This window comes from Streptomyces sp. NPDC102270 (assembly GCF_044766405.1).
Taxonomy (GTDB): domain Bacteria; phylum Actinomycetota; class Actinomycetes; order Streptomycetales; family Streptomycetaceae; genus Streptomyces.
In genome coordinates, this window is the sequence record NZ_JBIWLX010000020.1 from 171,482 (window position 1) to 212,384 (window position 40,903).

34 protein-coding genes and 1 pseudogene (1 of these 35 only partly in view) are annotated in these 40,903 nt (G+C 70.0%); 21 read left to right on the top strand and 14 right to left on the bottom strand.

All coding sequences use genetic code 11. The features are described from left to right. From ACIRP7_RS35855 to ACIRP7_RS35870, 4 genes are all read left to right on the top strand, one after another. Positions 1-769: the 3' portion of a class I adenylate-forming enzyme family protein gene (locus ACIRP7_RS35855; RefSeq protein ID WP_403668154.1), read on the top strand. The gene continues 797 nt to the left of window position 1, outside the view; only the last 769 of its 1,566 coding nucleotides appear in the window; the start codon falls outside the window, past its left edge; the stop codon is at positions 767-769. A gap of 6 nt (positions 770-775) precedes the next feature. Continuing rightward, a complete protein-coding gene (gene hemA / locus ACIRP7_RS35860; protein WP_403668157.1) occupies positions 776-2,002 on the top strand; it encodes a 5-aminolevulinate synthase in 1,227 nt (408 codons plus the stop codon). Next, positions 1,999-3,534, top strand: coding sequence for a long-chain fatty acid--CoA ligase (locus ACIRP7_RS35865; RefSeq protein WP_403668160.1), 1,536 nt, complete (start codon positions 1,999-2,001; stop codon positions 3,532-3,534). Before hemA ends, ACIRP7_RS35865 begins: the two co-directional genes overlap by 4 nt. Positions 3,535-3,675: 141 nt before the next feature. Beyond that, positions 3,676-5,106: an FAD-binding oxidoreductase gene (locus ACIRP7_RS35870; protein ID WP_403668163.1), complete on the top strand. Its 1,431-nt coding sequence runs from the start codon at positions 3,676-3,678 to the stop codon at positions 5,104-5,106. A gap of 18 nt (positions 5,107-5,124) precedes the next feature. Here the strand turns inward: ACIRP7_RS35870 and ACIRP7_RS35875 are convergent, their stop codons facing one another. Continuing rightward, on the bottom strand, positions 5,125-5,715 hold the full coding sequence (locus ACIRP7_RS35875) for a TetR/AcrR family transcriptional regulator (RefSeq protein WP_403668166.1): 591 nt from the start codon (positions 5,713-5,715) through the stop codon (positions 5,125-5,127). Positions 5,716-5,833: 118 nt separating this feature from the next. On the opposite strand from ACIRP7_RS35875, the gene ACIRP7_RS35880 reads away from it, so the two are divergent. Beyond that, a complete protein-coding gene (locus ACIRP7_RS35880) occupies positions 5,834-6,715 on the top strand; it encodes an NAD(P)H-binding protein (RefSeq protein ID WP_403668169.1) in 882 nt (293 codons plus the stop codon). A gap of 84 nt (positions 6,716-6,799) precedes the next feature. On the opposite strand, the gene ACIRP7_RS35885 is transcribed toward ACIRP7_RS35880, so the two are convergent. Further along, entirely contained in the window at positions 6,800-7,225 is a 426-nt protein-coding gene (locus ACIRP7_RS35885; protein WP_403668172.1) for a nuclear transport factor 2 family protein, read from the bottom strand. A 203-nt stretch (positions 7,226-7,428) separates the two neighbouring features. Between ACIRP7_RS35885 and ACIRP7_RS35890 the strand changes: the two genes are divergently transcribed. From ACIRP7_RS35890 to ACIRP7_RS35930, 9 genes are read left to right on the top strand one after another with little or no spacing between them, the layout of a single operon-like run. Beyond that, a complete protein-coding gene (locus ACIRP7_RS35890; protein WP_403668175.1) occupies positions 7,429-8,220 on the top strand; it encodes an SDR family NAD(P)-dependent oxidoreductase in 792 nt (263 codons plus the stop codon). Between the two features lie 55 nt (positions 8,221-8,275). Continuing rightward, positions 8,276-9,424 carry an alpha/beta hydrolase family protein gene (locus ACIRP7_RS35895; RefSeq protein WP_403668178.1) on the top strand — a complete coding sequence of 383 codons (1,149 nt, stop codon included), beginning with the start codon at positions 8,276-8,278 and terminating at the stop codon, positions 9,422-9,424. An 11-nt stretch (positions 9,425-9,435) separates the two neighbouring features. After that, positions 9,436-9,903, top strand: a complete 468-nt coding sequence (locus tag ACIRP7_RS35900; protein ID WP_403668181.1) for a lipocalin-like domain-containing protein — start codon at positions 9,436-9,438, stop codon at positions 9,901-9,903. Then, complete coding sequence (locus ACIRP7_RS35905; protein WP_403668184.1) at positions 9,900-11,168, top strand: beta-ketoacyl-[acyl-carrier-protein] synthase family protein; 1,269 nt, start codon at positions 9,900-9,902, stop codon at positions 11,166-11,168. The genes ACIRP7_RS35900 and ACIRP7_RS35905 overlap by 4 nt, the downstream gene beginning before the upstream one ends. After that, positions 11,165-12,382, top strand: a complete 1,218-nt coding sequence (locus tag ACIRP7_RS35910) for a ketosynthase chain-length factor (protein ID WP_403668187.1) — start codon at positions 11,165-11,167, stop codon at positions 12,380-12,382. The genes ACIRP7_RS35905 and ACIRP7_RS35910 overlap by 4 nt, the downstream gene beginning before the upstream one ends. A gap of 2 nt (positions 12,383-12,384) precedes the next feature. Further along, positions 12,385-12,639: an acyl carrier protein gene (locus ACIRP7_RS35915; protein ID WP_403668190.1), complete on the top strand. Its 255-nt coding sequence runs from the start codon at positions 12,385-12,387 to the stop codon at positions 12,637-12,639. Between the two features lie 14 nt (positions 12,640-12,653). Next, positions 12,654-13,571 carry an aromatase/cyclase gene (locus ACIRP7_RS35920; protein WP_403668193.1) on the top strand — a complete coding sequence of 306 codons (918 nt, stop codon included), beginning with the start codon at positions 12,654-12,656 and terminating at the stop codon, positions 13,569-13,571. Between the two features lie 16 nt (positions 13,572-13,587). Next, positions 13,588-14,892: a cation:proton antiporter gene (locus tag ACIRP7_RS35925; RefSeq protein WP_403668195.1), complete on the top strand. Its 1,305-nt coding sequence runs from the start codon at positions 13,588-13,590 to the stop codon at positions 14,890-14,892. A 59-nt stretch (positions 14,893-14,951) separates the two neighbouring features. Next, a complete protein-coding gene (locus ACIRP7_RS35930) occupies positions 14,952-16,655 on the top strand; it encodes an NAD(P)/FAD-dependent oxidoreductase (protein ID WP_403668198.1) in 1,704 nt (567 codons plus the stop codon). 66 nt (positions 16,656-16,721) lie between these two features. Here ACIRP7_RS35930 and ACIRP7_RS35935 read toward each other — a convergent pair whose 3' ends face one another. Together ACIRP7_RS35935 and ACIRP7_RS35940 are read right to left on the bottom strand one after the other, a co-directional pair. Continuing rightward, positions 16,722-17,339: an NADPH-dependent FMN reductase gene (locus ACIRP7_RS35935; RefSeq protein WP_403668201.1), complete on the bottom strand. Its 618-nt coding sequence runs from the start codon at positions 17,337-17,339 to the stop codon at positions 16,722-16,724. 63 nt (positions 17,340-17,402) lie between these two features. Next, the gene (locus ACIRP7_RS35940; protein ID WP_403668204.1) at positions 17,403-18,185 is read right to left on the bottom strand and encodes a BTAD domain-containing putative transcriptional regulator; all 783 of its coding nucleotides are present in this window, start codon (positions 18,183-18,185) and stop codon (positions 17,403-17,405) included. 212 nt (positions 18,186-18,397) lie between these two features. On the opposite strand from ACIRP7_RS35940, the gene ACIRP7_RS35945 reads away from it, so the two are divergent. Further along, positions 18,398-19,309, top strand: coding sequence for an MBL fold metallo-hydrolase (locus tag ACIRP7_RS35945; RefSeq protein ID WP_403668207.1), 912 nt, complete (start codon positions 18,398-18,400; stop codon positions 19,307-19,309). A gap of 232 nt (positions 19,310-19,541) precedes the next feature. Here ACIRP7_RS35945 and ACIRP7_RS35950 read toward each other — a convergent pair whose 3' ends face one another. Then, positions 19,542-20,429, bottom strand: a complete 888-nt coding sequence (locus ACIRP7_RS35950; RefSeq protein ID WP_403668210.1) for a class I SAM-dependent methyltransferase — start codon at positions 20,427-20,429, stop codon at positions 19,542-19,544. Positions 20,430-20,541: 112 nt separating this feature from the next. Between ACIRP7_RS35950 and ACIRP7_RS35955 the strand changes: the two genes are divergently transcribed. Further along, the gene (locus tag ACIRP7_RS35955; RefSeq protein ID WP_403668213.1) at positions 20,542-21,354 is read left to right on the top strand and encodes a phytanoyl-CoA dioxygenase family protein; all 813 of its coding nucleotides are present in this window, start codon (positions 20,542-20,544) and stop codon (positions 21,352-21,354) included. 41 nt (positions 21,355-21,395) lie between these two features. Here ACIRP7_RS35955 and ACIRP7_RS35960 read toward each other — a convergent pair whose 3' ends face one another. Beyond that, positions 21,396-23,111: a glycoside hydrolase family 6 protein gene (locus tag ACIRP7_RS35960; RefSeq protein WP_403668215.1), complete on the bottom strand. Its 1,716-nt coding sequence runs from the start codon at positions 23,109-23,111 to the stop codon at positions 21,396-21,398. A gap of 65 nt (positions 23,112-23,176) precedes the next feature. Beyond that, positions 23,177-24,652 carry a cellulase family glycosylhydrolase gene (locus tag ACIRP7_RS35965; protein WP_403668218.1) on the bottom strand — a complete coding sequence of 492 codons (1,476 nt, stop codon included), beginning with the start codon at positions 24,650-24,652 and terminating at the stop codon, positions 23,177-23,179. 252 nt (positions 24,653-24,904) lie between these two features. Between ACIRP7_RS35965 and ACIRP7_RS35970 the strand changes: the two genes are divergently transcribed. Both ACIRP7_RS35970 and ACIRP7_RS35975 read left to right on the top strand, forming a co-directional pair. After that, on the top strand, positions 24,905-27,820 hold the full coding sequence (locus ACIRP7_RS35970; RefSeq protein ID WP_403668221.1) for a glycoside hydrolase family 48 protein: 2,916 nt from the start codon (positions 24,905-24,907) through the stop codon (positions 27,818-27,820). A 297-nt stretch (positions 27,821-28,117) separates the two neighbouring features. Further along, the gene (locus ACIRP7_RS35975; protein WP_403668224.1) at positions 28,118-30,781 is read left to right on the top strand and encodes a cellulose binding domain-containing protein; all 2,664 of its coding nucleotides are present in this window, start codon (positions 28,118-28,120) and stop codon (positions 30,779-30,781) included. A 58-nt stretch (positions 30,782-30,839) separates the two neighbouring features. On the opposite strand, the gene ACIRP7_RS35980 is transcribed toward ACIRP7_RS35975, so the two are convergent. The 4 genes and pseudogenes from ACIRP7_RS35980 to ACIRP7_RS35995 all read right to left on the bottom strand — a co-directional run bounded on the left by ACIRP7_RS35980 (position 30,840) and on the right by ACIRP7_RS35995 (position 33,985). Beyond that, on the bottom strand, positions 30,840-32,735 hold the full coding sequence (locus tag ACIRP7_RS35980; RefSeq protein ID WP_403668227.1) for a rhamnogalacturonan lyase: 1,896 nt from the start codon (positions 32,733-32,735) through the stop codon (positions 30,840-30,842). After that, positions 32,627-33,106: a WYL domain-containing protein gene (locus tag ACIRP7_RS35985; RefSeq protein WP_403668230.1), complete on the bottom strand. Its 480-nt coding sequence runs from the start codon at positions 33,104-33,106 to the stop codon at positions 32,627-32,629. Before ACIRP7_RS35985 ends, ACIRP7_RS35980 begins: the two co-directional genes overlap by 109 nt. A 4-nt stretch (positions 33,107-33,110) precedes the next feature. Continuing rightward, positions 33,111-33,636 (bottom strand): annotated as a pseudogene (locus ACIRP7_RS35990) (class I SAM-dependent methyltransferase); the annotation flags it as partial. Positions 33,637-33,679: 43 nt separating this feature from the next. Continuing rightward, on the bottom strand, positions 33,680-33,985 hold the full coding sequence (locus tag ACIRP7_RS35995; protein WP_403668233.1) for a 4a-hydroxytetrahydrobiopterin dehydratase: 306 nt from the start codon (positions 33,983-33,985) through the stop codon (positions 33,680-33,682). Positions 33,986-34,127: 142 nt separating this feature from the next. Between ACIRP7_RS35995 and ACIRP7_RS36000 the strand changes: the two genes are divergently transcribed. From ACIRP7_RS36000 to ACIRP7_RS36010, 3 genes are all read left to right on the top strand, one after another. Further along, positions 34,128-34,949 carry a helix-turn-helix domain-containing protein gene (locus ACIRP7_RS36000; protein WP_403668236.1) on the top strand — a complete coding sequence of 274 codons (822 nt, stop codon included), beginning with the start codon at positions 34,128-34,130 and terminating at the stop codon, positions 34,947-34,949. Between the two features lie 65 nt (positions 34,950-35,014). Continuing rightward, on the top strand, positions 35,015-35,878 hold the full coding sequence (locus ACIRP7_RS36005; protein WP_403668239.1) for a helix-turn-helix domain-containing protein: 864 nt from the start codon (positions 35,015-35,017) through the stop codon (positions 35,876-35,878). Positions 35,879-35,938: 60 nt separating this feature from the next. Further along, positions 35,939-36,739, top strand: coding sequence for an SAM-dependent methyltransferase (locus tag ACIRP7_RS36010; RefSeq protein WP_352381274.1), 801 nt, complete (start codon positions 35,939-35,941; stop codon positions 36,737-36,739). Positions 36,740-36,752: 13 nt separating this feature from the next. On the opposite strand, the gene dnaK is transcribed toward ACIRP7_RS36010, so the two are convergent. Genes dnaK through ACIRP7_RS36025 form a run of 3 tightly spaced genes read right to left on the bottom strand, consistent with a single transcriptional unit; the run spans position 36,753 to position 40,777 of the window. Further along, positions 36,753-38,603, bottom strand: coding sequence for a molecular chaperone DnaK (gene dnaK / locus ACIRP7_RS36015; RefSeq protein WP_403668243.1), 1,851 nt, complete (start codon positions 38,601-38,603; stop codon positions 36,753-36,755). A 49-nt stretch (positions 38,604-38,652) separates the two neighbouring features. Then, positions 38,653-39,411: a glycerophosphodiester phosphodiesterase family protein gene (locus tag ACIRP7_RS36020; protein ID WP_403668246.1), complete on the bottom strand. Its 759-nt coding sequence runs from the start codon at positions 39,409-39,411 to the stop codon at positions 38,653-38,655. 7 nt (positions 39,412-39,418) lie between these two features. Then, on the bottom strand, positions 39,419-40,777 hold the full coding sequence (locus ACIRP7_RS36025) for a hypothetical protein (RefSeq protein ID WP_403668249.1): 1,359 nt from the start codon (positions 40,775-40,777) through the stop codon (positions 39,419-39,421). Between the last annotated feature and the right edge of the window lie 126 nt (positions 40,778-40,903).

Here is a 40,903-nt window from a genome sequence, read left to right on the forward strand (position 1 = left end):
GATGGTCGACCAGTACCGCCTCACCCGGGCCGACCTGTCCTCACTGCGCCAGCTGATCTACGGCGGCTGCGCGGCCGCGCCCACCAGGATCGCCGAGGCGGCCGAGGCGTTCGGGCCGGTGCTGGTGCAGGGGTACGGGGCCAGCGAGTGCGGCCGCATCACCTTCCTCGGCCCGCACGACCACAAGGACCCGCAGCTGGCCGGCACCGTGGGCCGGCCGTTCCCGGGGGTCCGGATCAAGATCTGCGTGCCCGGTACCGACGACGGGGTGGCCGTGGGCGAGACCGGCGAGGTGTGCGTGAACTCGCCGCATCTCATGGACGGTTACTGGGCGGACCCCGCGCGCACCGCGCAGGCGCTGCGCGGCGGCTGGTACCGCACCGGGGACCTCGGCCACCTCGACGGCGAGGGCCGGCTGCATCTGCTGGACCGCATCGCCGACGTCATCAAGACCGAGGGCATCAAGGTGTACCCGGCCATCGTCGAGCGGGAGATCCTCACCGTGCCCGGCGTCGCGCAGGCCGCGGTCTACGGCGTCCGGGACGCCTGCAACATCGAGCACGTCCACGCGGCCGTCGTGCTCCGTGAGGGCGCCCGCGTCACGCCCGCCGAGGTGCGCGACCGGGTCAGGGCGGCCCTGTCCACCCCGCACGTCCCCGAAGAAGTCCTGCTGCTGGACACGATGCCGCTCAAGCACTCCGGCAAGCCGGACAAGTCATGGCTGCGCCGGGAGACCGGCGCACCGGCCGGCACCGCGCCTGGAAGGTGATCCCGCATGAACAAGCACCTGGAGCACTTCACCGACGAGATGGCCCGATTCGGGGACCGGAAACGGGAGTTCCTCGAGATCGGCAGGCGGGCAGGGCTGTTCCCGAGCGCCGTCGCACGGCTGGGCCGCGACAGCCGCGAGCAGGAGATCAGCGTCTGGTGCAGCAACGACTACCTCGGCATGGGGCAGCACCCGGTCGTACTGGAGGCGGTCAAGGACGCGGTGGACGCCTTCGGCGCCGGCTCGGGCGGCTCCCGCAACATAGGCGGGACCAACCACTACCACGTACTCCTGGAGAGGGAACTCGCGGCGCTGCACGGCAAGGAAGCCGCGATCGTCTTCCCGTCCGGCTACACCGCCAACGACGGCGCGCTGTCGGTGCTGGCCGGCCGGGCGCCCGGCACCCTTGTCTTCTCGGACGCGCTCAACCACGCCTCGATCATCGACGGCCTGCGGCACAGCCGGGCCGAGAAGAAGATCTTCCGGCACAACGACACCGACCACCTGGAGGAGCTTCTCGCCGCCGCGGACCCGGACCGGCCCAAGCTGATCGTCCTGGAGTCGGTGTACTCCATGTCCGGCGACACAGCTCCGCTCGCCGACGTGGCGCGGTTGGCCGCCCGGTACGACGCCACCACCTACCTCGACGAGGTGCACGCGGTCGGCATGTACGGGCCGCAGGGGGCGGGCATCGCCGCCCGGGAAGGCCTGGACGGCGAGTTCACCGTCATCATGGGCACGATGGCCAAGGGGCTCGGCACCGCGGGCGGGTACATCGCCGGCCCGGCGGCCCTGGTCGACGCGGTGCGCAGCTTCTCCCGCTCGTTCATCTTCACCACCTCGCTGCCGCCGTCGACCGCGGCCGGCGCGCTGGCCGCCGTACAGCACCTGCGGTCCTCGGAGTACGAGCGGGCCCGGCTCGCCGAGAACGCCCGGCTGCTGCACCGGCTGCTGGCCGAGCGGGCGATCCCGTTCGTCTCGGCGGACTCGCACATCGTCTCCGTGTTCGTCGGGGACGACCGGCGGTGCCGCAGGGCGTCCGCGCTGCTGATGGAGCGGCACGGGATCTACGTGCAGCCGATCAACGCGCCGAGCGTGCGGGAGGGCGAGGAGATCCTGCGGGTCGCGCCGTCGGCCACGCACACCACGACCGACATCGAGAAGTTCGTCGACGCACTGGACGGCATCTGGCAGGAGCTCGAGCTGCCGACGGCCGTCCCCGGGCGCCCGTGATATCGCTGGCCGCCGTGCTCGCCGAGTCGGCGGCACGGCGTCCGGACCATCCCGCGGTCGTCTTCGGGCCCGAAGTCCTGACGTATCGTCAACTCTGGTCGGAGGCGCGGCGGCACGCGGCCGTCCTGACCGAGCAGGGCATCGGCGCCGGTGACACGGTCGCGCTGCTGCTCGGCAACTCACCGCGCTTTCCCATGGCGTACTACGGGGCCCTCGCGGTGGGGGCCACCGTGGTGCCGGTGCACGCGCTGCTGAAGGCGGAGGAGATCGCGTACGTGCTGCGCGACTCCGGGGCGCGGCTGCTGGTCTGCGACGGCGCGCTGCTCGGCGAGGGCACCGCCGGTGCCCGGCGCGCGGGGGTAGCGCTGCTGGAGGCGGAACGCCTCGGGGCCCGCGCCCGGCAGGCGGTCCCGGTCGAAGACTGGCTGCCGCGGGCGCCCGGCGACATCGCCGTGGTGCTCTACACCTCGGGCACCACGGGCCGACCGAAGGGCGCGCAGCTGACCCACCTGGCACTGACGATGAACATCACGGTCTGCATGCTCTCCCCCTTCGCCTTCCGGCCCGAGGACGTGCTGCTCGGGGCGCTTCCGCTGTTCCACACGTTCGGCCAGATCTGCGGCATGGGCGTCTGTTTCCGGGCGGGCGCGACGATGGTGCTGATGCCGTCCTTCGACGCGGACCGGGCCGTGGACCTGATGACCCGGCACCGGTGCACGGTGTTCATGGGCGTCCCCACCATGTATCTGGCCCTGCTGGAGACCGGCGCCCGCCCGACCACCCTGGAGCGGGCCTACTCGGGCGGGTCCGCGCTGCCGGTGCGGGTTCTGGAGGACTTCGAGCGGGAGTTCGGGTGCCCGATCTACGAGGGCTACGGCATGACCGAGACCTCGCCCGTCATCGCCTACAACCGGCCCGGGACGCCCCGGCGGCCAGGGGCCGTGGGTTTCCCGGTGTGGGGTGTGCGGGCGGAGATCGCCAGGGCGGACCTGGAGGAGCGTGTCGAGCTGCTGCCGGCGGGCGAGATCGGCGAGATCGTGGTGCGCGGACACAATCTGATGGCCGGTTACCTGGGCCGCCCGGACGCCACCACCGCTGCCCTGGTCGACGGCTGGTTCCGCTCCGGCGACCTGGGGTTCAAGGACACCGACGGCTGCCTCACCCTGGTGGACCGCAAGAAGGACATGGTGGTGCGGGGCGGCTACAACGTCTATCCGCGCGAGGTCGAGGACGTGCTGATGCGTCATCCCGCTGTCGCGCAGGCCGCGGTGATCGGCGTGCCGGATCCCCGCTACGGGGAGGAGGTGTGCGCGGTGGTCCGCCCGGTGCCGGGCAGGACGGCCGGCCCGGCGCTCGGCGCGGAGATCTCGGCCTGGGCGAAGGAACGGATGGCGGCGTACAAGTATCCGCGCCGGGTCGAGTTCGTCGACACGTTCCCGGTCGGCGCGAGCGGCAAGGTCCTCAAGCGCGAACTGGTGGGCCTGTTCGGGCGGTCCGGGGAGAGCGGGCGGCACCGTGTCCGGGTCGACTGATCCTTTAGGTCGTTTTGCCAGAGTTGCCACGGTTCCCGGACGGGAACCGTGCGACGAGGGGCCCTCGCCCTGCTCCGCAGGAGTCCGTTCCTCCCCGCCTGGAGGCGGGGCCATCTACGGAGGAATCAGATGAGCTCGAACATGAGCAGACGGTCGGCCCTCAAGGCCGTCGGCATGGGGGCGGCGGCGCTCGCCGTCGGAGCCGGTCCCGCGGCGGGCCCGGCCACGGCCACCGGCGGCACCACACCGGACGACCTGCGCACCGCGCTCGGCGGGAAGGTGCTCTTCCCGGGGGACGCGGACTACGACGCGGAGCGTGCCGCCTTCAACACCCTGATCCAGCAGAGCCCGAACGCCATCGTGGTCGCCGAGACGCCGCAGGACGTGGCGACGGCGGTGCGCATCGGCGCCGGGGGGCTCGGCTGGCCGATCGCGGTGCAGGCGACGGGACACGGTATCTGCGTGCCCGCCGACGGCGCCCTGCTGATCAACATGCGCAAGATGAACGGCGTCAGCGTCGACACGGCCGCCCGGACGGCGCGGATATCCGGCGGTGCGAAGTGGGCCGACGTACTCGCCGTCGCGGCCCCGGCGGGTCTGCTCCCGCCGGTCGGCTCGACCTCGGACGTGGGGGCCACCGGCTATGCCACCGGCGGCGGCGTGCCGGTGCTCGGCCGGACCTACGGCTTCGCCTCCGACCGGGTGCGCTCGATCGACCTGGTCACCCCGGACGGGCGGCTGCGGCACCTCACCCCGGCCAGGGAACGCGACCTGTTCTGGGCGGTGCGCGGTGGCGGGAGCAACTTCGGCGCCGTCACCGCCTTCGAGATCGACCTGCTGCCGAACGCCACCGTGTACGGCGGCGGCCTGGTCTTCCCCGCGGCGGCGGCCGCGCAGGCGTTCAAGGCGTACGTCGCGTGGACCGCGACGGTGTCGGAGAGGATGACGTCGGTCGCCTCCTTCATCCGCCAGCCCACCAGCCAGGTGCTGCGGATCGAGACGGTGTACGTCGGTTCAGCGACCGACGGCGCGGCCGAACTCGCCCCGCTGCGGGCCCTGCACCCCGTCGCGGACACCGTCACCGACGTGCCGGTCGCGCAGCTGGACGGCATCTTCAACGTCCCCGCCAGGCCCAGTGCGGGGCTCGTCGAGGGCGGTCTCATCGGTGCTCTGGACCCCGCCGGAACGGATCTGGTGCTGGACACGCTGGGCTTCGGCAACACGCTGCCGTCCGGGGTGGCGGAGGTGCGTCAGCTGGGTGGCGCGTTCGCGCGACCCCCGGCGGTGCCGAGCGCGATCGGCAACCGGGACGCGGACTTCCTGCTGTTCCTGAGCAACCCCGTGCCCCAGCCGTCGCAGGAGCAGGCCGTGGCGCAGGCGCAGCGGGGGGTGCTGGACGCGCTGGCCCCGGTGCTCACCGGTGGCACGGTGCCGACCTTCCTCGGCACCCTGGACACCACGGTGGAGGAGGTGCGGGCCGCGTACACGGACAGCGACTGGTGCCGGCTGCTGCGGCTCAAGCATGTCTACGATCCGGCCAACCTGTTCCGGGTCAACCACAACATCCGCTGACCCCCCGGGGGGTCCGCCTCAGCGGGCGGACCCACGCCCGGCGTCTGCGCGGACCCCGTCGAGGGCTAGCTCGAGGTGGCGGCGCCAGCCGGAGCTGCCCGTGGGGCGGAAGTACATGGTCGCCATCACACCGCGCGTGAGCAGCGGGAAGTCGGCGTAGGTGAGATCGGCGCGCACCGCCCCGGCGACCACGGCGCGCTCGATGACTCGGGTGACGATCTCGGCGAACTCGGCCTTCTGCTGCTCCAGCCCCTCCCACTCGATGTCGCCCGCGCCCATCAGCGCCAGTTGGAAGCTGGCGTCGCCGTCCGCGGCCTCCAGATAGCTGCGCAGCACGGTTTCGAAGGCCTCGCCCGGGTCGGGGATCTGTTCGGCGGCGCGGGCGAGGCCCGCCATGCCCTCGTAGCGCTCACGGACCATGGCGGTGAACAGCGCCTGCTTGCTGGGGAAATGGCGGTAAAGGGTGCCCATGCCCAGACCGCAGTGGGCGGCGATCTCCTCCATCTGGGCCTCGCGACCGCGCAGGGCGAACAGCTCGCGCGCGGAGGCCATGATCCGTGCGCGGTTGCGGCGGGCGTCCGCGCGCAGCGGTCGTTCGGTATCGGACATCGCTCCGGCCCTGGCTCAGGGGTCGATTGACAAGCGGAACCTTAGTTCACTATCGTCGACACGACAAGACGGAACCGGACTTCCTCTTCCTCTTACCCTGCTCCTGCCAGGAGGCATCATGCTCGTGATCACCGCTCCCACCGGCCAGATCGGCCGTCAGGTCCTCGAGAAGGTGCTGGAGGGCGACCGGCCCGTCCGGGTCATCGCCCGCGACCCGGCCAAACTGCCCGGCCCCGTGCGCGAGCGCGTCGAGGTCGTCCAGGGCACGCACTCCGACCCCGCCGTGCTCAGCGAGGCGTTCGTCGGCGCCGACACGGTGTTCTGGCTCGTACCCCCGAACGCGCGCGCCGAGAGCGTCGACGGTTACGTGCTCGGCTTCACCCGAACCGCGTGCGAGGCGATCACACAGCAGGGCGTCAGGCGCGTCGTCGGGGTCTCCACCCTGGGCCGCGGGGCGGCCAAGAACGCCGGACAGGTCTCGGCCGCGCTGGCCATGGACGAACTCATCGAGGCCACCGGCGTCGCCTACCGCGCACTGCGGATGCCGGGCTTCATGGAGAACATGCTCCAGCAGGTGATGCCGCTGAAGAACCAGGGCATGTTCTTCACGGCCATCTCCCCCGACCACAAGCTGCCCACCTGTGCCACGCGCGACATCGCCACGGTCGCGGCCCGGCTGCTGCTCGACGACTCCTGGGACGGACAGTCGGGGGTCCCGGTACTGGGCCCCGAGGACCTGTCGCCCAACGACATGGCCCGGATCATGTCCGAGGTGCTGGAGCGGCCGATCCGCGCCCAGCAGGTGCCCGCGGAGGCCTACCTCGCCAACCTGACCCGCAACGGCATCGCCCAGGGCTGGGCCCAGGGCCTGGTCGACATGGCCACCGAGGTCGAACTGCGCGACATCTACCACGCCGAACCGCGCACCGCCGAGGGCACCACCCCCACCACCTTCCGACAGTGGTGCGAGGAGGTGCTCAAGCCGGCCGTTCTCTCCTGACCCGAACCGCGCACCACCGACGCCCAGGGGGCGGCCGACCGGTTTCGCACCGGCGGCCGCCCCCTGGGCGTCGGTGTGCGCCCCTCAGTCGTAGCTGACGCGGCGCGAGCGGGTCAGGAACACGCCGTCGCGCTCCACCAGTTCGTCGTGCATGACGCAGCTGACGAAGACCGGCTCCCGCTCCGGCCGGACCTTGACGACCAGGCAGTAGGCGGTCGCCCGGAACCCGCCGTCGTCCAGCAGCCGCAGATCGATCATGTTGACCCAGTGCCGCCGCTGCATCGGATCGTCCTGGAACCGGCGGTGGAAGTCGGTCAGGTCCGCGACGATGCCGTCCCGGGTGCGGGCCGGTTCACGTCCGGGGGTGTGCGCGAACTCGGCGTCCTCGGTGAAGGTGCCGGCGTAACCGCGGATGTCCCGCTCGTCCAGGAGCCTCATCTGAGCGGCATAGAACTGCTGCACCCGTGGATACGCGGTGACCGGATCGAGCCGGGCGGGGACTGTTGTCATTGGCGCTCTCCCAGATCTCGGTTGATGCGCGCACAGTCTCTGCGAGAGCGCTCGAACTTCGGTCAAGCCATGTGCAATCGCTCCGCCTGCCACGAAAGAGCGGCTCAGTACGCCTTGAGGAACCTTTTAGGTGACCTGGTTACGTTGATCCCGTCCACAACAGATCTGCTCGATCGCCGATCGACGGCAACAGGGGGATGCGGATGACAACGGCCGAAAAAACACAGCCTGTTGCCCTGGTCACCGGCGCAACGCGCGGGATCGGCCTGGAAATAGCCCGGACACTGGCCGGGCACGGAATGGCGGTATTTCTCTGTGCGCGCGACCATGACGACGTCGCGGCAACGGTGAAGGAAATGCAGCAGCAGGGACACACGGTCGACGGACACGGCTGCGACGTCCGGTCGGCGGAGCAGATCCACGACCTCGTGCGGCGGGCGGCAGACCGCTTCGGTCCGCTCACCGTCCTGGTGAACAACGCCGGCCGTCCGGGCGGCGGGGCTACCGCGGAGATCTCCGACGACCTGTGGTGCGATGTCGTCGAAACCAACCTGACCAGCGTCTTCAGGATGACCAAAGAGGCTCTGACCACCGGCGGAATGCTTCGGACCGGCCGCGGCCGGATCATCAACATCGCCTCCACCGGCGGCAAGCAGGGCGTCGTCCACGCCGCTCCGTACTCCGCCTCCAAGCACGGAGTCGTCGGATTCACCAAGGCACTGGGGCTGGAACTGGCGAAGACCGGCATCACCGTCAACGCGGTCTGCCCCGGTTTCGTCGAGACACCGATGGCCGAGCAGGTACGGGAGCACTACGCCGGAATATGGGGTGTCGACACGGCCGAGGCGCATTCCCGTATCACCGCGCGCGTTCCGATCGGCCGCTATGTGGAGCCGAGCGAGGTGGCCGCCATGGTCGAGTACCTGATATCTCCCGGCGCCGCCGCAGTCACCGCGCAGGCCCTCAATGTCTGCGGCGGGCTCGGCAACTACTGAATTCCCACGCCTCCGAACCCCTGCATTACTCATGTCACGAAGGGTGGCTTCCGCTATGCCGCGCACAGCGCCGCCGGCCCGCACCGCGAGTTCGCTGATGTCGGAATGCATCTACTATCTTCCGCGTCTGATGTTCCTGAACTCCCGGTACGCGCCGCAGACGCACTGGGGGGACATCGCCACGGTGCTGCGGGATTTCCCCGAGGACAGCAGCGCCGTGGGGTCGCCGAAATTCTGGGAGGAATGGCAGTCCCGCTGGATCGCCCACGGCGACCTCTACTCCCGGCTGGCCCGCACCTCCTCCACTCGCGCCGGACGCACGCGCGCCGAGCGCGGGGCCGCGGTGTCGTACCACTGGGCGGAGTTCATGGACTTCGGCGACCGGCAGCGCAAGCTCCGGCTGCGCTCGCTGGTGCGCGAGCACTTCCTGCGCAGCCTCGCCGACGGCGAACTCCGGTACACAGAGGGCGAGTTGGCCGCGGGCGAGCACAGCGGCTGCCGGGTTCCGTACTGGCTCTTCCTGCCGCCGTCCGCTGGCCCGGGGGCGAAGCCGGTGCCCTGTGTGATCCTGTCCAACGGCCTGGACTCGATGACCGAGGTGGAGGTCCTGGCCCTCGCCGAGCCCTATCTCGAACGCGGCATCGCGGCGCTGCTGTTCGACGGACCCGGACAGGGGATCCATGTCGGGCAGGTGCCGCTGCGCATCGCGATGGAGTCGGTCGTCGCCGGCCTGGTGGACCGGCTCCGGCAGGATCCACGCATCGCGCACGACCGGCTCGCCTTCTTCGGCATCAGCTTCGGCGGCTACTTCACCCTGCGGATCGCCCAGCGGCTCGGCCCACTGTTCACCTGCCTGGTGAACCTGTCGGGCGGTCCGCGCGTCGCGCCTTTCGACGGGCTTCCCCGCCGGCTCAAGGACGACTTCCGCTTCGTGTTCGCCTGCGGTGAGCCGGTGGACATGCAGGCCCGCTTCGACGCGCTGGAGATCGACCCGGCGGTGCCCCCCGGCGCCGCGGTGCTCAGCGTCCACGGCGGACGGGACGACATCTTCCCGGTGGCCGGCCTCGAGGAACTCGACCGGGCCTGGGGAGGCAAGCACCGGCTCGTGGTGCACGAGAACGAGGCCCACATCTGCCCCAACCTCGTCAACCTGTGGAGCACCGAGACGGCCGACTGGGTGTCCGATCAGCTCCGGCCGGCCTAGGGAGTGTCGCCTTGTCGCCGCAAGAGCACCTGACAGCGGAAGGACTCGTCGGCTCCTGGCGTCTGGTCACCCACTTCTATCTCGCCGAGGACGGCTCCACCCGGGCCGGCCCGTGCGGCGACCGGGCCGACGGACTGCTGATCTACGACGCCCACGGATACATGTCGGCTGCGCTGATGCGCACCGCCGACCCGGACACGGCGAGCGGGACGCCGGTCGCGTACATGGGCTATTCGGGGCGGTGGCGGGTGGCGGGCGACCACGTGGTCCACGAGGTCGTCGTCGGCTCGCATCCCCGCATCGTCCACACCGAGCAGGTCCGTCAGGCGCGGCTGGACCGTGACCGGCTGGTCCTGCGCGAACGCCTCGGCGGATCGCCGCGGTTCCTCGTTCTGGAGTGGCGACGCGCCGACTCCACACCCACGGGAGAGAAAGCCATGCAGACGAACGGCACCGACATACCCGGGGGCGCCCCGTGAATCGCCGGGTGGTCATCACCGGAATGGGCGTCCGGGCGCCCGGTGGCCTGGGCAGGGAAGCCTTCTGGTCCCTGCTGTGCGAGGGACGGACGGCGACCCGCCGGATCTCCTTCTTCGACCCCTCGCCCTACCGTTCCCAGGTCGCCGCGGAGGTCGCCTTCGACGCCGCGGCGGAGGGCCTGACCCCGCGTGAGACACGGCGGATGGACCGGGCGACCCAGTTCGCGGTGGTCTGCGCCCGCGAGGCGGTGGCCGACAGCGGACTGGACCCCGGCGCCTGGGAGCCGCACCGGATCGGTGTGAGCCTGGGCAGCGCGGTCGCCGCGGCGACCAGCCTGGAGCAGGAGTACCTGGTGCTGTCGGACTCCGGCAGGCGCTGGGTGATGTCGCAGGAGTATCTGTCCCCGCACATGTTCGACCACATGATCCCCAGCATCATGCCCGCCGAGATCGCCTGGGCGGTCGGTGCGGAGGGACCGGTCGCGTTGGTGTCGAACGGCTGCACCTCCGGGCTCGACTCCGTCGGCCACGCCGTCGCGCTGATCCGCGAGGGCAGCGCGGACGTCATGGTCGCGGGCGCCGCGGACACCCCGATCACCCCGATCGTGGTGTCCAGTTTCGACGCGATCAAGGCGACCACGACGTACAACGACGATCCGGAGCACGCCTCCCGACCCTTCGACGGCACCCGCAACGGCTTCGTCCTGGCCGAGGGCGCGGCCGTGTTCGTCCTGGAGGAGCTCACGGCCGCCCGGCGGCGGGGCGCGCACATCTACGCCGAGGTCGGCGGCTACGCCACCCGGTGCAACGCCTACCACATGACCGGCCTGAAGCCCGACGGCCGGGAGATGACCGAGGCCATCCGAGCGGCTCTCGACCAGGCGAGGCTCGACCCCACCGCGGTCGACTACGTCAACGCGCACGGCTCGGGCACCAAACAGAACGACCGGCACGAGACCGCCGCGTTCAAACGCAGCCTCGGCGCGCACGCGTACCGGACACCGGTCAGCTCGATCAAGTCCATGGTGGGCCACTCACTGGGCGCCATCGGCTCGGTGGAGATCGCCGCATCGCTGCTGGCCATCGAGCGGCAGGTGGTGCCGCCGACAGCGAACCACCAGGTGAAGGACCCCGAATGCGATCTGGACTACGTCCCCATGACGGCACGGGAACATCGCACCGACACCGTGTTGACCGTCGGCAGCGGCTTCGGCGGGTTCCAGAGCGCGATGGTGCTGACCAGGCCGAGGCCGGTGACCGCATGAGCGTGTTCACCGGAGTGGGCGTGGTCGCCCCGAACGGGGTCGGCGTCAAGGAGTTCTGGGCGGCGACGCTCTCGGGCCGCAGCGGCATCGGCGAGCTGGACCGGTTCGACACCTCCGGCCAGCCCGCGCGTCTGGCCGGACTGGTGCGCGACCTGGACCCGGCGCAGCACCTGCCCAGCCGGCTGCTGCCGCAGACCGACGTGTCGACCCGGCTGGCCCTGATCGCCGCCCAGAGCGCCCTGGAGGATGCCGACCTGGACACCGCCTCGGTCACCGACTACGACATGGGCGTCGTCACCGCCAACGCCTCCGGCGGATTCGAGTTCACCCACCGGGAGTTCAGGAAGCTGTGGTCCCAGGGGTCGCAGCACGTCAGCGCGTATGAGTCCTTCGCCTGGTTCTACGCCGTGAACACCGGCCAGATCTCCATCCGGCACGGGATGCGCGGACCGAGCTGTGCGCTGGTGGCCGAACAGGCGGGCGGACTGGACGCGTTGGGGCAGGCACGACGCAGCGTCCGGGCGGGCGTGCCGATCATGCTGAGCGGCGGTGTCGACTCCGCTTTCGACCCCTGGGGATGGGTCTCGCACCTGTCCAGCGGGCGGGTCAGCCGCGACCCCGACCCCGCGACCGCGTACCGGCCCTTCGACAGGGAGGCGAGCGGTTACGTCCCCGGCGAGGGCGGCGCGATCTGCGTACTGGAGGACGCCGGCTCGGCGCGCGAACGCGGTGCCCACGTCTACGGCGAACTCGCGGGCTACGCGGCCACGTTCGACCCGGCGCCCGGCACCGGGCGTCCTCCCGGGCTGCGGCGCGCAGCGGAACTGGCCCTGGCGGATGCGGGGATCGCCGCCGAAGAGGTGGACGCGGTCTTCGCCGACGCGGCGGGCCTGCCCGAGCTGGACCGGGCCGAGGCACTCGCCCTGCGGGAGGTCTTCGGAGTGCGCGGGGCGCCGGTCACCGCGCCGAAGGCACTCACCGGCCGGTTGTTCTCCGGCGGCGGGACGCTCGACGTCGTGGCCGCGTTGATGAGCATCCAGGACCAGGTGATCCCACCGACCTTCGGTACCGGCACGGTACCGACCGACTACGGCCTCGACGTCGTGCTCGGTGAACCTCGCGAGGCGCGGGTGGACACCGCGCTCGTACTCGCCCGGGGCCGCTGGGGGTTCAACGCGGCCGCCGTGATCCGTACGTTCCAGGACAGGAGTTGACCATGAACAAGCAGATGAGCGTCGACGAGCTGCGCGGCATCCTGATCGCCTGTGCGGGCGGCGAGGACGCGGAAGCTTTGCACGGGGACATCTCCGACGTCAGCTTCGACGACCTCGGATACGACTCGCTGGCCCTGATCGAGACGGCGACCAGGCTCAAGCTGGACCACGGCGTGGTCATCCCGGACGAGCTGATCACCGAGGTCCGCACCCCTGCGGACCTGCTCGAGCTGGTCAACGAGCGGATCGCGGCCTAACCATGCAGATCTCTATGACGCACAGCCGTCTGGTGGCGGCGCCCGCGGAGAACGTCTACCGGGTGGTCGCCGACGTCACGTCGTGGCCGGTGGTGTTCGGCCCCGCCGTGCACGTCCGGCACCTCCACCGGACCGAGGGCGAGGAACGGTTCCAGCTGTGGGCGCTGGTCGGGGGCGACGTGCACACCTGGGTCTCCCGGCGGGAGTTCGACCCGGCCGCCCGGCGGATCGTCTTCCGCCAGGAACGCACGCATCCCCCGGTCACCGCCATGGCGGGAACGTGGTCGTTCCACCCACTGCGGGACGGACGGACCGAGGTGCGTCTGGAGCACACGTTCTCGGTGGACGGCGAGGGGGCCGCGGCCGGCATCCGTGCCGCGGTGGACCGCAACAGCAAGGAGGAGCTGGCGGCCCTGGGGCGGATCACCGAGCTCGGCCACCCTCTGGACGAGGTGATCGACACCTTCTCCGACACGGTCGTACTGGACGCCCACCCCAAGGACGTCTACGAGTTCGTCCGCCGCAGCGACCTGTGGCCCGAGCGGCTCCCGCACGTGGCCCGCGTCGACCTGTCGGAGGACGCGTCCGGGATCCAGCACATGGAGATGGACACCGTGACCGCGGACGGTACGGCGCACACCACCCGCTCGGTCCGGGTCTGCTCGGCACCGTCCTGGATCGCCTACAAGCAGCTCCTGCCGCCCCGCACGCTGCTCGGCCACAGAGGCCGCTGGACGTTCACCCCCGTCGAGCGCGGCGTCGAGGTCACGGCCACGCACACCGTCGCCATCGACCATCGGGCCGCCCGTGCCGTGCTCGGCGCCGACTGCACCGTGGCCCGGGCCCGAGAACACCTGCGTGCGGCGCTCGGCGGAAACGGGCGGGCGACCCTGGCCCACGCAGGCGCGTTCATCGGCGGGACCCTCCACTGAAGACAAAGGGGGGCACGTGAGTGCTCATCAGCTGGACTGGACGACGACCGTCGTCATCGCGGACATCGCGGGCATCCTCCTGGTCGGTTGTCTGCTGTTGCGCGTCGCCAGGTGGGTGCGGCAGCCGCCGGTGGTGGCGGAGTTGCTGGCCGGGGTCGTTCTCGGACCCAGCGTGCTGGGGCTGCTGCCGGGACACCTGAGCACTCGGCTCTTTCCCGAGCAGGGGCGGCCGTTCCTGAGCGTGGTGGCGCAGCTGGGCATCCTGCTGTTCATGTTCCTGATCGGCTGGGAGTTCGACCAGGACGTGCTGCGCGGCCGGCTGCGGACGACGGTCACGTCGGTGGCCCTGTCCTCCATGGCGGTGCCGTTCCTGGGTGGGGCCGCGCTGGCGTTCGCGCTGTACGGCCGGCACGACCAGGTCGGCGGGCACGCCGTGGGACGGGTCGCCTTCGTCCTCTACATCGGGACGGCGATCTCCATCACCGCCTTCCCGGTGCTGGCCCGCTTCCTGGCCGACACCAGGATGAGCGGCACCCGCGTCGGTGAGATCGCCCTGGCGAGCGCGGCGGCCTGCGACGCCGTGGCCTGGGTGCTGCTCGCCGTGGTGGTCGCGGTGGTGCAGGTGACCGGGGCCGGAGGGCTGCTGCGGATGGGATGCCAACTGGTCGGGTACGCCCTCGTGTCGGCGCTGCTGGTGCGTCCCGTGCTGAACGCGGCCATCGGGCGGTGGGGTCGTGGGGGCGGGCGGGCGTCGCTGCTCGCCCCGGTGTGCGCCGGGGTCTTCCTGTCGGCCGCCGCGACCTCGTGGATAGGTGTGCACGCCGTCTTCGGCGCCTTCGTCTTCGGTTGCCTGATGCCGCGTGAGCCCCGGGAGCTGCTGGTCAGGCAGGTGCGGGTGCCGCTGGAGCACGTGAGTCTGCTGCTGCTTCCGGTGTTCTTCATCCAGGTCGGGCTCTCGGTGAACATCCGCTCGCTGAGCGGCGGCGACCTGGCGGAGGCGGTCGCGGTCACCGCCGTCGCCTGCACCGGGAAGGTCCTCGGGGCGAGCGTGCCCGGCCGGCTCAACGGTCTGGACTGGCGGGACGCCGGCCGGCTCGGGGTGCTGATGAACATGCGGGGGCTGACCGAGCTGATCGTCCTCAACGTGGGTGTGAGCATGGGCGTACTCGACGACCGCATGTACACGATCATGGTGCTGATGGCTCTGGGGACCACGGCGGCCGCGGGCCTGATCATCCGGTACCGCCCGCCGGAGACCTTGTGGACACGGCCGCGGACCAACGCGCGACCGCACCTCACCGAAGCCGCCAAGGCCGAGTGAGCGCCCCACGCGCAGGCGCGACGGCTTCACCTTTCATCGCAAGTTCACCGGGAGGAAAGATGCTCGACCGACCCAGCTGCGACGTCGTGGTCCTGGGCGGGGGCCTAGCGGGCCTCACGCTCGCGATCCAGCTGAAGAACGCGCGGCCGCAGACCGATGTCGTCGTGCTCGACAAGCGCAGGGGACTGGCGCCGGAGGCGGCGTTCAAGGTCGGCGAGTCGACCGTCCCCACGGGCGCGCACTACTTCGCCGAGATCGTCGGCATGAAGGAGCACCTGGACAAGTTTCACCTGCAGAAGAACGGGCTCCGGTTCTTCCAGCCGGCCGGCGACAACAGCGACCTGACCCGCCGCATCGAGCTGGGGTCGCTCGACTTCCCGGTCCACGTCAACTACCAGATCGACCGCGGCCGTTTCGAGAACGAGCTGACCCGGACCGCGATCGACCTCGGCGTCGACCTGCGCCAGGGCTGCGATGTGAGCGGTGTGACGTTGCGACCGGAGACGGGGCACGAGGTCTCCTTCGCCCAGGACGGCGCCGAACGCACCCTGCGAAGCCGGTGGCTGGTGGACGCGGCCGGCCGCGCCGGGGTGATCAAACGACACCTCGGCATCGGCCGGGAGGTCGCCCACACCATCGACGCGTCGTGGTTCCGGCTCGCCGGCGGCATCGATCTGGAGCAGTGGGGCGCGGACAACCCCGAGTGGCTGAGTCGGATGCGCCGGACGGGGATACGGCAGTTCAGCACGAACCACCTGATGGGGGACGGCTACTGGGTCTGGCTGATTCCGCTCGGCTCGGACCACGTAAGCGTCGGGATCTGCACCGACCCGCGACTGCATCCGTACGAGGAGATCAGCGACTTCGACCGCGTCCTGGACTGGCTGCACCGCCACGAACCGCAGTTGGCCCGGGCGATGGCCGGGCGGACCGGGGACGTCGCGGACTTCCTCACCGTACGCGACTTCGCCTTCGGGGTGCAGCGCGTGTACTCGCCGGACCGGTGGGCCCTGGTCGGCGAGGCGGGCGCGTTCGCGGACGCGTTCTACTCCCCCGGCTCCGACATGATCGCCTACGGCAACACCGCCACCACCGACCTGGTCGTGCGCGATCTCGACGGGCAGGACGTCACCGAGCCGCTGGAGTTCTACAACGACTTCCACCTGAAGACCTTCGCGTTCGTGCTGTCGAAGGTGGAGGACCACTACCCCTCCTTCGGCAACCCGGTGGTGATGGTGCCGAAGCTGAGCTGGGACAGGGCACTGAACCACTTCGGTGTCGTCCTGCTGTTCGTCCAGAACCGGTTCGAGTACGCGTTCCTGCGGAGTGTGCGCGCCGACATCGACAAGCTCTACCTGCTCAACGAGCGGGTGCAGCAGTTGTTCAGGGACTGGAACCGGCTGGAGCGGGGCGCGGCGCCGGGCCCGGCGCCGGCCCACGCCGTGGCCAAGGCGGTCCGTGACAGCGCGACGGAACTCGTCGTCGAGCACAGCGACGAGGAGCTGAGGGCGGCCGTCGCGCGCAATGTCGAGGTGGCCGAGGCGATGGCCGTGGGGCTCTTCCACCGGGCCGCCCGCAACCTGGCCGAGCACCCGGCTCCCGACGTCCCCGTCAACCCCTATGCCATCGGCCTGAACCCGGGCGACTGGCGGGCCGACGGACTGTTCGACGGCGAGGTCCTGCTGACCCTCGCCCAGGCCGACGAGATCGCCGAGGGCCTGCGCGGCCTGTTCGCGGACCCGCTGCTGACGGACGCGGCCTGAGCGAACCGGGCGGCCGAAACGGCAGGCGCCCCGGGGCTCCCCGGGGCGCCTGCCGTTGTGCCGGTGTCACGCGGTGTACGGCGTCTTCCGCCGGGCGTCCGCGAGGGCCCGCGCCCACCACGACAGCTGGTTCAGCATCACCTTGGCCGCGGTACGCGCACCCGCCACGTCCTCCGGGCGCCCGTCGGCGCCGAACCGGTCCCGCGGGCCGTGGAAACTCATCCCGTCACGCAGAGAGACGGCGTGGAGCTCCGCGAACACCTGGCGCAACTGCTCGGCGGCACGGATGCCGCCGGAACGCCCGCCGTAGGACACGAACGTCACCGGCTTCGCCTGCCACTGCTTATGGTTCCAGTCGATGACGATCTTCAACTGGGCCGGGAAGCTGTGGTTGTACTCCGGCGTGACGACGACGTAGGCATCCGCGTCCTCGAGCCGCCCTCCCAACCGGCGAGCGCTCTCCTCGACGGCCGGCGCGGGAGCCAGCGTCGGGACGGGCGGCAGCTGCCACTCCGCGAGATCCAGTCGGTCCACGTCGAAGCTGCTCAGATCGGATGCGGTCTCGTGGAGCCAGTCCGCGATCATGGCCCCCGTGCCGCTCGACGACGAGCAGGCCACCAGCATCGCCAAACGGAGTTCCTTCGCCATCATCTCATCCCGTGCCGTCAGTGGAACAGCGGACATGGTGCATATCCATTGTCGCGGCGGCGTCTCAAAAGCCGCTCGAGACGGTTGTTGAGAATTGCATCAATGGCTGGCAAGTATCTCGTGATGCAGCCTCTTCGCCTCGGGCGAGGGCTCCAGCCCCAGTTCGTCGTCGAGTATCCGGCGAAGCTGGTGGTATGCCGTGAGCGCCTCACCGCGCCGCCCGCACCGGTGCAGTGCCTGCATGAGCCGGACATGAAACGACTCATGCAGTTGGTGCGTGGCCACCAGGGAACGCAGCTCGCCCACGATTTCCCGATGCCGGTTGTTCGCCAAATCGGCTTCGATGCGCAGTGAAACCGCCTCCAGCCGCTGCTCCTCCAGAAGCGCGGCCAGGCCGTGCAGGAAGGGCCCCTGAACGATGTCCGTCGGCAGCGGGCCACGCCACAGCGACAGGGCCTCCCGCAGATGCCGGGCCGCGCAGTCGCCCTGCCCTGCCGTCAGGGCGCTGCGGCCGGCCTCGACCAGGCGCTGGAACTCAAAGGTGTCCACGTTCTGCCGAGGGACGGCCAGGAGGTAGCCGCCAGGCCGGGTGACCAGCAGAGACTCGTCCGGCGAGGCGGGAAGGCCGCTGCTGAAGAGTTTGCGCAGTTGATAGACGTAGGTCTGCACGATGGTCTTGACTGTTCGCGGCGGCCCATAGGGCCACAGCTCGTCGATGAGCTGCTCGGTGCTGACCACCGTGTCCGCGTTCACGGCGAGCATCGACAGCACCTGTCGCAGCTTGATCGCCGTTACCTGTAACGATCCGGCATTCTCTCGTCTGGGATTGTGATTGATTTCGAGCGGTCCCAGCAGGCTGATCCTTATGTGATCGCCGATCATCTCTGATCTCCCCGTTGTGTACTGCCCACTCAGCCTCGGACGCTACCCGACGTTCCGCCATTTTGGAAACCCGAAGTCAGAGGCGTCCACACGTGTCGGGTAAGGCCAGCGACATAAGCGGAATGAATACCTCCCTGTTCTTTTGAGTAAACCTTTGCTTTTACGCGAACGCTTTTGAGCGATAGTCGAGCGGGGACTGCTTGGGTCGCGGCATGCGCACTTTCACCGGCGAACCGGGAATGGAAGAGATAGGCGACGGGGTTCACGCGTTTCTGCAGCCCGACGGAGGCTGGTGCCTGAACAACGCGGGCCTGATCGTCTCCGCGTACGGACCCGTGCTCATCGACACGGCAGCCACCCGGGCGCGGGCCGGCCTCCTGCGGGAACTCGCCGTCAAGGCCGCAGGTGCGCCGCCGAGGCTGATCGTCAACACCCACGCGCACGGCGACCACACCTTCGGAAACTTCGTCTTCCCCGAGGCGCTGGTGCTCGCGCACGAGGGCACCCGCAGGGAGGCCGCACGCGTCGGTCTGCATCTGACCGGCCTGTGGCCGGACGTCGACTGGGGTGGCGTCGAACTGGTGCTGCCGCAGCTGACGTTCACCGGACCGATGACGCTGCAGCTGGGTTCCCATGTGGCCGAACTGCACTCGTTCGGGCCCGCTCACAGCGGGCGGGACACGGTCGTCTGGCTGCCGGGCGAGCGGGTGCTGTTCACCGGCGACCTGATCATGTCGGGCGTGACGCCGTTCGTCCTCACCGGGTCGGTACGCGGGCTGCGGGCCGCCGTGACCGCGCTGCGCAAGCTGGACCCGCTGACCGTCGTACCCGGCCACGGCCCGGTCGGCGGCCCGGAGCTGCTGGATGCGACGGAACGCTATCTGGACTGGCTGACCGAGCTCGCCCGGACCGGCGCCGCCATGGGCCTGACCCCGCTGGAGGCCGCCAGGAAGGCCGACCGGGGGGCGTTCCCCGGACTCCTCGACAGCGAGCGGCTCGCCCCCAACCTGCACCGCGCCTACGAGGAGTTGCGCGGCGGCAGCCGACAGCCTCCGGCCGAGGTCGACATGCTCTTCGCCGACATGGTGGACCTGCACGGCGGCCTTCCGGAGTGCCACGCCTGACGTCGACGGCGTCCTCCACCTGCCGTCCCGCCACCGGGTGTGGTCACTGGCCGACCCGGGCTCGGTGCGACGGCTGCGCGACCTGGCCCGGGGGGATCCGGCGGGGCAGCCTCTGGACCGAACACCACAGGAGGACGTCAAGCCACAGGTACTGGCCGAGTCCTTCGCGCCCACCGTGTCCGACACGTACAGGGGGCACTGATCACCGAGTACACCCGCGCCCTGGGCGACCTCAACCGGTCCGCACAGCGGTGTGCACGGTGTGCACCGCCAGCACGAACACATCCGTACGCCGGTGCACACTCGCCGCGTCCTCGGGATCGAGCAGCCGGTCGAGAGTGTCCCGGTCACCGGATTCCAGGTGCTCCCCGAACACCTCCCGCAGCCGCCCCAGCGACGCGGCGATGTACGCACGGGCCCGATCCGTCGTCGGCGCCGGAAGATCCAGCATGAAGCTGCGGGTACCGGTGTGCCGCAGCCCCGCGGAGGCCATCAGCGCGGGCCAGTCCTCGACCTCGGAGACGGCGTCGGGCAGATCCGACCGCATCTGCGCGAACCACTCCTCCTCCAGTGCGTCGAGCCGCGCCTGCAGGCCGGACCGTCCGATCCCGATGTCCCGGGGCAGAAAGCGCGCCGGCAGCCCGCCCTCCAGCAACGCCAGCGTGCCGCCCCGGGCCAGCCGCGAGGCGAACGCGGCGATCCCGGCCCGCTGGTCCCCCAGGTGGTGCAGGCTCCGGCTGGCCCAGAGCAGGTCGACGGGATAGTCCAACTCGTCGAGGACTCCGGGCAGTTCACCGGCGAGGGTGCCGAAGCGGTCGGCGACACCGAGCCGCTCGGCCCGGGCCCGCGCCCGCTCCAGCAGCGGCTCGGCCCCGTCCACGGCGACCATCCGGGCCCCCGGAAACGCCTCGGCGAGCAGACAGGACAGCACCCCGGGCCCACTGCCCGCGTCGACGATCAGCCCCGGCTCGGTCTGCTTGTGCCCGAGCCACGCCAGGGCCCGCTCGTACAGCGGCGTGAACAGCTCCGCCTGGGTCTCCAGGTGCTGGGCCATCCTGGACCAGTCGATGTCGGTGTGCTCGTGGTGATGGTGACCGTGGGTGCCGTGATCGTGCGCCATGGTGTCAGCCTCTCCTCGGGATGCGGCCAGCGTGTGCCGACGCACCGCGAAGACGCCAGTGTTGTTGCCGCGACGGCAAAAAACACGGCAAAGCGGACGCAAAGAAAAGGGGATGCGCGCACCCCGGCCGGTCCCCCACGATGACCCCATGGACGACGAACTGGTGGAGCGCTTCCTCGAAGACGGATTCGTGAGGATCGAGGGCGCCTTCCCGCCCCGCGTCGCCCAGCACTGTGCGTCGCTGCTGTGGCGGGAGACGGGCTACGATCGCGAGGACCCGGCCTCCTGGAAGGTCCCGGTGGTGTGGGTGCCCGGGATGGCACAGGGCCCGTTCGCTGCCGCCGCCAACTCGCCGGTCCTGCACGAGGCGTTCGACCTGCTGGTGGGCGAGAACCGCTGGCAGCCCCGCTACTCACTGGGCACTTTCCCGTTGCGGTTTCCGCATACGGAGGAACCGGACGACGCGGGCTGGCACATCGAGGGAAGCTACCTCCCCGAGGGCGCACCGGCCGGGACGTACCACACCAACCTGCGCTCCAGGGACCGTGCCCTGCTGATGCTGTTCCTGTTCAGTGAGGTCACCGAGACCGACGCCCCGACCCGCATCCGGGTGGGCTCCCATCTCGACGTACCGCCGGTCCTGGAGCCGTACGGCGAACAGGGCGCGTCCTTCCTGGAGTTGGGCCCGAAGGTGGACGAGGCCTCCGCCCACCGCCCGCTCGCCCACGCCACCGGCAGCCCGGGCGACGTCTACCTCTGCCACCCCTTCCTGGTCCACGCGGCCCAGCCCCACCACGGCACGCGCCCCCGCTTCATGGCCCAGCCGCCTCTGCTGCCGGCCGAGCCGTACGAGCTGGACCGCCCGGACGGCGACTACTCGGCGGTGGAGTTCGCGATCCGCCGGGGTCTGGCCAAGGAGAGCTGACCAGACCCCGGCGGGGGTGTCGCGTCGCGCACTCGGCAGATCTACAGCGCCGGGTACGCGTTCTTCATGAGCTCCTGGAACTGCGCCGAGAACCAGTGTCCCGACAGCGGGGCGTTCGGCAGCGCGCCGGACATGTTGTTGTTGTTGCGCGGGTTGCCGGTGTACGTCGGGTCGCACATCCGGTCGAAGCCCTTGCCCTCGTCGTTCGCGATCGCGGAGCTGGACCCGTCGGACTCACCCGGAGGCTTGATCCACACGTAGGCGTCGATCCCGGCGGCCGGGCTGGCCTTCGGCCGCTCACCGAGGCCGGCACCCGCCTGGTTGCACCAGTTGCCGACGTGGATACGCCTGTCGAGCTTGCCGCCGTTGACGTAGGTGTCCACGTCCGTCATGGCGCCGGGGCCGTTGGGCCGGGCGGTGCCGCCCCAGCCGTTGCGGGAGGTGTCGATCAGCATGCCGACGCCCGAGGGGAAGCCCTGGTTCACGGCCTCCTGCCGGAACGCCTGCGCGTAGGAGAGCTCGTCGACGTACCGGTTCCAGTCGACCCACTTTGACTCGCGCACGGACTTGCCGTTCACGGAGTCGTTGATGGTGAAGTTCGGCTCCTTCAGCGCGCTGTAGTTGGCGGTGTTGGTGATGAAGCCCTGCACGTCGTTGAGCGTGGCGCCCTCGGCGGTGGCCGCCTGCTTGATCGTCTGGACGGTCGCGGAGAAGTTGTCGTCCCAGCCGAGCCAGCCGTGGTGCCCGGCGTCCACGTAGTTGTAGACGTTGGGGGCGTCACCGAGCTTGTTGAGCGCGTAGCCGACGCCCTTGGTGTAGTTGCCGTTGGCCTTCATCGTGTCGCAGTTCGCGGTGGCCGTGGCCCGCGGCGTGACGTTGGTGACGAGGTTCGGCAGCGAGTCGAGCTCGACCGTGTTGACGATCCGCAGCGAGGCGTACTTGGGGTCGGCGAGGATCGCTGCGATCGGGTCGATGTACTGCGTCTTGTACTTGTCGATCTCCGTGGGGCCCAGTTCGCCGTTGGAGGCGAGTGCTGAGCAGTCGCGTCCGGGCAGGTCGTAGATGACCAGCTGGACGACGAGCTCTCCCGAGCCCTTCTGCTTCAGTGCCTCGTCGAGGTGGGCGCGCAGGCCCATCTTGCCGCCGGCGCCGTTGATCGCGGCGATCCGGTCCAGCCACACGCCGGTGGGCTGGTTGGCGATGCGGCTGCCGCCCGGCTCTGCGGCGGCGTTGGCGGCCCACTCGGGGTTCACGTACACCTTGGCGCCCGCATACGGGTTGTCGACCCGGGTGCCGGGGGTACCGGGGTCGGTCGGGCCCGGATCGGTGGGGCCGCCGCCGTCGACGTTGCAGGTCACTCCGTCGAGGGTGAAGGTGGTCGGTACGGCGTTGGTGCCGCTGTAGGTGCCCTGGAAGCCGAAGCTGGCCGAACCGCCGGTGCCGAGCGTGCCGTTGTAGCTCTCGTTGGCCGCGGTGACGGCCGTCCCGCTCTGGCTGATCTTGGCGTTCCAGCCGCTGGTGACCTTCTGGTTTCCGGCGTACGACCATTTCAGCGACCAACTCGTCTTGGCGGCGCTGTTGTTGGTGATCGTGACGGCCGCGGTGAAGCCGGTGTCCCACTGGTTCTGCACCTTGTAGTCCACGGTGCAGGGGACGGCGGCGAGGCCCACGTCCCCGGGGGCCACGGCTAGCGCGGTCCCGGAGGCCCCGGCGACGAGCGCCAGGGCAGCGAGGAGCGCTGTTCTCGTACGACTCATGAGTGCGGGTTTCCTTCTCGTTCGCGGGTGTTGTCCGTTGAGCGGTGCTGTGCGTTGAGCGGGTGCTATCCGTTCAGGGCACGCAGATGGTCACGCAGCCCGGTGCCGAACGCTGTGGGTGTGCCGTCGTAGCTGCCGATCAGGGACGGTCCGGTGGAGCAGTCCCAGGTGTTCCAGGTCCAGCCGAGGTACGACAGGCCATGGCTGTCGAACCACTTCATGACCTGGTCGATGAAGCCGTGCGCGCAGGTGTTCTCGCCGATCTCCCCCGCCACAAGGGGGACTTGAGCGGCCACCGGGGCGAGCGTGGAGTTCCAACAGCTCTCGGTGGAGCAGGTGTTGAAGTTGTACACGTGCCAGGCGGCGGTGAGATTGCCCGCCGGGTCGGTCGGTTTGTACGTCAGCCACTGGCTGAGGTCGTTCGAGTAGGCGATGCCGCCGGCCAGGATCACGTTCGTCGCGCCGGTGCCCCGGACGCTGTCGACGAGATCCTGCATACCGGCGACCTCGTACCCGATGCCCGGGCAGGTGCCGCCGTCCCGCCAGCACTGCCACGCCTGGGTGGTCGTGGAGGTGGCGCGGTCCGGGTAGGGCTCGTTGAACAGGTCGAAGACGACGGTCCGGTCGCTCTTGAAGGTGTTGGCCACCGAGGCCCAGAAGGCGGGCGTGTACTGCATGTCGGGCATCGGCTTCTGGCAGCTTGCGTGTACGTCGGCGGAGTTGCCGGTGTACTGCCCGTAGGTCCAGTGCAGTTCGACCACGGGTGTCATGCCGTGGGCCTTGACCTTGGCGACCAGGTCCTTGACGGCGTTGATGTAGTTCGCCCCGGCGTAGGCCGGATCGATGTTGGACAGGCCCAGCCAGCACTCCTCGTTGAGGGGGATGCGGACCGTGTTGGCCTTCCAGTCGGCGATCGCCTTGACGGAGGCGTCGTCGACCGGGCCGTCGAAGATTCCGCGGCCCTGGACGCACATGAACTCGCCGCCGGACCGGTTCACGCCGAGCAGCCGACGGGTGGTGCCGCCCGCGCCCACGAGCTTGTTGCCCCAGACCCGCAGAGCGGGGGGCGTTCCCTCTGCCGGGTCCGTCGGCGGGTCCGTCGGGTCCGGCGTGGGCGAGGGCTCGGCAGCCGTGTTGCAGCTGGTGCCGTTGAGCTTGAACGAGGTCGGGACGGTGTTGCTCCCGGACCAGGACGCGATGAATCCGGCGCTGACGCTCGCTCCGGTGACCAGCGAGCCGTTGTAGCTCTCGTTGGCAGCGGTGACCGCCTTACCGGACTGGGACCATTTCGCATTCCAGCCCTGGCTGAGCTTCTGCCCGCCGGCGAAGTCGAACGTGAGACTCCAACTGCTTACGGCGGCCATGTTGTTGGTGATCCTCACGGACCCCTGGAAGCCGCTGTCCCACTGGCTGGTGACGGAGTACTCCACCGAGCAGGCAGGGGCGGCACCGGACGCCGTGACCACCGGAACCGTCACGGACCCGATAAGGGCGACCGCGCCGGCAACGACTAAAAGTACTGAACGCGGGGGGTGTCGCATGAGCGACTCCTTGCAGATCAGCGCGCCGTTACGAACGCGTCGACTGATGGAATCGCTCCCACTGGTGCCAAGGAAGGTAGCGCCAAGTGACGGCAAAGAACAGGGGGGTCACTTGACTTTTCCCCAGCGCCGTTCGTCGAATCTTTTCGACTCTTCAAGCACCTTGACCCCTTGAACACTCGTCCTCACTATGGGAGCGCTCCCACTGGTTCAAGCCTTGACTTCTCCGAGCCGCACAAGGAGGAACCAGCAATGCCCCCCACCAGGAGACGCCGGACCGTCCGGCGATTGTGGACCGCTGTCGTGGCGGCCATGGCACTGCCGTTCGCGATGCTGAGTGCGGCTTCAACTCCCGCACAGGCAGCTGCAGTTCAGTGCAGCGTCGACTACAAGACCAATGACTGGGGCTCCGGTTTCACCGCGGATCTGACGATCACCAACCGCGGCACGGACGCCATCAACGGCTGGACCCTGACGTACAGCTACGCGGGCAACCAGAAGCTGAGCAACGGCTGGAACGGGACCTGGTCCCAGACCGGCCAGACGGTCACGGTCAACAGCGCCACGTACAACGCGAACATCGCCGCGGGCTCCGCGGTCACCACCGGCGCGCAGTTCACCTACAGCGGCGCCAACGCGGCTCCGACGAATTTCGCGATCAACGGCACCTCGTGCACCGGCGCCCACCAGCCGCCGATCACCGTGCTGACCAGCCCGGCCGCGGGCGCGGTCTACACCCAGGGCACCGCGGTCCCGCTCGCCGCGACGGCCGCCGCCGCGGACAACGCGACCATCAGCAAGGTGGAGTTCTACGACAACACCACACTGCTCGGCACCGACACGACGTCGCCGTACTCGCTCTCGGTCTCCAGCTTGACCGTGGGCAGTCATTCGCTGCTCGCGAAGGCGTACGACAGCCTGGGCGCGTCCGGGGAGTCGACGCCCGTCGGCATCACGGTCGCCTCGGGTCCCGCGGTCGTCGCCTCGGCCACCCAACTGGCCGTCCAGCAGGGAAAGACGGGCACGTACACCGTGAAGCTGTCGACACAGCCCTCGGCCAACGTGACCGTCACGACCGCCCGCACGAGCGGCAACTCGGGTCTGTCGGTGACCGGCGGGGCCTCGCTGACCTTCACCCCGTCGAACTGGAGCACCGCGCAGACGGTGACGATCACCGGCAACGCCTCCGGCACCGGCGCGGCGACCTTCGAGTCGACGGCGACCGGCCACGCCAAGGCCTCGGTGACCGTCACCCAGATCGCGGCGACGGGCACGTACAACGCCCGCTTCCTGGATCTGTACGGCAAGATCACCAACCCGGCGAACGGCTACTTCTCGCCCGAGGGCATCCCCTACCACTCGGTCGAGACGCTGATCGTCGAGGCGCCGGACCAGGGCCACGAGACCACCTCGGAGGCGTACAGCTACCTCCTGTGGCTGCAGGCCATGTACGGCAAGGTGACGGGCGACTGGTCCAAGTTCAACGGGGCCTGGGACATCATGGAGAAGTACATGATCCCCACGCACGCCGACCAGCCGACCAACTCCTTCTACAACGCCTCCAAGCCGGCGACCTACGCGCCCGAGCTGGACACCCCGAACGAGTACCCGGCGAAGCTGGACTCCTCGGTCTCGGCCGGCTCGGACCCGATCGCGGGTGAGCTGAAGAGCGCGTACGGCACGGACGACATCTACGGCATGCACTGGCTGCAGGACGTCGACAACGTCTACGGCTACGGAAACGCCCCGGGCAAGTGCGAGGCGGGACCGACGGACACCGGACCGTCGTACATCAACACCTTCCAGCGCGGTGCGCAGGAGTCGGTGTGGGAGACGGTGCCGCAGCCGACCTGTGACCAGTTCAAGTACGGTGGTAAGAACGGGTACTTGGACCTCTTCACCGGTGACTCTTCCTACTCGAAGCAGTGGAAGTTCACCAACGCCCCGGACGCCGACGCGCGTGCGGTGCAGGCCGCGTACTGGGCCGACAAGTGGGCCAAGGAGCAGGGCAAGGGCTCCGACGTCTCCACGACCGTGGGCAAGGCCGCGAAGATGGGCGACTACCTGCGCTACGCCATGTACGACAAGTACTTCAAGAAGATCGGCAACTGTGTCGGTCCGTCCACCTGCGCGGCCGGCACCGGCAAGGACGCCTCGATGTACCTGCTGTCCTGGTACTACGCCTGGGGGGGCGCCACCGACACCTCGGCGGGCTGGGCCTGGCGCATCGGATCCAGTCACGCGCACGGTGGCTACCAGAACCCGATGGCCGCGTACGCGCTGAGCTCCTACGCCGACCTCAAGCCCAAGTCGGCCACGGGCGCGTCGGACTGGAACACCTCGCTCGCCCGGCAGCTGGAGTTCTACCGCTGGCTGCAGTCCGACGAGGGTGCCATCGCGGGCGGTGCGACGAACAGCTGGGCGGGCCGTTACGCGACTCCCCCGGCCGGCAAGTCGACCTTCTACGGCATGTACTACGACCAGCAGCCCGTCTATCACGACCCGCCGTCCAACCAGTGGTTCGGCTTCCAGGCGTGGTCGATGGAGCGGGTGGCCGAGTACTACCAGCAGACGGGGAACGCGCAGGCCAAGGCGGTCCTCGACAAGTGGGTCAAGTGGGCGCTGTCCAAGACGACGATCAACCCGGACGGCACGTACCAGATCCCGTCGACGCTTCAGTGGTCGGGCCAGCCCGACACCTGGAACGCGTCAAGTCCCGGTGCCAACAGCGGCCTTCACGTCACCGTAGCCGACTACACCAACGACGTCGGCGTGGCCGCCGCGTACGCCAAGACCCTGACGTACTACGCGGACCGCAGCGGTGACACCCAGGCCGCCTCCACGGCCAAGTCGCTGCTGGACGGCATGTGGAACAACTACCAGGACAGCCTGGGAATCGCGGTGCCGGAGAACCGGGCGGACTACAACCGGTTCGACGACTCGGTGTACGTCCCGAGCGGCTGGACCGGGACCATGCCGAACGGTGACGCGATCAACTCGTCGTCGACCTTCGAGTCCATCCGGTCCTTCTACAAGAGCGACCCGGCCTGGTCGAAGATCGAGGCCTACCTCAAGGGCGGTGCGGTGCCGTCGTTCACGTACCACCGGTTCTGGGCCCAGGCGGACATCGCCATGGCCATGGGGTCGTACGCGGAGCTTCTCGAATAACCAGCCCCCGCCGGGCGCTCCGCGGGTTGCGCCGTGTTCTGACTGCGGGTCCGTTGTGGCTGGTCGCGCTCGCGCGGCGGAGCCGCAAATGAACGCAGCCCCGCGCCCCTGGAGGGGCGCCACAGTGCACGGCGTTTCCTCGGAACCGCCTGAAAGGCTCCGCGTATAAGGCTCCGCCACCGGACGGCGGGGCCGAAACGGCCGGGCGGCCCCCTCCCGCACTGGGGGTCGCCCGGCAACTCTCGCACCAGACGGAAAGCGCTTACCCCCACTCCCCCTTTCCGGAAAGGACCCCCCGTGCGAAGAACCTGCATCCTCACAGCCGTGCTCGCGCTCGCGGCCGGGCTGCTCGCCGGCACCCCACCCGCACTGGCGGCGGACAGCACCGCGAAGGTCCCGCTCACCGCCGACACGTACACCTGGAAGAACGCCCGGATCGACGGCGGCGGTTTCGTGCCCGGCATCGTCTTCAACCGCAAGGAGAAGAACCTGGCGTACGCCCGCACGGACATCGGCGGCGCCTACCGCTGGCAGGAGTCCTCGAAGACCTGGACGCCCCTGCTGGACTCGGTCGGCTGGACCGACTGGGGGCACACCGGCGTGGTCGGCCTGGCCTCCGACGCCGTGGACCCGAACAAGGTGTACGCGGCCGTCGGGACGTACACCAACAGCTGGGACCCGGGCAACGGCGCTGTGCTGCGCTCCTCGAACCGGGGCGCGAGCTGGCAGAAGACCGATCTGCCCTTCAAGCTGGGCGGCAACATGCCGGGGCGGGGCATGGGTGAGCGGCTCGCGGTCGACCCCAACAAGAACAGCGTGCTGTACCTCGGGGCGCCGAGCGGCAAGGGACTGTGGCGGTCCACGGACTCGGGTGTCAGCTGGTCGCAGGTGGCGAACTTCCCCAACGTCGGCAACTACCAGCAGGATCCGAGCGACACCAGCGGCTACGCCAGCGACAACCAGGGCGTCGTCTGGGTGACCTTCGACGAGTCGACCGGGACGTCCGGGAACGCCACGAAGACGGTCTACGTCGGGGTCGCCGACCTCCAGAACTCGGTGTACCGGTCGACGGACGCGGGCGCGACCTGGACGAGGCTCGCCGGGCAGCCGACCGGATACCTGGCCCACAAGGGTGTCCTGGACGCGACAGGCGGCTATCTGTACCTCTCCTACAGCGACAAGGGCGGCCCGTACGACGGCGGCAAGGGCCAGGTGTGGCGGTACGCGACGGCGACCGGCACCTGGACGAACATCAGCCCGGTCGCGGAGGCCGACACCTACTACGGCTTCAGCGGGCTGACGGTGGACCGGCAGAAGCCCGGCACGGTCATGGCCACCGCCTACAGCTCCTGGTGGCCGGACACCCAGATCTTCCGCTCCACGGACAGCGGGGCGACCTGGACGCGGGCCTGGGACTACACCTCGTACCCCAACCGCGCGAACCGCTACACCATGGACGTCTCCTCCTCCCCGTGGCTCACCTGGGGCGCGAATCCCTCGCCGCCCGAGCAGGCGCCGAAGCTCGGGTGGATGACGGAGTCGCTGGAGATCGACCCGTTCAACTCGAACCGGATGATGTACGGGACGGGGGCGACGCTCTACGGCACGGAGAACCTCACGAACTGGGACTCCGGCGGCCAGTTCACCATCAAGCCGATGGTGCAGGGACTGGAGGAGACCGCGGTCAACGACCTCGCCTCACCGCCCTCCGGCGCCCCGCTGCTGAGCGCGCTCGGCGACATCGGCGGCTTCCGGCACACGGACCTCACCAAGGTCCCGTCGATGATGTTCACCTCCCCGAACTTCACCACGACCACGAGTCTGGACTTCGCCGAGACGAACCCGAACACGGTGGTGCGGGTCGGCGATCTGGACTCCGGGCCGCACATCGCGTTCTCGACGGACAACGGCGCCAACTGGTTCGCGGGGAGCGACCCTTCGGGCGTGAGCGGGGGCGGGACGGTGGCCGCCGCCTCGGACGGCAGCCGGTTCGTGTGGAGTCCGGGCGGCGCGGGTGTGCAGTACACGACCGGCTTCGGTTCCTCCTGGTCGGCGTCGAGCGGGATTCCGGCGGGCGCGATCGTCGAGTCCGACCGGGTCGACCCTCGGACCTTCTACGGCTTCAAGTCCGGGAAGTTCTACGTCAGTACGGACGGCGGGGCGACGTTCACGGCGTCCTCGGCGACCGGACTGCCCGCCGGGGACAGTGTGCGCTTCAAGGCGCTGCCCGGGGTGAAGGGCGACGTCTGGCTGGCGGGCGGGGCGAGTGACGGGGCGTACGGTCTGTGGCACTCGACGGACGCCGGCACGAGCTGGACCAAGCTCTCGAACGTCGACCAGGCCGACACGATCGGCTTCGGGAAGGCGGCCGCCGGGGCGTCGTACCAGACGCTCTACACCAGCGCGAAGATCGGCGGGGTCCGTGGCATCTTCCGCTCGACGGACAAGGGCGCGAGCTGGACCCGCATCAACGACGACGCCCACCAGTTCGGTTGGACCGGCGCGGCGATCACCGGTGATCCGCGGGTGTACGGGCGGGTGTACGTCTCGACCAACGGGCGGGGTGTGATCTACGGCGACACGTCCGACACCGGCGGAGGCGGCACCGATCCGACGGACCCGCCGGACCCGACCCCGACGGGCGCCTGCGCGGTGACCTACAAGATCACCAACCAGTGGTCGGGCGGTTTCCAGGCCGACGTCCAGCTGAGCAACACCGGTTCCAGTGCCTGGACCGGCTGGTCACTCGGCTGGACATTCCCCAACGCCCAGACGATCTCCCAGACCTGGAACGCCGAGTCCACCCAGTCGGGCTCGACGGTCACGGCGAAGAACGTCGGCTGGAACGCCAACGTGGCCGCGGGTTCGTCCGTGAGCTTCGGCTTCACGGGGAGCTGGTCGGGGACGAACGGAAAACCGACGGCGTTCAAGCTGGGCGACCAGAACTGCACGGTGGGCTGAGGCTCCGTGCGGCCCAGGTGGGTGCGTGCTCCGCGAAGACGCACGCACCCACCGGTGTTCACGGCGTGTACACCGTCGGCCTCGGTGCCGTCGCCATCCCGTTGCCGAGGTAGAAGCTCGGGTGCGGGGGTTGGTTGTAGGCCGTGTTCTGCCAGGCCAGGGCCGTGCGGTACATCGTGTCGTGGAGGAGGGTCGTGATCTTCGTCGTCGTTTCGTACGGCGTGGAGTAGATGCGGAGCGCCTTGTTGTCCGAGGTGGGCCAGACGACCTCCTCGCGCCAGTCGCCCAGGATGTCGCCGGACAGGGACGGGGTCGCCTTGGTGCTGTTGTTGGAGTGGACCGACGCTCCGGTCAGCAGGCGGGTGTCGGACGAGGTGCCGTATTTGTCGATGTGGGTGCCGTCGAGGAGTTCGCGGACCGTGTCGCCGTCCCACCAGGACAGGAAGTTCACCGAGGACGGCTCGCGGCCCTTCGTGGCGCCGGCCTCGTCGCGGATCGAGGAGTCGGAGGCCGACCAGACCTCGGCGCCGTCGTTGCCGGCCCAGATGTCACCGGCGACCCCTCGCCCGTTGTCGCAGCACGCGGCCAGTTTCCAGTTCACCGTGCCGTTCGCCGGGTTGATGTAGAGCTCCGCCGGCTGGGAGGTCGACTCCGAGACCTTGAAGTACTCGAGACCCGCGTGGGAGGGGTCGAGGTCGCCGAGGTGCTGGGCGTCGCCGTGCCCGGTCTTCGTCGTCCACAGCCCGTTGCCGTTGTCGTCGACCGCCATCGCCCCGTAGACGATCTCGTCCTTGCCGTCGTTGTCGACATCTCCGACGGACAGACTGTGCGAGCCCTGACCGTCGTATCCCTTGCCGCTGTTGGTCGAGGAGTTGGTGTCGAAGGTCCAGCGGCGGGTGAAGGCGCCGTCTCGCCAGTCCCAGGCGGCGATCACGGTGCGGGTGTAGTAGCCGCGGGCCATGATCAGGGAGGGCCGGGCGCCGTCCAGGTACGCCGTTCCCGCGAGGAAGCGGTCGACGCGGTTGCCGTACGAGTCGCCCCATGACGACACCGTGCCCCGGGCCGGGACGTAGTCGACGCTCTGCATCGCCTTGCCGGTCTGCCCGTTGAACATGGTCAGGTACTCGGGGCCGGACAGGACATAGCCGCTGGAGTTGCGGTGGTCGGCCGACGAGCTGCCGATCACCGCGCCCGTCCCGTCGACCGTGCCGTCCGCCGTCTTCATGGCGACCTCGGCCTTGCCGTCGCCGTCGTAGTCGTACGCCTGGAACTGCGTGTAGTGCGCGCCGGAACGGATGTTGCGGCCCAGGTCGATCCGCCACAGCCGGGTGCCGTCGAGCTTGACGCCGTCGAGGATCGTGTTGCCGGTGTAGCCGGACTGGGAGTTGTCCTTGGCGTTGGTCGGCTGCCACTTGAGGACGAAGTCCAGTGCCCCGTCACCGTCGAGGTCGGCCACCGAGGCGTCGTTGGCCTCATAGGTGTAGGCGACGCCGTCCGGAGTCGTGCCGCCGGACGGCGGGCTGATCGGAACGTCCTTGTAGCCGCTGCGGAGTTGGACCGCGTGGACCGAGTCCGCCTGCTCGACACCGCCGACGACCGCCCGGACGGTGTAGTCGGCCTCGGCGGGCGCGCCGGAGTGGAAGTAGTTCGTGGAGCCGGTGACGGGGGTCGAGTTGACCTTCGTGCCGGCGCGGTAGACGTTGAAGGACACGTCGTTCGGGTCGGTGCCGAGCCAGCGCCAGCTGACCAGGTTCCCGCTGCTGGTGTGCACGCTGACCACTCCCCGGTCGAGTTTCTCGACCTGGCGGGCGGTGGCGGCCGCGGCCGTGCCGGGCGACAGTGCGGTCAGACCGGCGGCCACGAGGGCCACGGCGGCGGTCGTCGCCGAGAGGAGGACCCGGCGTCTGCGGTGGGGGTGAGGATGCCGGTGGGGGTGCGGGTGCGGGTGCTGCACGGGGTGAACCTCCGAAGCTGTGGGGACGGACGGGTTCCACCCCTCAGTCGCCGCACGGGGCAGCCGCGTTGCCGTACCTTTCGGCCAGTTCGGCGACCGTTCGCGCAGTTCGGGGGGGGTTCCAGCACCTCGATGTCGGCGCCCAGGCGCAGGAATTCGCCATGGGCGTGCTCGACGGACTCGATGGGGACCCGGGCGAGGGTCCTACCTGCGGGATCCGTACGGACATGGGCCGCCCTCGGCAGCCGCACGCCCGGCGCCAGCCGCACGAGCGCCTCGCCCCGGTGCAGCCGGTCGTGGAACTCCCGCTGGTACGCCGTCCACCAGGCAGCCAGGTCGAAGCCCTCGGGACGGGTGAACTCCGCTTCCATGACACGGGAGTTCCTGGTCCGGGAGCCCCTCCAGTCGCTCGCGAACCGCTGCGTGAGCGGATCGCCGGGCGGCCGCCGGGTGAACGAGTCGCGGCGCAGGTCGTCGGCGGCGCGCCGGGGACTGCGCCCCTGGCCGCGGCCCGGGAAGCGGGCCCGGCCGGCCGGGTGCAGGAGGTGGGCGGCGACGTACGACACGACGCGCGGCACCGCGTCCGGGGCCGGGGCCGGGCGGCAGTCTCGTCGACGGTGGTGACGTACATCCCGCCGGACCTGAGCACCCGGGCGCACTCGGTGACCCCGGCCCGCACGTCCTCGGGCCGGTCGAGGAGGTGCAGCCGTCACACGCCGGTGACGGCGTCGAGCACCCCGTCGGCGAACGGCAGCGCACGGCCGTCGGCGATCACGACCGCGCCGGGCTGCCGCATGGCGGCCGTCCGGGCCATGCCGCACGTCAGGTCGGCGCCCGTCACCCGGGTCCCGGGCCGGGCGGCGGCGAGCCTGCGGGTGACGATCCCGGTGCCGCAGGCCACGGCGTCGTAGGCGTCGGTCTCCTTGTCGTGGTCGCGCGCCGGCTCACTGGGCTCCGTGACCGGCGGCGAGCGCCTCCACCCGCTGTGCGAGCTTGAAGTCCTTTTCCGTGAGGGCGCCGCCCGCGCTGTGCGTGTGCACGGACAGTGCGACCGTGTTGTAGCCGAGGGTGAGGTCGGAGTGGTGGTCGAGCTCCTCCTGGACCTGGGCGATGTGGACGACCATCGCTGTGGCGGCGAAGTGGGTGCCGAGGCGGTACGAGCGGGTGAGACGGCCGTCGTCGACGGACCAGCCCGGCAGTTCCGTGAGCCGGTCCTCGATCTCCTTCTGCGACAGCGGTTCGACGGGCATGGCCTCGCTCCTTCCTGGGGGTCGGGGATGTTCTCAGCGTCCCACAGTTGTACCGCCGAGGCCCTGGTCAGGCGGTTCCCGGCGGCCGGACGGGGGACATCTTCGGCCGTGTACGCCCGCTCCCTCGACTACGGTCGTACGTATGACCACTGCCCACTCCGCCACAGCCACCCCTCCCGGCCAGGGCGTGGGTCCGCTCCTGCGTGCCTGGCGCGAGCAACGGCGGGTCAGTCAGCTGGAGTTGGCGCTGCGGGCGGACTCCAGTGCCCGGCACATCAGCTTCGTCGAGACGGGTCGCTCCCGTCCGAGCGAGGAGATGGTGCTGCGGCTCGCCGAGCATCTGGAGGTGCCGGTGCGGGAGCGCAACGCGCTGCTGCTCGCGGCCGGTTACGCCCCGCGTTTCCCGGAGACCCCGCTGGACGATCCGGCCCTGGACGCCGTGCGGGAGGGGATCGAGCGGCTGATCCAGGGCTACGAGCCCTATCCGGCCCTGGTGTTCGACGCCGCGTATCACGTCGTGGCCGCGAACCGGGGGATCATGATGCTTCTGGACGGCATCCCGGAGTCCCTGCTCCGGCCCCCGCTCAACACGATGCGGCTCACCCTGCACCCGCAGGGCCTCGCCCCGCGCATCCGCAACCTGCGGGAGTGGCGCGGCCATCTGCTGGAACAGATGCGGCGGCAGATCGCCCTGCGCCGCTCGGAACGGCTGCGGGAACTGTACGAGGAAGTCGCGGCCTACCCGGTGCCGGGTCCGGAGGAGACCGACGACGACCGACCGGCCGAGCAGGTCCCCTGTTTCGCGCTGCCGATGCGGATCGAGCACCAAGGGCGGACGCTGTCGTTCATCTCGTCCACGTCCACGTTCAACACCCCCATGGACGTGACCGTCGCCGAACTGGCCATCGAGACGTTCCTGCCGGCCGACCCGGCGACGGCCAAGTACCTTCACTCGCGGTCTTGACCGGTGAGACCGGCACCGGGCATGGCACACTGCACGCAAGCTTCGACGCGTAGGGGAGGCGTGGCGTGAGTGAGCGGCGACCTGCGCCGACCGTGGGCCAGGTGGTGCTCGGCAGACGGCTGCAGGAATTGCGGGAGGCGGCCGGCCTCAAGCGTGAGGAGGCCGCGCAGGTACTGCGGGTGGCCCCGGCGACCGTACGGCGGATGGAAATGGCCGAGGTCGCCCTGAAGATCCCGTACGTCCAGGTGCTCCTTGAGACGTACGGGGTGCCCGAGGAGCAGGTCGGGGCCTTCGTCCAGCTGGCCGAGGAGGCCAACAAACCGGGCTGGTGGCAGCGGTTCCACGACGTGCTGCCCGAGTGGTTCAGCCTGTACGTGAGCCTGGAGGGCGCGGCCGGCATCATCCGCTCCTACGAGCCGCACTTCGTGCCGGGACTGCTCCAGACCGAGGACTACGCGCGTGCCGTCATGGAGGCCGGGACGATCGGCCACGCGGGTCCTGAGTCGCTGGAGCGGCACGTGTCGCTGCGCATGGCCCGGCAGGAACTGCTGGAGCGCCCGAACGCACCCCATCTCTGGGTGATCATGGACGAGACGGTGCTGCGCCGCCCGGTGAGCATCCGCTCCCAGGTGATGCGCGAACAGCTGGACAAGCTGCTGGAGTTCGCCGAGCGCGACCGGATCACGCTCCAGGTGTGCGAGTTCGAGGACGGCCCGCACCCGGGGACGTACGCGCCCTTCTCGCTGTTCCGCTTCACCGAGCCGGAGCTTCCCGACCTGGTCTTCACCGAGTACCTGACGGGCGCGCTGTATCTCGACTCCCGCCAGGAGGTCGCCACGCACCTGGAGGTGCTGGACCACATGTCGGCGCGGGCCGCGTCGGCCGAGCGCACCAAGAAGCTGCTGCGGGAGCGCCGCGAGGACTTCTGAGCGGGCGTCACCGCACCACACGTCCCACGACACGTCTCACCACAAGGGAGAAGACACCGCATGACCGGATCCGACGCCGCAGCCCCCGCCATAGACACCAGTCGGCCGCACCCGGCCCGGGTGTACGACTGGTGGCTGGGCGGCAAGGACAACTACCCGGTGGACGAGGAACTGGCACGCCGGATCCTCGCCGTGGACGGCACGGTGATGCGCGGGGCGCGCGCCAACCGCCGGTTCATGCAGCGGGCGGTGCGGACGGCCGCCGAGGCTGGGATCCGCCAGTTCCTCGACATCGGGACCGGCATTCCCACCGAGCCCAACCTGCACCAGGTGGCGCAGGAGGTCGCCCCGGAGTCGAAGGTCGTGTACGCGGACAACGACCCGATCGTCCTCAGGCACGCCCAGGCCCTCCTGCACAGCACTCCCGAGGGCGCAACGAACTACGTCCACGCCGACGTCCGCGACCCGGACACCATCCTGCGCCTGGCCGCCGAGACCCTGGACTTCTCGCAGCCGGTCGCGCTGTCCCTGGTGGCGCTCACCCACTACCTGAGCGACGACGCGTACGGTCTGCTCGAGCGGTACGTCGCCGAGCTCGCCCCGGGCAGTTACGTGATCCTCTCGCAGGTCACGCCCGATCTGAGCCCCGAGGCCATCGAGAAGGCCGCCGAGCAGTTCCGGCGCAGCGGCACCCCCTTCTTCCCCCGTTCGCTCGCCGAGTTCTCCCGCTTCTTCGCCGGCCTGGAGCTGCTCGGCCCCGGAGTGATCCCGGTGTCGGGCTGGCGTCCGGGCCCGGAGGACGTGGCGGCGCAGGCGGAGGGCATCGTGCCGGTGTACGCGGGGGTCGCGCGCAAGGTCTGACCCCGTACGGCCGCTACTCCTTCCGGTCCTTCTCGTCGTCCACGATCTCCGCGTCGACCACGCCCTCCTCCTCGTGCGGCGGGGAGGCCGGTTCGTCCTGCGGGGACTGCTGCTGGGCCTGGGCGTACATCTCCTGGCCCATCTTCTGGCTGACGGAGGCGAGTTTCTCGACGCCGCCCCGGAGGGTGTCGGTGTCGGCGTTCTCCTCCAGGAGCCGTTTCAGTTCGGAGACCGCCGACTCGACGTCCGTCTTCGTGTCGGCGGAGATCTTGTCGTCGTTCTCGCGGACGAACTTCTCGGTCTGGTAGACGAGTTGCTCGGCCTGGTTGCGGGTCTCGGCGGCCTCGCGGCGGTTGCGGTCCTCCTCGGCGTACTGTTCGGCCTCCCGCATCATGCGGTCGATGTCGTCCTTGGGGAGCGCTGATCCGCCCGTCACGGTCATCTTCTGTTCGCGTCCGGTCGCGAGGTCCTTCGCCGAGACGTGCATGATCCCGTTCGCGTCGATGTCGAACGCGACCTCGATCTGGGGAACGCCGCGCGGGGCTGGCGGCAGACCCGTGAGGTCGAAGACGCCGAGCTTCTTGTTGTACGCGGCGATCTCGCGTTCGCCCTGGTACACCTGGATGCCCACCGAGGGCTGGTTGTCGGTGGCCGTGGTGAAGATCTCCGAACGGCGGGTGGGGATCGTGGTGTTGCGCTCGATGAGCTTGGTCATGATGCCGCCCTTGGTCTCGATGCCCAGGGACAGCGGCGTCACGTCGAGCAGCAGCACGTCCTTCACGTCGCCGCGGATGACACCCGCCTGGAGCGCCGCCCCGACCGCCACGACCTCGTCGGGGTTGACCCCCTTGTGCGGGTCCTTGCCCGTGAGCTCCTTGACCAGATCGGTCACCGCCGGCATCCGGGTCGAGCCGCCGACGAGGATGACGTGGTCGACCGCGGAGAGCTTGATGCCGGCGTCCTTGACCGCCTGGTGGAAGGGGGTCTTGCAGCGGTCGAGCAGATCTGCGGTGAGCTCCTGGAACTGCGCGCGGGTCAGCTTCTCGTCGAGGTGCAGGGGCCCCTCGGCGGAGGCGGTGATGTAGGGCAGGTTGATGGTGGTCTCGGAGGACGAGGACAGCTCGATCTTGGCCTTCTCGGCGCCCTCGCGCAGCCGCTGCAGCGCCATCTTGTCGTTGCCGAGGTCGACGCCGTACTGCCCCTTGAAGCGTTTGACCAGGTGCTCCACGATCCGGTGGTCCCAGTCGTCACCACCGAGATGCGTGTCGCCGTTGGTGGCCTTGACCTCGATGACCCCGTCGCCGATCTCCAGCAGGGACACGTCGAAGGTGCCGCCGCCGAGGTCGAAGACCAGGACCGTCTGCTCCTCGCCCCGGTCCAGGCCGTACGCCAGGGCCGCCGCCGTGGGCTCGTTGATGATCCTGAGCACGTTGAGGCCGGCGATCTCCCCGGCCTCCTTGGTGGCCTGCCGCTGGGTGTCGTCGAAGTAGGCGGGTACCGTGATCACGGCGTCGGTGACGTCCTCGCCGAGATAGGACTCGGCGTCCCGCTTCAGCTTCTGCAGGACTCGCGCCGACAGCTCCTGCGCCCGGTACCGGGTGCCGTCGATCGAGCCCTGGTCCGGGAAGCGCCAGCTCGTGTCGCCCATGTGCCGCTTCACGGAGCGCGCGGTGCGCTCGACGTTGGTCACGGCCTGCCGTTTGGCGACCTCGCCCACCAGCACCTCGCCGTTCTTGGCGAAGGCCACGACCGACGGTGTGGTCCTGGCTCCCTCCGCGTTGGCGACGACCGAGGGTTCACCGCCTTCCAGCACGGCCACCACCGAGTTCGTGGTACCGAGATCGATCCCGACCGCACGTCCCATCGCTGTCCCCTTCCGCCAGGGATGTCCACCAGGGAATTGCACCACCTGCTCAGTGTGACGTGTACCCCGGCGAACGCTCCTCGTGCCGTTCCCCGCGCAGCGCGACGGCCCGGCGCGGCCGGTCGGTGATCAGGACGTCGACGCGCGGATGGTCGAGGAACGCCCGCATGACGGTGTCGTCGTTGACCGTCCAGACCATGGTGAACAGGTCGTGCCGGGCCGCCTGGCGGAGCACGTTGGCGCGGGCCAGCCGCTGGTGCACGGCCACCCCGCTCGCGCCGCAGGCGCGCACCCGGCGCATCGGCAGGAACTCGCTGAGCCGGGTGCCGACGAGGCGGGACCGGGCGATCTCCCTGCGGTCGCGGCCCAGGGACAGCGCGGTGCGCACCCGGGGGAAGGCCCGTGCGATGGCCGCTACGGAACGGTCCTCCAGAGTGGTGGCGACGAAGCCGTCCGTGCCGAGCAGGGCGACCGCCCGGTCGATCAGCTCGCGCTCGTAGCCGCTCTCCTTCAGGTCCAGATGACCGACCAGCTTCCCCGCGATCAGCGCCATCACCTCGTCGACGGCCGGCACGGGACGACCGGCCCGTTCGCTCAGCTCGGCGTGGGTGATCTCGCTGAGGAGCGGACCGGTGCGCCCCGCCCGGGCGTCGTGGTGGACGACGAGGACCCCGTCGGCCGTACGCCGGATGTCGAACTCGACGTACTCCGCCCCGGACCGGATCGCGTCCTCGTAGGCCTCCCAGGTCGCGGCGCCGGCACGCTCGGTTCCGCCCCGGTGGGCGGAGATGGCGGGACGTCGTGGCATACGGCTCTCAGCTTCCGGACGGTGGACGAAGCGGCGACCGCGGGGCGGACACCGGGACGGCCGTCGGGGTCGCCAGCAGCGCGCCGGAGCGCCTGCTGACCCGCCTGAGCAGGAGGTATCCGATGACGGCGAGGGCGATGAAGGGAAGCCAGGCCAGCAGGTAGGCCGGGAGGTAGTGGGCATCGAAGATGGACCGCCGATTGTCCACGTTCGAGGCGTTGGCCCCGAAGAACGCCAGCAGCAGCGTCGGCGGCAGGGCGATGCCGGTGGCCACCGCGACGAGCGCCGACACCGTACGGTCCCTGCGGTCGTCGCGCTCGGCGAGCTGGGCCTGCAGCGCGGCCGAGCGGGCGCTGATCACCGAGGTCAGCCGCTCGACCATCCTGGCGGAGTTGTCCAGGCTGTCGGGGATGCCGAGGGCGTCGCGCAGCGAGGACTGGAAGGTCTCCATGACCGTCTCGGGGATCAGCAGGCTGTCGACGTAGGCCTCGACGCCGAAGGCCAGGTCCAGCTGGAGTTCGTTCACCCCGTCGGAGAGCCGGGAGATCAGCCTGCGGATCTCGTACGGAGACTCGGCCGCGGCCTGTTCGTTGGCGCGCATGGTCTCGAAGGCGGCCAGCCGGGTGCGCTGGAGGACGGCGAGGGCGGAGACCATGCCGACGGCGACCAGGATCAGGCCGTTCTCCACGTGCCCGGCCCAGCCGGCGTGGACGGAGACCCCACGGCCGTGCGCGGAGAGCGTGCGGCCGTTCTTGTGGAGGTGGGGCGGCTCGGACAGGGACAGCCGGCCGCGGTACACGATCTCGTTCAGCAGGGTGGGCAGGCGGGTCTCTTCGGGGCCCAGCAGGTCGTTCGCCAAGTCGCCACCGGGAAAGACCAGTTGGTGGACGTTCTGGCCGAAGGCGAGCGGCTCCCGCGGGGCGAGCCGGCCGCCCAGCGAGTCGAGCAGGGCCGTGCTGCCGAGCGTGATCCGGTCCCGGTCGAAGCAGGTGTCGGCGAGCCACGCCGCGAGGGCGGCGGGAGGCGTCTGTCCGGCGAATCCGCAGTCCAGGGCCAGGGTGATGTCCCCGCGCGGGGTGGCGAGGACGGCGATCCCGACGGACGCGAGGTCGAGTCCGTGGTCGCCGTGCGGCAGCCGCAGCTCCTCGGGTGCCACGTCCTCGACGAGCACCGGCACGGGCAGGACCGCCTCGCTGGACGTCAGGTGCAGGGCGAAGCGGCCGAAGTCGAAGGTGTCGACGAGGCTGGCCGGCGCGGGCCGCCCCGGGTCGAGTCGGCCGGTGAGGCTGAACAGCACGACGACACGGGTGAGTTCACGGGTGCCGGAGTCGAGTGCCGCCGTACCGCCGGCCGTTCCCACAGTCATCGCGTTCCCTTTCGCACCACCGGACCGGCCCCCGACCACGTGTCGGGGGGGGGGGGGGGGGGGGGGGGGGGGGGGGGGGGCGCGCGGCGGGCGGGGGGGGGGGGGGGGGGGGGGGCGGCGCGCGCG

Bases quoted from the DNA above. Each gene is read 5' to 3' on its own strand.
- hemA (WP_403668157.1), top strand. From the start codon at position 776: ATGAACAAGCACCTGGAGCACTTCACCGACGAGATGGCCCGATTCGGG.
- ACIRP7_RS35870 (WP_403668163.1), top strand. From the start codon at position 3,676: ATGAGCAGACGGTCGGCCCTCAAGGCCGTCGGCATGGGGGCGGCGGCG.
- ACIRP7_RS35875 (WP_403668166.1), bottom strand. From the start codon at position 5,715: ATGTCCGATACCGAACGACCGCTGCGCGCGGACGCCCGCCGCAACCGC.
- ACIRP7_RS35880 (WP_403668169.1), top strand. From the start codon at position 5,834: ATGCTCGTGATCACCGCTCCCACCGGCCAGATCGGCCGTCAGGTCCTC.
- ACIRP7_RS35885 (WP_403668172.1), bottom strand. From the start codon at position 7,225: ATGACAACAGTCCCCGCCCGGCTCGATCCGGTCACCGCGTATCCACGG.
- ACIRP7_RS35890 (WP_403668175.1), top strand. From the start codon at position 7,429: ATGACAACGGCCGAAAAAACACAGCCTGTTGCCCTGGTCACCGGCGCA.
- ACIRP7_RS35895 (WP_403668178.1), top strand. From the start codon at position 8,276: ATGCCGCGCACAGCGCCGCCGGCCCGCACCGCGAGTTCGCTGATGTCG.
- ACIRP7_RS35910 (WP_403668187.1), top strand. From the start codon at position 11,165: ATGAGCGTGTTCACCGGAGTGGGCGTGGTCGCCCCGAACGGGGTCGGC.
- ACIRP7_RS35915 (WP_403668190.1), top strand. From the start codon at position 12,385: ATGAACAAGCAGATGAGCGTCGACGAGCTGCGCGGCATCCTGATCGCC.
- ACIRP7_RS35920 (WP_403668193.1), top strand. From the start codon at position 12,654: ATGACGCACAGCCGTCTGGTGGCGGCGCCCGCGGAGAACGTCTACCGG.
- ACIRP7_RS35930 (WP_403668198.1), top strand. From the start codon at position 14,952: ATGCTCGACCGACCCAGCTGCGACGTCGTGGTCCTGGGCGGGGGCCTA.
- ACIRP7_RS35935 (WP_403668201.1), bottom strand. From the start codon at position 17,339: ATGTCCGCTGTTCCACTGACGGCACGGGATGAGATGATGGCGAAGGAA.
- ACIRP7_RS35940 (WP_403668204.1), bottom strand. From the start codon at position 18,185: ATGATCGGCGATCACATAAGGATCAGCCTGCTGGGACCGCTCGAAATC.
- ACIRP7_RS35945 (WP_403668207.1), top strand. From the start codon at position 18,398: ATGCGCACTTTCACCGGCGAACCGGGAATGGAAGAGATAGGCGACGGG.
- ACIRP7_RS35950 (WP_403668210.1), bottom strand. From the start codon at position 20,429: ATGGCGCACGATCACGGCACCCACGGTCACCATCACCACGAGCACACC.
- ACIRP7_RS35955 (WP_403668213.1), top strand. From the start codon at position 20,542: ATGCGCGCACCCCGGCCGGTCCCCCACGATGACCCCATGGACGACGAA.
- ACIRP7_RS35960 (WP_403668215.1), bottom strand. From the start codon at position 23,111: ATGAGTCGTACGAGAACAGCGCTCCTCGCTGCCCTGGCGCTCGTCGCC.
- ACIRP7_RS35965 (WP_403668218.1), bottom strand. From the start codon at position 24,652: ATGCGACACCCCCCGCGTTCAGTACTTTTAGTCGTTGCCGGCGCGGTC.
- ACIRP7_RS35970 (WP_403668221.1), top strand. From the start codon at position 24,905: ATGCCCCCCACCAGGAGACGCCGGACCGTCCGGCGATTGTGGACCGCT.
- ACIRP7_RS35985 (WP_403668230.1), bottom strand. From the start codon at position 33,106: ATGGAAGCGGAGTTCACCCGTCCCGAGGGCTTCGACCTGGCTGCCTGG.
- ACIRP7_RS35995 (WP_403668233.1), bottom strand. From the start codon at position 33,985: ATGCCCGTCGAACCGCTGTCGCAGAAGGAGATCGAGGACCGGCTCACG.
- ACIRP7_RS36000 (WP_403668236.1), top strand. From the start codon at position 34,128: ATGACCACTGCCCACTCCGCCACAGCCACCCCTCCCGGCCAGGGCGTG.
- ACIRP7_RS36010 (WP_352381274.1), top strand. From the start codon at position 35,939: ATGACCGGATCCGACGCCGCAGCCCCCGCCATAGACACCAGTCGGCCG.
- dnaK (WP_403668243.1), bottom strand. From the start codon at position 38,603: ATGGGACGTGCGGTCGGGATCGATCTCGGTACCACGAACTCGGTGGTG.
- ACIRP7_RS36020 (WP_403668246.1), bottom strand. From the start codon at position 39,411: ATGCCACGACGTCCCGCCATCTCCGCCCACCGGGGCGGAACCGAGCGT.
- ACIRP7_RS36025 (WP_403668249.1), bottom strand. From the start codon at position 40,777: ATGACTGTGGGAACGGCCGGCGGTACGGCGGCACTCGACTCCGGCACC.